Annotated in this window: 53 protein-coding genes, 5 tRNA genes and 2 pseudogenes (2 of these 60 cut by a window edge); 35 read left to right on the top strand and 25 right to left on the bottom strand. The window is 56.4% G+C overall.

The genetic code is table 11. From position 1 onward, the window contains the following. A protein-coding gene (gene ffh, locus M3A44_02035; protein ID MEQ6340442.1) for a signal recognition particle protein crosses the window boundary here: on the bottom strand, positions 1–776 show its 5' portion. Its footprint begins 571 nt before the window's first position; 776 of the gene's 1,347 nt are visible here — the first part of the coding sequence; its start codon is at positions 774–776; its stop codon lies beyond the left edge, outside the window. 486 nt (positions 777–1,262) lie between these two features. On the opposite strand from ffh, the pseudogene M3A44_02030 reads away from it, so the two are divergent. Next, positions 1,263–1,400 (top strand): annotated as a pseudogene (locus M3A44_02030) (IS5/IS1182 family transposase). Between the two features lie 236 nt (positions 1,401–1,636). Here M3A44_02030 and M3A44_02025 read toward each other — a convergent pair. The 3 genes from M3A44_02025 to M3A44_02015 all read right to left on the bottom strand — a co-directional run bounded on the left by M3A44_02025 (position 1,637) and on the right by M3A44_02015 (position 6,365). Continuing rightward, positions 1,637–2,581, bottom strand: a complete 945-nt coding sequence (locus M3A44_02025) for an SGNH/GDSL hydrolase family protein (protein MEQ6340441.1) — start codon at positions 2,579–2,581, stop codon at positions 1,637–1,639. A 227-nt stretch (positions 2,582–2,808) separates the two neighbouring features. Continuing rightward, on the bottom strand, positions 2,809–5,406 hold the full coding sequence (gene hrpB, locus M3A44_02020; GenBank protein MEQ6340440.1) for an ATP-dependent helicase HrpB: 2,598 nt from the start codon (positions 5,404–5,406) through the stop codon (positions 2,809–2,811). A 161-nt stretch (positions 5,407–5,567) separates the two neighbouring features. Further along, positions 5,568–6,365 carry a DUF4197 domain-containing protein gene (locus M3A44_02015; GenBank protein MEQ6340439.1) on the bottom strand — a complete coding sequence of 266 codons (798 nt, stop codon included), beginning with the start codon at positions 6,363–6,365 and terminating at the stop codon, positions 5,568–5,570. 191 nt (positions 6,366–6,556) lie between these two features. Between M3A44_02015 and M3A44_02010 the strand changes: the two genes are divergently transcribed. Beyond that, positions 6,557–7,087: a Slp family lipoprotein gene (locus tag M3A44_02010; GenBank protein MEQ6340438.1), complete on the top strand. Its 531-nt coding sequence runs from the start codon at positions 6,557–6,559 to the stop codon at positions 7,085–7,087. Between the two features lie 137 nt (positions 7,088–7,224). Here M3A44_02010 and murI read toward each other — a convergent pair whose 3' ends face one another. Further along, positions 7,225–8,031: a glutamate racemase gene (gene murI, locus M3A44_02005; protein ID MEQ6340437.1), complete on the bottom strand. Its 807-nt coding sequence runs from the start codon at positions 8,029–8,031 to the stop codon at positions 7,225–7,227. Positions 8,032–8,251: 220 nt separating this feature from the next. On the opposite strand from murI, the gene M3A44_02000 reads away from it, so the two are divergent. The 11 genes and pseudogenes from M3A44_02000 (at position 8,252) to M3A44_01950 (ending at position 20,168) form a co-directional block, all read left to right on the top strand. Continuing rightward, entirely contained in the window at positions 8,252–9,181 is a 930-nt protein-coding gene (locus tag M3A44_02000; protein ID MEQ6340436.1) for a hypothetical protein, read from the top strand. After that, positions 9,178–11,529 (top strand): acyl-CoA dehydrogenase, encoded by a 2,352-nt coding sequence (locus M3A44_01995; GenBank protein ID MEQ6340435.1) that lies wholly within the window; start codon positions 9,178–9,180, stop codon positions 11,527–11,529. Before M3A44_02000 ends, M3A44_01995 begins: the two co-directional genes overlap by 4 nt. Further along, entirely contained in the window at positions 11,487–12,794 is a 1,308-nt protein-coding gene (locus tag M3A44_01990; GenBank protein ID MEQ6340434.1) for an acetyl-CoA C-acetyltransferase, read from the top strand. Before M3A44_01995 ends, M3A44_01990 begins: the two co-directional genes overlap by 43 nt. A 2-nt stretch (positions 12,795–12,796) precedes the next feature. Then, complete coding sequence (locus M3A44_01985) at positions 12,797–14,827, top strand: 3-hydroxyacyl-CoA dehydrogenase NAD-binding domain-containing protein (GenBank protein ID MEQ6340433.1); 2,031 nt, start codon at positions 12,797–12,799, stop codon at positions 14,825–14,827. Positions 14,828–14,921: 94 nt separating this feature from the next. Next, entirely contained in the window at positions 14,922–16,721 is a 1,800-nt protein-coding gene (locus M3A44_01980; GenBank protein MEQ6340432.1) for a long-chain fatty acid--CoA ligase, read from the top strand. A 114-nt stretch (positions 16,722–16,835) separates the two neighbouring features. Beyond that, a complete protein-coding gene (locus M3A44_01975) occupies positions 16,836–17,237 on the top strand; it encodes an acyl-CoA thioesterase (GenBank protein MEQ6340431.1) in 402 nt (133 codons plus the stop codon). Between the two features lie 35 nt (positions 17,238–17,272). Beyond that, positions 17,273–17,824: pseudogene (locus M3A44_01970) on the top strand (transposase). Between the two features lie 113 nt (positions 17,825–17,937). Then, on the top strand, positions 17,938–18,987 hold the full coding sequence (locus M3A44_01965; protein ID MEQ6340430.1) for an IS110 family transposase: 1,050 nt from the start codon (positions 17,938–17,940) through the stop codon (positions 18,985–18,987). Positions 18,988–19,275: 288 nt separating this feature from the next. Continuing rightward, positions 19,276–19,470: a hypothetical protein gene (locus M3A44_01960; GenBank protein MEQ6340429.1), complete on the top strand. Its 195-nt coding sequence runs from the start codon at positions 19,276–19,278 to the stop codon at positions 19,468–19,470. A gap of 48 nt (positions 19,471–19,518) precedes the next feature. Further along, a complete protein-coding gene (locus tag M3A44_01955; GenBank protein MEQ6340428.1) occupies positions 19,519–19,842 on the top strand; it encodes a type II toxin-antitoxin system RelE/ParE family toxin in 324 nt (107 codons plus the stop codon). Further along, complete coding sequence (locus M3A44_01950; GenBank protein MEQ6340427.1) at positions 19,839–20,168, top strand: putative addiction module antidote protein; 330 nt, start codon at positions 19,839–19,841, stop codon at positions 20,166–20,168. Before M3A44_01955 ends, M3A44_01950 begins: the two co-directional genes overlap by 4 nt. A gap of 566 nt (positions 20,169–20,734) precedes the next feature. Here M3A44_01950 and M3A44_01945 read toward each other — a convergent pair. Together M3A44_01945 and M3A44_01940 are read right to left on the bottom strand one after the other, a co-directional pair. Further along, entirely contained in the window at positions 20,735–21,613 is an 879-nt protein-coding gene (locus M3A44_01945) for an HDOD domain-containing protein (GenBank protein ID MEQ6340426.1), read from the bottom strand. A gap of 79 nt (positions 21,614–21,692) precedes the next feature. Continuing rightward, positions 21,693–22,745 carry a folate-binding protein YgfZ gene (locus tag M3A44_01940; GenBank protein MEQ6340425.1) on the bottom strand — a complete coding sequence of 351 codons (1,053 nt, stop codon included), beginning with the start codon at positions 22,743–22,745 and terminating at the stop codon, positions 21,693–21,695. A gap of 162 nt (positions 22,746–22,907) precedes the next feature. Between M3A44_01940 and sdhC the strand changes: the two genes are divergently transcribed. The 8 genes from sdhC (at position 22,908) to M3A44_01900 (ending at position 27,676) form a co-directional block, all read left to right on the top strand. Further along, on the top strand, positions 22,908–23,288 hold the full coding sequence (gene sdhC, locus M3A44_01935; protein MEQ6340424.1) for a succinate dehydrogenase, cytochrome b556 subunit: 381 nt from the start codon (positions 22,908–22,910) through the stop codon (positions 23,286–23,288). Then, positions 23,279–23,626 carry a succinate dehydrogenase, hydrophobic membrane anchor protein gene (gene sdhD / locus M3A44_01930; GenBank protein ID MEQ6340423.1) on the top strand — a complete coding sequence of 116 codons (348 nt, stop codon included), beginning with the start codon at positions 23,279–23,281 and terminating at the stop codon, positions 23,624–23,626. The genes sdhC and sdhD overlap by 10 nt, the downstream gene beginning before the upstream one ends. Then, on the top strand, positions 23,623–25,401 hold the full coding sequence (sdhA, locus tag M3A44_01925; protein ID MEQ6340422.1) for a succinate dehydrogenase flavoprotein subunit: 1,779 nt from the start codon (positions 23,623–23,625) through the stop codon (positions 25,399–25,401). Before sdhD ends, sdhA begins: the two co-directional genes overlap by 4 nt. A 146-nt stretch (positions 25,402–25,547) precedes the next feature. Next, positions 25,548–26,249, top strand: a complete 702-nt coding sequence (locus M3A44_01920; GenBank protein MEQ6340421.1) for a succinate dehydrogenase iron-sulfur subunit — start codon at positions 25,548–25,550, stop codon at positions 26,247–26,249. Continuing rightward, positions 26,250–26,498 (top strand): succinate dehydrogenase assembly factor 2, encoded by a 249-nt coding sequence (locus tag M3A44_01915; GenBank protein ID MEQ6340420.1) that lies wholly within the window; start codon positions 26,250–26,252, stop codon positions 26,496–26,498. Next, positions 26,461–26,943: a hypothetical protein gene (locus M3A44_01910; protein MEQ6340419.1), complete on the top strand. Its 483-nt coding sequence runs from the start codon at positions 26,461–26,463 to the stop codon at positions 26,941–26,943. The genes M3A44_01915 and M3A44_01910 overlap by 38 nt, the downstream gene beginning before the upstream one ends. A gap of 48 nt (positions 26,944–26,991) precedes the next feature. Beyond that, on the top strand, positions 26,992–27,234 hold the full coding sequence (locus tag M3A44_01905) for a hypothetical protein (protein MEQ6340418.1): 243 nt from the start codon (positions 26,992–26,994) through the stop codon (positions 27,232–27,234). A 211-nt stretch (positions 27,235–27,445) separates the two neighbouring features. Next, a complete protein-coding gene (locus M3A44_01900; GenBank protein MEQ6340417.1) occupies positions 27,446–27,676 on the top strand; it encodes a hypothetical protein in 231 nt (76 codons plus the stop codon). A gap of 77 nt (positions 27,677–27,753) precedes the next feature. Here M3A44_01900 and M3A44_01895 read toward each other — a convergent pair whose 3' ends face one another. Both M3A44_01895 and M3A44_01890 read right to left on the bottom strand, forming a co-directional pair. Next, the gene (locus M3A44_01895; protein ID MEQ6340416.1) at positions 27,754–28,506 is read right to left on the bottom strand and encodes an MBL fold metallo-hydrolase; all 753 of its coding nucleotides are present in this window, start codon (positions 28,504–28,506) and stop codon (positions 27,754–27,756) included. 12 nt (positions 28,507–28,518) lie between these two features. After that, positions 28,519–29,745, bottom strand: a complete 1,227-nt coding sequence (locus M3A44_01890) for an insulinase family protein (protein MEQ6340415.1) — start codon at positions 29,743–29,745, stop codon at positions 28,519–28,521. 164 nt (positions 29,746–29,909) lie between these two features. Here M3A44_01890 and M3A44_01885 point away from each other — a divergent pair, with 164 nt between their 5' ends. Next, positions 29,910–30,377 carry a hypothetical protein gene (locus M3A44_01885; GenBank protein MEQ6340414.1) on the top strand — a complete coding sequence of 156 codons (468 nt, stop codon included), beginning with the start codon at positions 29,910–29,912 and terminating at the stop codon, positions 30,375–30,377. A gap of 40 nt (positions 30,378–30,417) precedes the next feature. Here the strand turns inward: M3A44_01885 and M3A44_01880 are convergent, their stop codons facing one another. Together M3A44_01880 and M3A44_01875 are read right to left on the bottom strand one after the other, a co-directional pair. After that, positions 30,418–31,941 carry a YifB family Mg chelatase-like AAA ATPase gene (locus M3A44_01880; GenBank protein MEQ6340413.1) on the bottom strand — a complete coding sequence of 508 codons (1,524 nt, stop codon included), beginning with the start codon at positions 31,939–31,941 and terminating at the stop codon, positions 30,418–30,420. Positions 31,942–31,979: 38 nt separating this feature from the next. Continuing rightward, on the bottom strand, positions 31,980–32,237 hold the full coding sequence (locus M3A44_01875; GenBank protein ID MEQ6340412.1) for an accessory factor UbiK family protein: 258 nt from the start codon (positions 32,235–32,237) through the stop codon (positions 31,980–31,982). A 127-nt stretch (positions 32,238–32,364) separates the two neighbouring features. Between M3A44_01875 and M3A44_01870 the strand changes: the two genes are divergently transcribed. After that, positions 32,365–32,439: transfer RNA gene (locus tag M3A44_01870), tRNA-Val, on the top strand. A gap of 109 nt (positions 32,440–32,548) precedes the next feature. Here the strand turns inward: M3A44_01870 and M3A44_01865 are convergent. From M3A44_01865 to M3A44_01800, 14 genes are all read right to left on the bottom strand, one after another. Next, the gene (locus tag M3A44_01865; GenBank protein MEQ6340411.1) at positions 32,549–35,815 is read right to left on the bottom strand and encodes a type I restriction endonuclease subunit R; all 3,267 of its coding nucleotides are present in this window, start codon (positions 35,813–35,815) and stop codon (positions 32,549–32,551) included. Next, entirely contained in the window at positions 35,812–37,059 is a 1,248-nt protein-coding gene (locus M3A44_01860) for an ATP-binding protein (protein ID MEQ6340410.1), read from the bottom strand. Before M3A44_01860 ends, M3A44_01865 begins: the two co-directional genes overlap by 4 nt. Positions 37,060–37,281: 222 nt before the next feature. Continuing rightward, positions 37,282–37,479: a type II toxin-antitoxin system VapB family antitoxin gene (locus M3A44_01855; GenBank protein ID MEQ6340409.1), complete on the bottom strand. Its 198-nt coding sequence runs from the start codon at positions 37,477–37,479 to the stop codon at positions 37,282–37,284. Between the two features lie 50 nt (positions 37,480–37,529). Beyond that, complete coding sequence (locus M3A44_01850; protein ID MEQ6340408.1) at positions 37,530–38,537, bottom strand: virulence RhuM family protein; 1,008 nt, start codon at positions 38,535–38,537, stop codon at positions 37,530–37,532. A 71-nt stretch (positions 38,538–38,608) separates the two neighbouring features. Beyond that, entirely contained in the window at positions 38,609–38,812 is a 204-nt protein-coding gene (locus tag M3A44_01845; protein ID MEQ6340407.1) for a hypothetical protein, read from the bottom strand. Further along, positions 38,809–40,572, bottom strand: coding sequence for a DUF2326 domain-containing protein (locus tag M3A44_01840; GenBank protein ID MEQ6340406.1), 1,764 nt, complete (start codon positions 40,570–40,572; stop codon positions 38,809–38,811). The genes M3A44_01845 and M3A44_01840 overlap by 4 nt, the downstream gene beginning before the upstream one ends. After that, a complete protein-coding gene (locus tag M3A44_01835; GenBank protein ID MEQ6340405.1) occupies positions 40,569–40,796 on the bottom strand; it encodes a hypothetical protein in 228 nt (75 codons plus the stop codon). Before M3A44_01835 ends, M3A44_01840 begins: the two co-directional genes overlap by 4 nt. Continuing rightward, on the bottom strand, positions 40,793–41,548 hold the full coding sequence (locus M3A44_01830; protein ID MEQ6340404.1) for an HNH endonuclease: 756 nt from the start codon (positions 41,546–41,548) through the stop codon (positions 40,793–40,795). The genes M3A44_01835 and M3A44_01830 overlap by 4 nt, the downstream gene beginning before the upstream one ends. A 2-nt stretch (positions 41,549–41,550) precedes the next feature. Further along, on the bottom strand, positions 41,551–42,684 hold the full coding sequence (locus M3A44_01825) for a restriction endonuclease subunit S (protein MEQ6340403.1): 1,134 nt from the start codon (positions 42,682–42,684) through the stop codon (positions 41,551–41,553). After that, positions 42,681–44,816 carry a type I restriction-modification system subunit M gene (locus tag M3A44_01820; protein ID MEQ6340402.1) on the bottom strand — a complete coding sequence of 712 codons (2,136 nt, stop codon included), beginning with the start codon at positions 44,814–44,816 and terminating at the stop codon, positions 42,681–42,683. Before M3A44_01820 ends, M3A44_01825 begins: the two co-directional genes overlap by 4 nt. Before the next feature lie 147 nt (positions 44,817–44,963). Beyond that, complete coding sequence (locus tag M3A44_01815) at positions 44,964–46,226, bottom strand: mechanosensitive ion channel (protein MEQ6340401.1); 1,263 nt, start codon at positions 46,224–46,226, stop codon at positions 44,964–44,966. A gap of 47 nt (positions 46,227–46,273) precedes the next feature. Further along, on the bottom strand, positions 46,274–47,458 hold the full coding sequence (locus M3A44_01810) for a TIGR03862 family flavoprotein (protein MEQ6340400.1): 1,185 nt from the start codon (positions 47,456–47,458) through the stop codon (positions 46,274–46,276). A 681-nt stretch (positions 47,459–48,139) separates the two neighbouring features. Next, the gene (ttcA, locus tag M3A44_01805; GenBank protein MEQ6340399.1) at positions 48,140–48,997 is read right to left on the bottom strand and encodes a tRNA 2-thiocytidine(32) synthetase TtcA; all 858 of its coding nucleotides are present in this window, start codon (positions 48,995–48,997) and stop codon (positions 48,140–48,142) included. Positions 48,998–49,007: 10 nt separating this feature from the next. Next, positions 49,008–50,510, bottom strand: coding sequence for a phenylacetate--CoA ligase family protein (locus M3A44_01800; GenBank protein MEQ6340398.1), 1,503 nt, complete (start codon positions 50,508–50,510; stop codon positions 49,008–49,010). 118 nt (positions 50,511–50,628) lie between these two features. Between M3A44_01800 and M3A44_01795 the strand changes: the two genes are divergently transcribed. The 12 genes from M3A44_01795 to rpoB form a co-directional block, all read left to right on the top strand. Then, positions 50,629–50,713, top strand: a tRNA-Tyr gene (locus M3A44_01795). A gap of 17 nt (positions 50,714–50,730) precedes the next feature. Then, positions 50,731–50,804, top strand: a tRNA-Gly gene (locus M3A44_01790). A 56-nt stretch (positions 50,805–50,860) separates the two neighbouring features. Continuing rightward, a tRNA-Thr gene (locus tag M3A44_01785) sits at positions 50,861–50,936 on the top strand. 120 nt (positions 50,937–51,056) lie between these two features. Continuing rightward, on the top strand, positions 51,057–52,247 hold the full coding sequence (tuf, locus tag M3A44_01780; protein ID MEQ6340397.1) for an elongation factor Tu: 1,191 nt from the start codon (positions 51,057–51,059) through the stop codon (positions 52,245–52,247). A gap of 83 nt (positions 52,248–52,330) precedes the next feature. Next, positions 52,331–52,406 (top strand) — tRNA-Trp (locus tag M3A44_01775). Positions 52,407–52,441: 35 nt separating this feature from the next. Next, entirely contained in the window at positions 52,442–52,789 is a 348-nt protein-coding gene (gene secE, locus M3A44_01770) for a preprotein translocase subunit SecE (GenBank protein MEQ6340396.1), read from the top strand. 4 nt (positions 52,790–52,793) lie between these two features. Further along, positions 52,794–53,327 carry a transcription termination/antitermination protein NusG gene (gene nusG / locus M3A44_01765; protein MEQ6340395.1) on the top strand — a complete coding sequence of 178 codons (534 nt, stop codon included), beginning with the start codon at positions 52,794–52,796 and terminating at the stop codon, positions 53,325–53,327. 110 nt (positions 53,328–53,437) lie between these two features. After that, positions 53,438–53,869 carry a 50S ribosomal protein L11 gene (rplK, locus tag M3A44_01760; GenBank protein ID MEQ6340394.1) on the top strand — a complete coding sequence of 144 codons (432 nt, stop codon included), beginning with the start codon at positions 53,438–53,440 and terminating at the stop codon, positions 53,867–53,869. A 1-nt stretch (position 53,870) separates the two neighbouring features. Then, positions 53,871–54,572: a 50S ribosomal protein L1 gene (rplA, locus tag M3A44_01755; protein ID MEQ6340393.1), complete on the top strand. Its 702-nt coding sequence runs from the start codon at positions 53,871–53,873 to the stop codon at positions 54,570–54,572. A 332-nt stretch (positions 54,573–54,904) separates the two neighbouring features. Next, positions 54,905–55,390 (top strand): 50S ribosomal protein L10, encoded by a 486-nt coding sequence (gene rplJ / locus M3A44_01750; GenBank protein ID MEQ6340392.1) that lies wholly within the window; start codon positions 54,905–54,907, stop codon positions 55,388–55,390. Between the two features lie 63 nt (positions 55,391–55,453). Further along, positions 55,454–55,828, top strand: a complete 375-nt coding sequence (gene rplL, locus M3A44_01745) for a 50S ribosomal protein L7/L12 (protein MEQ6340391.1) — start codon at positions 55,454–55,456, stop codon at positions 55,826–55,828. 683 nt (positions 55,829–56,511) lie between these two features. After that, positions 56,512–57,164 carry the 5' end (the start) of a DNA-directed RNA polymerase subunit beta gene (rpoB, locus tag M3A44_01740; protein MEQ6340390.1) on the top strand. 3,427 nt of this gene lie beyond the right edge of the window, so 653 of the gene's 4,080 nt are visible here — the first part of the coding sequence; it begins with the start codon at positions 56,512–56,514; the stop codon falls past the right edge of the window.

The following is a 57,164-nucleotide window of genomic DNA, read 5'->3' as shown; positions in this document are numbered from 1 at the left end:
AGCGCCGCGCCGCCGCGCGCATCACCGTCGGTTTTGGTGAGCACCACGCCGGTCAGCGGCAGGGCCTCATTGAAGGCCTTAGCGGTATTGATCGCGTCCTGGCCGGTCATGCTGTCAACCACGAACAGCGTCTCAATGGGCTGTAACGCGCCGTGCAGACGCTTGATCTCGTCCATCATCTCCGTGTCGATGTGCAAACGGCCTGCGGTGTCGATGATCACAACATCGATGAAACGCTTGCGGGCCTCCTCCACCGCCCCTTGAGCGATTTTGACCGGATCCTGGGAGGGGTCGCTCGGATAAAACACCGCGCCGACCTCTTTGGCCAGTGTTTCGAGCTGGTCGATAGCGGCAGGGCGGTAGATGTCGCAGCTTGCCACCAGCACGGTCTTCTTGCGGCGCTCCTTAAGGAAGCGTGAGAGTTTGGCGACCGTGGTGGTCTTACCGGAACCCTGCAAACCGGCCATCAGGATAATCGCGGGTGGCTGCACACTCAGGTTGATATCCGATGCCTCGCCGATGACGGCGACCAGCTCATCGTGCACCACCTTGACCAGCGCCTGGCCGGGAGTCAGGCTTTGCATAACCTCATGGCCGACGGCACGCTCCCGTACATGCTCGATAAAGTCACGCACGACCGGCAGCGCAACATCCGCCTCCAGCAACGCCATGCGTACCTCGCGCAGCGTCTCCTTGATATTGTCCTCGGTCAGCCGTCCCTGCCCACGCAGGCGCTGCAATACGCCATTTAGCCGTTCTGTCAGATTGTTAAACATGATTTACCTGCTGAGGTTTTTCTGAATATACCGAAGATATGGTATCAGAGGTGGTGAAATCATTGGCGATTTGCTTGCTGCCACATGGCCTATCAATTTAGGCCTGCCCTTTGATTACCCGAAAAGCGCGGCTGGCAGCGATCACGCCAGCCAAGGCCACCACACCGGCCACGATACCCGCCAAGGCATCAAGCAGCAAAGCGAATAGCCTGAGCACTGTTTGCGAACACCGTGGCTGCTGGGCCTCGGATGCTGCGCATCCCGGGTTTCATTCCGTTCAACCCAAGCTACCCGCTGGCGCAGTGTTTCACCTTTGTGACGCATAGTCTAGATAGAGTCGTCACGAGATAGGGTATGAGATAATTTGCAAATCACTTTTGATTTTTGGGAGGTTTGCAATGGATTTGGCGTATTGTCGGCACGACATACCGGATCACGTCTGGGCGTTGCTGGCGCCGCATTTGCCAGGCCGCCCCGTGGCGGGATTTGCCACATCTTGTTGAGAACGCATTTCTACACCTCAAACGCTGGCGGGGCATTGCTACGCGCTATGCCAAAAATGCGGCCTCATTCCTCGCGGCGATTCACATGCGATGCCTTGCGCTTTGGCTTGCTATCTCGTGACGACACTATCTAGTGTAGTGTTGCACGCTAATGAAACTATATGAAACCCAGCATTTGCGCGGTTTTCATGCCGATTTTAAGCTCCATCAAGAGTGCATCACTACACTAGGACTTATCCATCAGGGCAACAGCGTCCCTAACTTTGTTGCCAAGACCCACCAACTCCTCGCCTTGGACGCGTGTCTTTTCCAGCCATTTCCTTTCATGCGTCCTAACCGTGCGTACGCTATGTAAATCTATACCAGAACCTTCACCTCTCGGCGACGTAGCATGAAGATCACGGTCAAGCCCGCTAGAAGCAACACTACAATTGACGGCTCTGGTACCGCAGTAGCAAATCTTTCACCAAGAATGGCATGACCGCTTGTGGTCGGATGCACGCCATCCCAAAACAGAAAGGTATTGGGGTCTGTACATGCAGGATTGCCCAAGCATTGTTCGCTGATATTCGTAAGACCGTATGCGGAAGGGTTAAGTCGGACCTCGCTCAGCAGAGCAAAGGTATCGAAGGCTATGATATCGACAGGCAGTGACTGACCAAGCGACCCAAGCATCTGTGCCAGCCCCTGATTGAAACCGTGGCTCAATGCAGTTAAGCCGGTCGAACCGGCCGCGCCCAGGGAAAGGCCAAACGGTGTCAGTCCCAGATCCGGCATGTTAGGCACCAGGATATGTTGAGCCCCTATCCCCGCCAGTGCCGTTATGGCATTTTCCAAATTTGTCATTGCAGGAGCAATTGCCGCGGTGGTCGGGTTGAGAAAGAAATCATTTGGCCCGCCCCACACAACAAATAGGCTTTGAGCTGGATCAAACGACGGCGGCGTGGATGTGAAATCCGAAATCTGGGAGCTGATGCCTGTACCGTTTAAAGGGGGAATAAAGCTCGCGGCACCTGTAGTGGCGCCGCCAACCGCATAGTTCGTGCCGCCCAGAACAGAAGGGGAAAGCCCGACCCCGAGTGCTGCAGCAAGATTTTCAACCGCCACCGGCCCGTTGGAAAACTGTTGGGCATACGGCGGACTCGGCGGAATCACGCCTCCTGTCAACAAGTATGCATTTCCATTATCGGAAAGACTGTCGCCGAAGACATAAAGACTGTTGTAAGGCAGCGCGGAAGCGAAGGGTGGCGAGAATAACAGCAACAAGCCAAAGACACGGACAAGCAGGCTGGTTTTGATCATGGTGGCAAAATCCTTTTATGAGGGTGGTATGGAAAATTGATTCCGACTATAACGCTCATTAGAAATCAGTTCAATTCGTTTTCATCTGTCGCCGTTGTGTTTTCAGTGCGCCATTTCTAATAATATGCTTGCCACGCACCCCCCCTGTATTGCCTGTAGCAAGTCTGGGCAAAAAAAGCCGAGGTGAAGCACCACAGTATCGGCTATTTTTCTGTGGCTAATTTTTTTCAGCGGGGCCTAGGTTTTCTGCGTGCCGTAGGTTCGGCGTTCCACGGGTCATCCGGCCAGGGGTGTTTGGGGTAGCGGCCTTTGAGTTCTTTTTTTACTTCGGTGTAGGTGCGTTCCCAGAAGCCGCGCAGGTCTTGTGTTACCTGGATGGGGTTTTGTGCCGGGGAGAGCAGGTGCAGGGTTACCGGCACACGTCCCCAGGCCACGCGCGGTGTGTCGGCGAGGCCGAACATTTCTTGCAGTTTCACCGCCAGCACCGGCGATTCGCCGGGGGTATATTGCAGGCGCAGGCGCGATCCGCTGGGCACGGTGAGGTGGGTGGGCGCGCCTTCGTCGAGGCGGGTGCGCTGCGTCCAGTCCAGCGTGTTTTGCAATATTGCCGGCAGGTCGAGGCGGGTCAGATGGTCGCGGCGGGTGATGCCGTCGAGGTATGGCTCCAGCCAGTCTTCCAGTGTTGCATCAAGCTGTGCGTCGCTCACGTCCGGCCAGCCTTCCTCTGGGCACCAGTGGCGCAACGATAGTACCCGCGTTTGCCATTCTCTGGTTTCGCGTGTCCAGGGCAATGCTTCCAGTCCGAGACGGCGCACACCTTCAAGCATGGCTTTGCGTAACGCCTCTGGGCTGGCTTTTGTCAGCGTTTGGCTGGCGAGCACGAGTTCTCCAGTTCGTTCTTCGCGCCGCGCGATGATGGCTTGCTGCTGGCTGTCCCAGCGCACTACGTCTTGTGTTTGTATTCGTCCCGCGAGATGTTTGCGCAACGCCTGCACAGTGACTGGCGCGGCGAGGTGGATTATGCTTTCGATTTTTCCTGCATCCATCTGCGCGGCTACCAGGTAGGTGTATTTGATCAGATGATCCTCGCATGCCAGGCGCGCACCACGGCCATTGGCGAGCAGGTAGCGCCCAGTGTTGGCTTCACGCTGCGCGGCGATGCGGTCTGGATAGGCGAGAGCCAAGAGTAGGCCTACCTCTTCGTCGCTGGCGTTTGGTCGCTCCCGGCTTCCTGCCTCCCGCGACACTGGTCCGTCCCTGGACGGCGCAGGTTGTTTGATATTCAGCTGTCGCCGCCACTGGCTGGCCGCCTGTTCGATGCGTTCACAGGCATAAGGGTCTGCCCCATAGGATTGCGCACCGGCCCTGCCGCGTTTGCGGAATGCCATTATCGCTTCGACGCGCTCCAGTAGGTCGCAGGTGCGTTTACGACTCTGGTTCTTGTCCCCTTGAGGGTAGTCGTTGGTGAGAATGTCGCGCTCGGCTAGTAGAGCTGATATATCGCAGGCCAGCGCGCCCAATCCCAGCTTGTTGCCCTCCAGCAGCAGGTGAGCGAGACGTGGGTGCGCGGGCAACGCGGCCATTGCCTGGCCGGAGGGGGTGATCAAGCCCTTGTCATCCAGCGCGCCCAGCTCGATGAGCAACTGCCGCGCCTGAGCCAGCGCGCCGGGCGGGGGTGGGTCCAGCCACGCCAGGTCTGCCGCATTACGCACCCCCCATTGTGCAAGATCCAGTGCCAGCGGGGCGAGGTCTGCGGTGAGTATTTCCGGTATGGTCTGGGCCTGCAGTCCGCGCTGGGTGGATTCGCTCCACAGCCGGTAGCAGTGACCTGGCCCGAGGCGTCCGCCGCGTCCGGCGCGTTGCTCGGCTGACGCACGTGATACGCGCACAGTGTCGAGTCTTGTTAGGCCGCTGTTCGGGTCGAAGCGCGGTACGCGCGCGAAACCGCTATCCACTACGCTGACGATGCCCTCGATAGTCAGGCTGGTTTCGGCGATGGAGGTAGCTAACACCACCTTGCGCTGGCCGCTGGAATCCGGCCGGATTGCCCGGTCCTGTGCCTCTTTCGGCAGGTCGCCATAGAGGGGATGGATACGGACCTCTGCGCAGGCGGGATCGGCTTCCAATAATCGCTGTGTGCGCCGGATCTCGCCGCCACCTGGAAGAAAGGCCAGCACGTCGCCTTGTTGCTCGTATAAGGCACGGCGCACTGCGGTGGCTACGGTCTCGGGCGTTCTGCTTTCCGGGTCGCGGGGCAGGTAGTTGACTGTCACTGGAAAGCTACGCCCCATGCTGGTGATAATGGGTGCGTTATTTAATAGCTTGGCGACGCCTTCGGTATCGAGCGTGGCTGACATCACCAGCACCTTCAAATCGTCGCGCAGGCCGCGCTGGCTGTCGATGCACAGCGCCAGCGCGAGATCAGCGTTGAGATTGCGCTCGTGAAACTCATCGAAGATCACCAGTCCTACCCCCTCCAGCGCCGGATCGCTTTGCAGGCGGCGGGTGAGTATGCCCTCGGTGAGCACCTCAATGCGCGTCTGGCGTGAGATCTGGCTGTCGAAGCGAATGCGGTAACCCACGGTGTGCCCCACCTTTTCGCCCAGCAAATCTGCCATGCGCGCCGCTGCCGCCCGTGCCGCAAGACGACGTGGTTCGAGCATCACGATCGAGCGGCCTTGCAGCCAGGGTTCATCAAGGAGTGCGAGTGGCACCAGCGTGGTTTTGCCCGCGCCGGGCGGGGCTTGCAGCACGGCTGCGGGATGCGTGGCGAGCGCGGTGCGCAACTCGGGGAGGGTTACTTCGATAGGTAAGGAGGCGGGCATACGTGGCTTTTTTTGGTAACGAAAAGCAAAGGTGCTATTTTTTAAATGGTCGGAGCGTCCTTGCTCTTCATTCCATTTCTAGGTCAATAGTAGGGTGCGTATGACGCACCCTACAAAAAATGTGCTTTCGAAATAGAATGCGTTTCAGGGTAGGCCACGCCTCAATTGCCGAGCGCACCGAAGACTTTCTTTACCCAGTGCCCGGTGCGCGCGACGGGGTCGGTGCGGATGGCGCGCTCCTCGTCGGCAACCATGAGGAACAGGCCGTCCAGAGCCTTTTGCGTTACATAATCCTGTACTGTCGCTTGATCCTTCCCTACCAGGCCAAGTTTGGATGCCGAACCGGCGACGCGGTTATATTTCCCGGCTACGCCAAGTCGCCCCACCGCCTTGTCCACTATAGGAAGAAAGCGGGTGCGCAGCTCCGGTTCGGTGGATTTGCGGAAATATTGAGTTGCTGCATCCTGTGGGCCAGTCAGGATCTGCTTCGCATCTTGCACGGACATCTGTTTGATCGCGGCTACCAGCAGGGTCTTTGCTTCCGGCACTGCAGCTTCCGCGGCACGGTTCATCGAGGTGACCAGATCGTCGATCGCCTTGCCTTGGCCCAGCGTGCGCAGCATGGGTTCTGCTTTCCGGACTGCATCAGGGAGGGGAATGCGGACCTTGTCGTTGCCGAGAAATCCGTCCTGCCGTCCGAGGCTGGTCACTGCGTTGCCAGCGCCCTGAGTAAGCGCCTCTTTTAGGCCATTCACTACATCGCCGTCGGAAAGCGCGGCGATTCCGGCATTGTCCGCGGGTTGGGACGGCTGCGGCGTGGTGAGCCGTTTGAGGTCGCCGAGGTCAAATGCGTTCGCTGGGACGTATATGAAAATCAAGGCAAAAAAACAGAAAATGTTGCGTATCCTGGGCATCCTGAAAATACCCTGACGCTGCACTGATATTGTGTTGTTATTCATCCTGGGTTACTCCTGTTTCAGGATGGGATGGGCGGAGCCGATATGTTATGGTATTTCCAATGCCTGCCCTATTCCAGTATCTACTTTTTGCTATGCCCCGGCAATCCCTGTTGGCGATTTGGCCGCGGCGAAACTATTGCCACGCTGATTGGTCGAAATCAATAGGATTGAAACATATGCGGAGTAATCAAATGTTGCGCTGGACCGTATTAATCGTTGTGCTGCTGTCTGGCTGCGCTTCCATCCCCAAGCCGATCATGGGGAACGTCGCCGCCATTTCGCCGCAACAGACGTTACGCGAGGATGCAAGTGGCAATCGTGTGCGCTGGGGCGGTGAGATCATCAAGGTTACGGTGAACAAGGAAGAGACCTGCTTCGAATTGCTCGCCAGGCCACTTGATAGCTCGGCGCGTCCACTGCGCAGTGATAACTCAGATAGCCGCTTTATTGCCTGTGCCCCCCAGTTCTACGATCCAGCCGTGTATGCCAAGGGTAGGGAGATGACCGTGGTGGGCACAGTGATAGAGCCGGTGAGCGGCAAAATTGGTGAGTATGACTATCGCTATCCGCGTGTAACAATCGAACGGCTTTATCTGTGGCCGGTACGCCCCGATTTTTCTACGATGCCGCCGCCTTATTATTATCCCGCTCGCCCGTTTTATCCCTACGGCTATTATGATCCTTTCTGGCCATCGCCTTTCATGCACCGCCATTTTCGGTGACGAGTCCGTGGCGGCTCTTTGGCATCCTGCGACGTGCATGGATGCACGTCGGATGGGAGCAGTTGCCGATGTGGAGTGCCTGAGTTTCAAACGTAGGGCGCGCCGTGCGCACCCTACGCAGGCTGCCAAGCTTCATCTCACCACTTCACTACATGCACATTGTAAAGTGTTCGCCCCAAAAACCGCTCGCCGATGGTCTGAAAACGCAGCGGTACATCGGTGACATAAAAATGATAATCGGGCGCTGAACGTTGCGGATTCGCCAAGCCCATTTTGTCGAGCAAGTCAGCAGTCTGTTCTGCCATGCTTTCGGCGGAATCAACGAGTTGAATTTTCGATCCGGCGGCTTCTTGCAGCAGCGGTTTGAGCAGGGGGTAGTGTGTGCATCCCAGCACCAGGGTGTCGATGTTTTGCGCCAGTACGGGCTTGAGATATTCCTGTGCGGTAAGGCGGGTGACCTGGTGATCGAGCCAGCCTTCTTCCACGAGCGGCACGAATAACGGGCAGGCCTGTGAAAACACCCGGATGTCTGGGGCGTGCTGATGTATTGCGCGGGTATAGGCGTTACTATTGATGGTGGTTGGAGTGCCAATCACCCCCACATATTTTTTGTGTGTTGCGGCAATGGCGCCCAGCGCGCCGGCATCAATCACATCCAGCACCGGCACGGGGGAGAGGTCGCGCACCACCTGCGAGGCTACGGCGGCCATGGTGTTGCACGCAATGATGAGCAGCTTGACGTTCTGCTGGAGCAGGAACTCCGTGATCTGTGTTGTGAAATGGGAGATGGTTTCGACCGACTTCACCCCATAGGGCACACGTGCCGTGTCGCCGAAGTAAACGATGTTCTCAAAGGGCAGACGCTCCATGAGCGCGCGCACGACGGTAAGGCCGCCGACGCCGGAGTCGAATACGCCGATGGCGTTATTGGAATTGGTAGTCATGGGATTCAGTAATTAGCAAAATACTGTAGATATACAATCCCGCAAGTATACAGGTTTTAATGCCTCAGGTTACTCACTGCACCAGCTCTTATCCCCTTTAAAAACCCCCGCATCCTGCCGCTATAGAACATGTAGCAACTGGCATTGTCTACCATTATAGATGCCCCGTTTCATGCCGGCTCTCACGGCGCAGAAGTAACGTCAGACAGAGAGGTGAGTTATGTTAGGCTGGCTGAGAAAAAGATTCGACCGATGGCTTGCCCAGGAGATGGACGCCAAGGCCACCCCGCTGTGTGATTTCGAGCGTTTGCGCCGGGTGGTTCGCCCCGGTGATGTGGTGCTGGTGGAGGGGAGTACCCGTCTTAGCGGTTTTATCAAAAATATCACGCAAAGCCAGTGGACCCACTCTGCGCTCTATGTGGGTTATCTTCATGAAATCGAGGATGAGGGAGTGCGCTGGCATATCCGCAGGTTTTATGAAGGTGATCTCAGTGAGCCGTTATTGATCGAGGGGCTGATTGGCCAAGGTATTATTGTTGCGCCACTGAGCCGTTACCGTGGTGCGCATCTGCGTGTTTGCCAGCCGCGCGGCTTGTCATCCGATGATGCGTATAAGGTGATTGAATTTGCCGTGCGGCACCTGGGTGTCGAGTATGATATTCGCCAACTGTTCGATCTGGCGCGGCTGATGTCTCCTTACAGCGTGCTGCCACGGCGTTGGCGGTCTAGCCTGTTTGATATTCGCGCGGATATTTCCAAGCGCACCATCTGCTCCACGCTGATTGCGGCAGCGTTTGAATCCGTGAATTACCCGGTATTGCCGGTGGCGCGCCGCAGTGATGATGGCGGGCTGCGGCTCTACCCGCGCAATGCGCGCTTGTGCATACCCCGTGACTTTGATTATTCTCCCTACTTTGATGTTGTGAAGTGTCCTTTGCCGGCCCTGGACGATGTCGGTGTTTATCGCCATCTCCCTTGGGACAGCAGCAGGGCGATTTGCAATGACGAAAATGACTGCGTCATGCCCGTGGCTCCGGCATCATTCCTGGCGGCCAATGCCAGCGATGAAGCCGCCGCGCGCAATGGTATGCAATGGCGCAGCCGCCGTGCCCGAAGGCATAGAGTTATAGTGGGAGCGACCAAGACATGATGTCCTTTTTGTTGGTAGTAGGTGTTTTGCTGGCCGCGTTGGTGGCGCTGCTCGGTATTCCGGCATTACGGCGGCCATTAATCAGTAACCGGATACTGCCATGGTTCCGCGCTGCGTTGCCGCCCATGTCGCAAACCGAGCGCGATGCGATTGAGGCGGGTACGGTATGGTGGGAGGGCGACCTCTTCAGTGGTCGTCCCGACTGGAACAAACTACTCGCCATCCCCGCGCCGAAACTCAGTGTCGAGGAGCAGGCGTTTCTCGACGGCCCGGTGGAAGAGCTGTGCCGCATGCTCAACGACTGGCACATCACCGAAGAATTACACGACCTGCCGCCGCACGTCTGGCAATTCATCAAGGACAACCGTTTCTTCGGCATGATCATCCCGAAAAAATACGGTGGTCTGGAATTCTCCGCCCTGGTGCATTCCGCAGTGGTGATGAAGATCTCTGGCCGCAGCGTGACGGCGGGCGTGACGGTGATGGTGCCCAATTCCTTAGGTCCGGCGGAGCTACTGCTGAACTACGGCACGGAGGAGCAGAAGAACCATTACCTGCCGCGTCTGGCGCGTGGTGAAGAGGTGCCGTGCTTTGCGCTCACTGGCCCGGAGGCGGGTTCGGATGCCAGCTCTATCCCGGATACAGGTGTGGTGTGCCGTGGCACGTTTCAAGGGAACGATATCGTTGGCATTCGTCTCAATTGGGATAAGCGCTATATCACCCTCGGCCCGGTGGCGACGGTGCTGGGTCTGGCCTTCAAGCTCTATGACCCCGACGGGTTGCTGGGCAGCAAAAAGGAATTGGGCATCACCTGCGCGCTGATCCCGACCAATACGCCGGGCATCACTATCGGCAATCGCCATTTCCCTCTCAACATTCCCTTCCAGAACGGGCCGAACAGCGGCAAGGATGTGTTTATTCCGCTGGATTGGATTATCGGTGGTGCGGCAGGTGCGGGCCAGGGCTGGCGCATGCTCATGGAGTCCCTGGCGGCAGGGCGTTCCATCTCGTTGCCTGCGCAGAGTGTGGGGGCGAGCAAGCTGGCATGCCGCGCCACAGGCGCCTATGCGCGCATCCGCAAGCAATTCAAGATGCCCATTGGCCGCTTCGAAGGCGTGGAAGAGGCCTTGGCGCGTATCGCCGGTTATACATACATGATGGACGCCGCGCGCATCATGACGGCAGGCGCCGTGGATCTGGGCGAGAAGCCCTCGGTGGTGTCGGCCATCGTCAAATATCATCTCACTGAACGTATGCGCAAGGTGGTCAACGACGCGATGGATGTGCAGGGCGGCAGTGGCATCTGCATGGGGCCGCGCAACCTGCTGGGGCGTGTTTATCAGTCCATTCCCATCGGTATTACAGTGGAGGGCGCGAACATTCTCACGCGTAGCCTGATCATCTTCGGCCAAGGCGCAGTGCGCGCCCATCCCTATGTGTTGAAGGAAATGCGGGCGGCGACGGATACCGATCCGCAACGCGCATCCGAGCAGTTTGACAAGGCATTTTTCGGGCACATCGGATTCACCGTGGGCAATGCCATTCGCGCGCTGCTGCATGGTTTGACGGGAGCAAATTTTGCGGGCGCGCCAGCGCAGGCTGGGTCGGAGCGTCATTATTATCGGCAATTAACGCGCATGAGCGCAGCGTTCGCATTGGTGGCCGATGCGTCCATGTTGATGCTGGGCGGGGCGCTCAAACGCAAGGAAAAACTTTCTGGGCGGCTGGCCGATGTGTTGAGTCAATTATATCTGGCATCCACCGTGCTCAAGCGCTTTGCCGATCAGGGGCGTCCCGCCGCCGACCTGCCTCTGCTGCAATGGGCGTGCGATGATGCGCTGCATCAAATGCAGGAGGCGCTGGACGGCCTGCTGCGCAACCTCCCCAACCGGGGCGCCGCCGCGCTGTTGCGCCTGCTGGTCTTTCCTCTCGGCAAGCCGTATGCTGCACCGCATGACGCGCTGGGCCACAAGGCAGCAAGCCTGCTGCTTGAGCCTTCCGAGGCCCGCGACCGGCTGACGCTGGGAATGTATGCTCCCACTGATTTTGCCGAGCCGCTGGGGCGTCTGGAAGACGCATTGCGCAAGACTATCGCCGCCGAGGCGGTGGAGAAAAAGCTGCGTGCAGCGTTGAACGCGGGCGCAGCGAACGGCAATGACGAGGTGGCGCGGATACGCGAAGCCGTCAAACAAAGTGTGATCAGCGAAGATGAAGCAGGGGTATTGCTTGACGCCATCGCCGCGCGCAAAGAGGTGATTAAAGTCGACGACTTTGCGCCTGAGTATTGGAAAACGGAGGAAATCGAGTGGCCAACGGAACAGAAAATGCCGGCAAAACGGTTTATATAATCGACGGCAGCCGCACGCCGCAGATCAAGGCTAAAAACAAGCCGGGGCCGTTTACCGCCGGTGATCTGGCGGTGGCGGCGGGTCGTCCGCTGCTGGCGCGCCAGCCCTTTGAACCCGGTGATTTTGACGAAGTGATTCTGGGCTGTGTGATGCCGGGGCCGGATGAGGCCAATATCGCGCGCGTTACAGCGCTGCGTCTGGGATGCGGCAAGCACGTTCCGGCATGGACGGTGCAACGTAATTGCGCCTCTGGCATGCAGGCGCTCGACTGTGCCGCACACGACATCGCTGCGGGCCGCGCCAACCTGGTGCTGGCGGGCGGTGTGGAGTCGATGAGCCATGCGCCTGTGCTGCTCAACACCGATATGGTGGGCTGGCTGGGCGAATGGAGCGCGGCGCGCAACTTTGGCGCTAAACTGGTTGCGCTGAGCAAATTGCGCCCTGCCTACTTTACACCGATTATCGGCTTGCTGCGTGGACTCACCGATCCCGTTGTTGGCCTGTCCATGGGGCAGACCGCCGAAAATATCGCGCACCGCTTTAACATCAGCCGCGAGCAGATGGACGCTTTTGCCCTGGAAAGTCACCGCCGTCTGGCCAAGGCGCAGGATGATGGTCTGCTGAGTGAGATCGAGACCCTCTACGACACGCGGGGTAATGCTTACGAACACGATGATGGCCTGCGCCGCGATGGCGACCTGGCTAAACTCGCCAAGCTCAAGCCGGTCTTCGACCGCCATTTTGGTAATGTCACCGCAGCCAACAGCGCGCAGATCACTGATGGCGCGGCACTGCTGATTTTGGCAAGTGAAGAGGCCGTTGATAAATATCAACTGCCAGTGCTGGGCCGCATTATCGACAGCCAATGGGCAGGATTGGAACCAGCGCAAATGGGACTTGGCCCTGCCCACGCCATGGCGCCGATTATGCGGCGGCGCGGCTTGACGATTGGAGATATCGATTACTGGGAGATCAATGAGGCATTCGCCGCGCAGGTGTTGGCATGCTTGGCGGCATGGAAAGATGCTGATTATTGCCGCACTGAGCTGGGACTGGATGGAGCGCTGGGGGAGATCGACCACGCGCGGCTCAATATTGATGGCGGTGGCGTGAGCCTTGGGCATCCCGTGGGGGCGAGCGGCGCGCGCATTGTGTTGCATCTGTTGAATGTATTAAAACGCACCAACACACGGCGCGGCATGGCCAGCCTGTGCATTGGCGGTGGCCAGGGTGGCGCGATGCTGGTTGAAAGCGGAAGGGAGTGACGATGACAGAACCTACTTACAAGAATTGGCGCATTGAGCGTGATAGCGACGCTATCGTCTGGCTGCATCTGGATAAGGCCGGAAGCGCCACCAACGTGCTCTCCAGTGATGTGCTGGAAGAGCTCAATGCCATCCTCGATCCATTCGTCTCGGAACAACCTCGTGGCCTGATCATTCTGTCCGACAAGCCCAACGGCTTTATCGCCGGGGCGGATATCAATGAATTTGTGCCACTGAAAGAACCCGCCGAGGCATTGGCGCTGATCCGGCGGGGGCAAAAGGCGTGCGACAAGATTGCCGCTCTGAAATGCCCCACCGTGGCGTTGATCCATGGCTTTTGTCTTGGCGGCGGCATGGAGCTGGCGTTGGCGTGCCGTTATCGTATCGCGGATGATGACGCGCGCACTCGCCTTGGGTTACCCGAAATTAAGCTTGGCATTCACCCCGGCTTCGGCGGCACGGTACGCCTGCCGCCGCTGGTGGGTGCGCCCGCCGCGATGGACCTGATGCTCACCGGCAGAGCGATTGACACGCGTGCCGCGAAAAAGATGGGGCTGATCGATTATGCCGTACCCACCCGTCATTTAAAGCGCGCCGCGCGCGGCGTGGTGATGAATCCCCCCGCGCCGCATCGCCCCAAGGGCTGGCTGGCGCTCACCAACAACAGTCTGGTGCGTCCATTGCTGGCGCGGACGATGCGCGCGAAAGTGGCGGAGAAGGCCCCCGCCGCGCATTATCCTGCGCCGTATGCGCTGATCGATTTGTGGCAGAAATACGCCGATGTCCCGGCGCGGATGATGGAGGAAGAGGCTGTCTCCGTTGCCCGCTTTGTGCTCGGCGACACGGCGCATAATCTGGTGCGCGTGTTCTTTCTGCAAGAGCGGCTTAAATCATTGGGCAAAAAAGAGCTGATTGCGCCACGCCATGTACATGTTATCGGTGGCGGTGTGATGGGTGGCGATATTGCCATCTGGTGCGCGCTGCAAGGCATGCGCGTTACGGTGCAGGACCGCAAGCACGAAACCTTGGCGAAGGTCATCAAGCGTGCCTATGCGCTATACAAAAAGCGCCTCAAACAACCGCGCCTGATCCAGGCAGCGCTGGATCGCCTGATCCCGGACGACAAGGGCGTGGGCGTGAGCCATGCCGATGTGGTGATCGAGGCGATCTTTGAGGACATTACCGCGAAACAGAATCTCTACCGCGAAATTGAGCCCAAGCTCAAACCGGGTGCATTGCTTGCCACCAATACCTCTAGTATCCCACTCGAAGTACTGAGCGAGGCGCTCGCCAATCCGTCGCGTCTGGTCGGGCTGCACTTCTTCAATCCCGTGGCGCAAATGCAATTGGTGGAGATTGTTAGCAGCCCGATTACAGACCCCGAAGTGGCGCGGCAGGCCGCCGCCTTTACGCGCCATATCGACCGTTTGCCTTTGTCAGTGAAAAGCTCGCCGGGTTTTCTGGTTAACCGTGTGCTCATGCCCTATTTGCTTGAGGCCGTGACGATGGAGTGGGAAGGTGTGCCAGCCACAGTTATTGACAAGGCAGCGCTCGATTTTGGCATGCCGATGGGGCCGATCCGTCTGGCGGATACTGTGGGCCTGGACATTTGCCTGTCTGTTGCGGAGATTCTGTCGCAACGCTTGAATGTCGATGTGCCGCCGCGCCTGCGTGAACTGGTGAGTGCCGGTCGGCTGGGTGTCAAGAGCGGGCAGGGATTTTACACCTATCACGGTGACAAGCCGCAGATGCCACGCCTCAAGCCGGGGTATGTTCCGCCTTCCGATGTGGCGGAGCGTCTGATCCTGCGCTTTCTGAATGAAGCGGCGGCGTGCCTGCGCGAAGGTGTGGTCGCCGATGCCGACCTGCTCGATGCGGGGGTGATATTCGGCACAGGGTTTGCCCCGTTCCGCGGCGGACCGATTAATTACGTTCATGAGTCTGGTGTCGAGACCCAGCGCAAAAAACTGCAAGCGCTGGAGGAGCATTATGGCAAGCGCTTCGTAGCAGATGCGGAGTGGGCGGAGTTGTGATTGGTTAGTATTGTAGGGTGCGCTGTGCGCATCATTCGTTCGTTGTTCATGTGATGCGTGAGATGCACTCTACGTTGGAATTCAGAAAACCATGATGACAAAAACATCCGACATCATTTCCATTGAAACAGCCCGTACCTTGCACGGCTTGTTTCGCGAGCGCGTCAGGCGCACGCCCGAGGCGGTCGCCTATCGCCATTTCGATGAGCAGGCCAAGCAATGGAAAGACACCACCTGGGCAGAGATGGCCGGCCACGTGGCATGCTGGCAGGCGGCGTTGGCGCGTGAAGGATTGCAGCCGGGTGAGCGCGTGGCGCTGTTGATGCGCAATTGCCGCGAATGGGTGATATTCGAACAAGCCGCACTCGGCCTGGGGCTGGTGGTGGTACCGCTTTATCCCAACGACCGCGCCGATAATATCGCCTACATCGTGCAAGGCGCCGGTGTGCGATTATTATTGACCGAAAATGGAGAGCAGTGGCGCAGCTTGTCGGAAGTGCGTGCGCAGCTTGAAGGATTATTGCGCATCGTTACCCTACGGCCCGTGATTGACGCCACAGAGCCGCGACTGCAATCTGTCACAGAATGGCTGCCTGAGCACTGCGGCGAACTACATACCCATGATTGCGAACCCACGGCGCTTGCCACCATCGTTTATACCTCCGGTACCACAGGGCGCCCCAAAGGTGTCATGCTCAGCCACCTTAATATATTGTGGAATGCGCACAGTTGTCTGGACAGTGTTCCCGTTTACCGTGAAGACCTGTTCCTGTCGTTCTTACCGCTGTGCCACACCTACGAACGTCTGGTGGGCTATTATTTGCCAATGATGTCGGGCGCTACGATTGCCTATGCTCGCGCCATTCCTTTATTGGCCGAGGACATGCTTTCCGTGCGGCCTACCATCATGGTGTCCGTGCCGCGCATTTATGAAAGAATCCATGCCAAGATCAAGACGCAATTAGAGGAAGGGCCAGCGCTCAAGCGCAATCTTTTCAATGCCGCCGTTGAAATAGGGTGGTCACGTTTTGAGCATAAGCAAGGGCGTGGTCCATGGCGCTTTTCCCATCTGCTCTGGCCGCTGTTCGATAAGCTGGTGGCAAGCAAGGTGATGGCAAAGATGGGTGGCAGGCTGCGCGTCGCCATGTGTGGTGGCGCACCGATTTCCCTGCCGGTGGCAAAGCTTTTTATCGGGCTTGGTCTGCCTCTCCTGCAAGGCTATGGCCTTACCGAGGCCAGCCCCGTCATCAGTACCAACAAAGAACATGATAACGACCCGTCCGGCATCGGCCCGCCGATCCGCGATGCGCTGGTCCGCATTGGCGAGGAAGGGGAGCTATTAGCCAAAACACCGGGCGTCATGCTGGGCTATTGGCACAACCCCGATGCCACTGCCAAGGCCATTGATGCCGATGGCTGGCTACACACCGGCGACAAGGCACGCATTGAAAATGGACACATCTACATCACCGGACGCCTCAAGGAAATCATCGTCATGGCCAATGGCGAGAAGATGCCCCCCGCCGACATGGAGATGGCCATTGCTCTCGACCCCTTGTTTGAACAGGTGATGGTTATCGGTGAAGGAAAGCCGTATTTAAGTGCGCTGGTGGTGTTGAACAAAGATCACTGGGTGGGTCTGGCGGGTGAATTAGGCCTTGATCCTGCCGTCCCTGCTTCATTAAAAGATAAACGTGTATCCAGTGCCGTGTTGCAAAGAATCGCCGAGCAATTGCGCGGCTTCCACGCCTACGCACAGGTCCGACGCGTCGCGCTTGATCTTGAGCCGTGGACCGTGGAAAACGGGCTGATTACCCCTACCCTCAAGCTGCGGCGCAGCCGCGTTCTGGAGCGGTATCATGAGTCTGTGGAAAAGCTTTATGAAGGGCATTGATTAGCTCACCTCTAAATCAATAGGGTGAAATCGTAGGGTGCGTCCCACGCACCAATGATTGTGGTGCGTGGGACGCACCCTACATAATTATCCGCGTTTCGGATGGAAGTTCCAATGCAAACAACTCACGCCACCCTGCCCGAAAATCGTCAACCCACCCTGCGCCTGGTGGCTATGCCCACTGACGTCAATGCTGCGGGTGATATCTTCGGCGGCTGGATCATCTCCCAGATCGACATCGCCGGCAGCATCGAAGCCCACCGCCGCGCCAAAGGCAGAGTCGTCACCGTTGCAGTGAACTCCGTGCAATTCCATGAGCCGGTGTTCGTCGGTGACCTCGTGAGCTGCTATGCGGAAGTCATAAAAGTAGGGCGCACCTCCATCACAACCAGTGTCGAAGTTTTCGCGGAGCGCGTCTGGCACGACGGCTCGAAGACCATCAAAGTGACGGAGGCGACGCTGACGTATGTTGCCCTGGATGAGCATCGCAGGCCGAAGGTAGTGCCGGAAGCGTAGCGTGCGCCATGCGCACGACAGCAAGGGCTGAATGAATGGCTACATTTCGTAGAGCGCTGACGCCGGGTGGCACATATTTCTTCACGGTCAACGCATACCGCCGCCAACCCGTTTTGACCGAGCCACGAATATACACCGCGCTCAAAACGGCGATCCGGCGAGTCAAGGAATCGCATCCTTTCGATATTGAAGCCTTTGTGCTTTTACCGGATCATTTGCATTGCATTTGGCGCCTGCCTTCGGGGGATGCGAACTACTCGCCGAGATGGAATTTGATCAAGCGGCAGGTGAGCCAATCTGTGCGTGCTCATTTAGTGGAGAGCGTTACGGACTCACGTATGAAACGCCGGGAGCTGGGTTTGTGGCAGCGGCGATTCTGGGAGCATCAAATTCGGGATGAAGGTGATTTCATGCGGCATGTTGATTAGATTCATTTCAATCCCGTGAAGCATGGGTATGTGCAACGTGTGGTGGATTGGCCGTATTCGAGTTTTCATGCGCATGTGAGGAAAGGCTTGCGCCCAATCGATTGGGCCGGATGTGGCGATGATGGCGAGGTATACGGTGAGCAGTCTGATAGTGGTTGATCGTGCGCACAGCGCACGCTAATGAAATGGACTCCACCCTTCTTCAAACGGCATCATAGTGTGCCAAGCGGGTGAGTTAGGTCACCGGCCAAACGAAAAAGGAGGAGTCCGACATGAAGCATAACGCAACAGTAATTGGTTTGGATATTGCCAAGAACGTGTTTTACGCCGTGGGCCGGGATGAGCGTGGCAATGAGGTATTGAAACGAAAGATGTCGCGGGACCAGGTGCTGACATTTTTTGCCAATCTGCCTGCCGCGAAGGTCGGGATTGAGGCCTGTGCCAGTGCGCATTACTGGGCGCGAGAAATCAGTAAACTGGGGCATGAAGTACGGCTTATTGCCGGCCAGCGCGTGAGCCGACGGGTGGTCGGCAACAAGAATGATTATCGCGATGCGAAGGCGATTTGCGAGCTGAGGGCCGAACCCGAGACCCTGTATGTGCCGACCAACACCGAGGCGCAGCAGGATGTGCAGATGCTGCACCGGGTTCGTCAGCGCCTGGTGGAAAACCGCACAGCACTGATGTTGCAGGCACGCAGTCTGCTGGGCGAATACGGTATGAGTTTCTCCCAAGGGGCTACGGCGTTGCGCAAGGCGTTACCCCGCGTGCTCGGCGGAGAACATAACGGACTCTCCCCCAGCGCCCTGGAGACATTTGCCGACCTGCAGGAACAGTTGACGGCGCTGGATAAACGGATCGAGCACTACGACGAGCGCATCCAGCGGCTGGCACGCCAAGACGCTCAGGCCGCGCGATTGATGGGGCTGCCGGGTGTTGGCCCGCTCACCGCCACCGCCTTTGTCGCGGCTGTGGGTGACCCGCATCATTTCCCGGCAGGGCGTAACTTTGCGGCAAATCTGGGTCTCACGCCACACGAGCATTCCAGCGGCGGCAAACAACAGCTATTCGGCATCTCCAAGCGTGGAGACCGCTACCTGCGCACCTTGCTGATCCACGGGGCGCGCAGTGCGCTACGCTGTGCCGAGGGCAAGCAGGACCGTTTGCTGCTCTGGGCCTTGAAGCTCAAGGCAACCAAGGGTTTTAATGTCGCCGCCGTAGCCTTGGCGAATAAACTGGCGCGAGTAGCCTGGGCCATGCTTGCGCATGGCCGCCGTTATGAGGCGCAGTGGAACCCGCAACCCACTGTGGCGATCAGCTGATATTGCCAAGCCGTTAAGTTTTTTTAGTAAACGAAGCAGCAAGACCTGCCACGATTGCGAAGGTGAAGAAACGAACGATGCCCAACAGGTAAGACCGACGACGGGACACTCCGCAACGGCGTATGGCCAGCAAGGCCGAGACGCTATTTGGAACCCGACGTGCGTATTGCATTATGGCCCGAGCCGATTAATGGCTCACACTGAGGCCGGATAGATACACGCAATCCTTATCCTGAGAGCAAAATTTCAATCTTCCCCTTGCAAAACGGGTGGAGTCCATAGATACGCTTGCTCATCCAATGGGCGGCCCAGACCACCAACGGCAGCGCGGATGACGACAGCACCTTGGCCAGGAACAAGAAGAAGCCGCTACATACCTATGGCTGGCTCGACGACTTCATCGGGGGCAAGGACGCCAAGCACACTGGCCTGGCCAAGGAGACTGGGCTGGTGGTGAGGATTAAGACGGGGGGAGGTGCATAACGGAATGAGGGGGTAGTATGTCTGTAGCTTTTAAGCTACAATTTACCCATGATAGAACTATTCCGATATCAACATGAAGGCGGTCGTGAGCCATTCACGGAATGGTTGGATGCTGTGCGCGACAAGGTGGCCCAGGCACGTATCCGTGTCCGTTTACGGCAGGTGCAAGCAGGTAACTTCGGCGATTGCGAACCGGTCGGCGAAGGGGTAATTGAGCTGCGCGTACATGTCGGCGCAGGATACCGCGTCTACTGTGGTCGGCACGGGAAAACGGTCGTTATTCTGTTGTGTGGGGGCGATAAACGCGCTCAGGCAACGGACATCAAGCGGGCCAAAAAACTATGGTCGGAATGGAAACGGAGGCAATCATGAGTATATTGAAAGGTGCTGTTTCACATCATGAGGCGGAAGTGGCCGAGCTGCAGGCAGATCGGGAACTGGCGGTCGAATATCTGAAAGCAGCAATGGAGTCGCTCGACAACCCGGATGATCGCGCTGCTGGATTGTTGGCGCTACGCACAGTGGCGGAGGCCTATGGCGGTCTCGGGGCGGTGGCTGCTGAGGCCGGTATAAGCCGCGAATCTCTATATCGTGCCTTGTCACCAAAGGGCAACCCAACGCTAAAGACCTTATTGGCGGTGCTTAAGACAGTCGGGTTGCGTTTATCCGTCGAGCCAGAAAATCACGCGCACGCTTGACAATGGTTCGTCTGCAAAGTGGTCGGTTCCGCGAAGCGGCATGGATGCCGGAGGTAGATCAACGCAGAGAGCAGTTGCCGGAAGCGCAGGAGCGGTCACGTCGGCCGAACTGGACGTGGCGGGCAGCAAGCGTAGCGTGCGCCATGCGCACGACAAGAAGGCTTGAATGAATGGCTACATTTCGTAGAGCCTTGACGCCGGGTGGCACATATTTCTTCACGGTCAACGCATACCGCCGCCAACCCATTTTGACCGAGCCACGAATATACACCGCGCTCAAAACGGCGATCTGGCGAGTCAAGGAGTCGCACCCTTTCGATATTGAAGCCTTTGTGCTTTTACCGGATCATTTGCATTGCATTTGGCGCCTGCCTTCGGGGGATGCGAACTACTCAGGGTTGAATGAATGGCTACATTTCGTGGTGAGCCGCACCACCTTCGAAGACACAGCACCCGTCCTTGTCCCGTTGGCTCAAGCCTCTGATATAGAAATCCCCTCTCTCCCGCAGGGCGGGAGAGAGGGGATGAGGGGATGCGTTGATTTTCCCATTGAAATGGAATTGAAGTTAGGCAGTCAGCAGTTTCTGTATTTCCATTACTTCCGCCTGCGCGTCATTGAGGGTAATAAGACATTGTTCAGCCGTGAGGCCCAATTTGCCGCAGGCTGGAATCGAGGGCCATTCGGCTATGCCAAAATGGTGGCTGGTGCCGATGTGGCTGTATAGATTTGCCATGAGGACGACATCGACATAATCGGCTTGCGGTCCGGGATTGCGCGCCAGATTTTCGTGCTCGGCGGCCACCGCAACCATTTCCGGGGGGAAGTTCCAGGCTTCGAGTATGACTTTGCCGATCTGGGGGTGCAGAAGGGTAACCAGACGGTCAACGGTTTGTTCATTCTCAAGCAGGCCGGGGAACATCTCCAGTTGCATCAGAATCGGTAACTTTCCGATGTCATGTATCAGTCCGGCCAGCATGGCCTGCTCCGGCATGAGCCGGGTGAATTTATGGGCCAGCACGTGGCTGATGGCCGCCACTTGAATAGTATGTGCCCACGTCGTTTTTAAGCGGTGTTTGATGGCGGAGGGCACCTGGGCCTGAAATAGCTGGCTGACGACGACGCTGGTGATCAGGTTGCGTACCAGTGTGTTTCCGAGCCGGGCGATGGCGGTTTGTATGTTAAGGATTGATTTGTTGCCGCGATAGAGCGGGCTGTTTGCCACCTGTAACAGGCGTGCCGACAAAACAGGGTCAGTGCCGACAAGCTGCGCAAGCTGTGCGGCTGTGACATTCGGTGCAGAGGCTGCTTTGCGCACCCTGATGGCGACTTCCGGGAGGGTGGGTAATCCTATTCGCTTGTGCCGGATGTCATCGAGCAGCCTGGAGATGAACCTGTCTTCGAGATCTGCTGTGGCGTCTTTTTTAGCGTGCTGGGTGGCTGTCATGCCGCAATCCTTTGTTTTGCTGAACTTAGAGCCTGTCTGGTTTTCGGCAGCCTCCCTGGATAACTTTAGTGGCGGCTCATCAGGTTTCTGAAGGGGATAGCGGATAAGGCAGATCCCGGAATGCAAGCGCTGCCCCACCAGTGCTATGTAAATGCACGCTGCTATGTTCGGCAGCCTTGATTTCCACCACGGCGAGCGCGTCAAAGCCGCCTTCGGGCGCCGGTTGCGCGGTGACGATAGTTCCGATGCTTTGAGTATTTTCAGTGCCGGAGCCATACAGTGTGTCACCCGGTTGAGGGGCCGTGTCCGACAGGATATGGGCAAGATACATGCGCCGCTTGAGCGTGCCGAGGTAGTGCATGCGCGCTACAATTTCCTGGCCGGGATAGCAGCCTTTTTTAAAGCTGACGCCGTTAATGAGGTGCAGGTTGACCATCTGCGGCACAAAGGCTTCGCTGGTGACGACATGGATGGTGGGAATGCCGGCGCGAATGTCGAGCAGATCCCATACGCTTGCACCCACCGGGGTGGCATGGACACCGAGCTTGTTCCAGATATCCCTGGCGGCTGCAAATTCTCCAGTAATCTCAAAGCGTGGCTGCGCGCCGGGGAGGCGTATCACGGTAAGTCCGTTGCAGTGCACAGTATCGTCAACGTCTTCCGGCAAGCCGCCCAGTATGTCTTTTAATTCAGTTATGCCATGCGGGCTGGCAATGCCGATGCGCACCAGCGCGTCGCCGGCATCTTCCAGCGTGACCTTGGCGCGCAATACAAACATGCGCAAGCGCTTGAGGGTGGCGTCAACGAGCTCCTGCGGCATGCGCAAGTAATAAGTGTCATCGCGCATAAAAATGCGGAAACACGCCAGAATTCGCCCCTTTGGGTTGCAATAGGCGCTCATCTGGCTGTGCTGCTGCGACACCCCGCGCACATCGTTGCTGAACTGATTCTGAAGAAAGGTTGCGGCATCCGGCCCGCGGACGGCGATCAGCCCAGTGTGCGACAGGTCGGCAATAACGGTGCCGGTTGCCAACGTCTGTAGCTCCTGCGATGGATTGCCGAAATGGCGCACACCACCAGACTCGATAACAGCGCCAGCGGCTTCGATAAGGGTTTTCCATTCTGCGTGCATACTATAAACCTAGAAACGGCAGTTGACCGCTCATTTTAGTCGTTAATTGCATAGTTTAAACGGCCTTTTTGTGCATATTACAAAGGTAGCTAATAACCAGTTTCCGCATAATACTGGACGGATGCCTCAAGTGATATAAACTAATGTCCGATGATAAAGAAAATGGCTAAAAATATAAAACGTCCCATCTTCATGGATCTGCTGCGCATTCGCATGCCAGTGGTCGCCGTTCTTTCCTTCGCTCACCGTGTTACGGGCGTGATGCTGTGTCTGCTCATTCCGTTTGTTATCTATCTGCTGGATCTGTCGCTACGCGATGAGCAGGGTTATGCCGAGGCGCTGGCAATACTGGCTTCATCGCCCGTCAAATTTATAGCGGTGATACTGTTGTGGGGATTTTCTCATCACCTGCTGGCGGGTATTCGCTTTTTATTGATTGATGCCGATATCGGTGTCGAGCGCGATAGCGCGCGCCGTAGCGCCTGGGTCGTCAATGTTGGTGGCTTGATCGTGCCGATCATCGCACTATTGGTATGGCTATGATCTGGCGCGCCTCCGGTTTTCGCGCCTGGCTGTTGCAGCGTTTGAGCGCGGTTTATATGGCGCTCTTCATCGGCATGTTTGTATTGCATCTGGTGTTGGATGCGCCAAACTCCTATCAGGAGTGGCGAACCTGGATGACGCTCCCTTTTATCGCTGTGACAGCCAGTATATTTTTTGCCGCGCTGTTGATCCACGCCTGGGTGGGTCTGCGTGACGTGATTATGGATTATGTGCATCCACTGGGGGTGCGTTTTGTGTTGTTGGCATTGGTGGCGGCAGGTCTGTTGGCAATGGGGTTGTGGGTGCTGCGTATTCTGATGATGGGGGGGGCGGCATGAGCCAGATCAAGGCCAATATACCAAGCCGCAAGTTTGATGTACTGGTGATCGGCGCGGGCGGTGGCGGGCTGCGCGCGGCCTTGCAGCTAGCGCAGGACGAGGCCAACGTGGCGGTGGTGTCCAAGGTGTTTCCGACGCGCTCGCACACCGTCGCCGCGCAGGGCGGGATGAACGCCGCACTGGCCAATGTGTCGCCGGACAACTGGCACTGGCATATGTACGATACCGTCAAAGGTGGCGACTTCCTCGGCGATCAAGACGCCATCGAATACATGTGCCGCGCCGCGCCGCGCTTGGTGATCGAGCTTGAGCATATCGGCGTACCGTTTTCGAGGCTGGATAATGGCAAGATCTATCAGCGCGCATTCGGCGGCCAGAGCCAGAATTTCGGCGGCGACCAGGCGGCGCGCACCTGCGCTGCGGCGGATCGCACCGGGCACGCCATTCTGCACGCGTTGTATCAGCAAAACATCCGCGCCAAGACCCATTTTTTCGACGAATATTTCGCCATTGATCTGCTCAAGGATGACGAGGGTTATATTCTTGGCGCGCTGGTGCTGGAAATCGAGACTGGCGAGCCGCTGGTGATCCAGGCCAAGACCACGCTGCTTGCGACTGGTGGGGCAGGGCAGCTATTCCGCACCAACACCAATGCCCGAATCAACACCGGCGACGGCATGGCGATGGCGCTGCGCGCCGGTGTTCCGCTGCAAGACATGGAGTTCTTCCAGTTTCATCCCACCGGCATTGCCGGTAAGGGTATGTTGATTACGGAAGCCGCGCGTGGTGAGGGTGGTTACCTTGTGAATGGCGAAGGCGAACGCTTTATGGAGCGCTACGCCCCCCACGCCAAAGACCTGGCGAGCCGCGATGTCGTGAGTCGCGCCATCGCCACCGAGGTGCGCGAAGGCCGGGGCTGCGGACCCAGCAAGGATTTTATACTGCTGAAGGTCGATCATCTCGGCGAGGAGGTGATACGCAAACGCCTGCCAGGGATACGCGACATGGTGCAGACCTTTTTGCATATCGACCCAATTAACACCGCCATACCCGTATTTCCCACGGCGCACTATACCATGGGCGGCATTCCTACCAACCGCTTTGGACAAGTAGTTGCACCGCAACAACAGGGCGCGGAAGAGCCGGTGCCCGGACTCTATGCCGTCGGCGAATGTGCCTGTGTTTCGGTGCATGGCGCCAACCGCCTGGGTGGCAATTCGCTGCTGGATATCGTCGTGTTTGGTCGTGCGGCGGGCAATCACATCAGTGAATATCTGCGCGAAAACCGCTACAGCCGCCCCCCGGCAGCGAACAGCGTGGATCAGGCGCTTGAGCGTCTCGCGCGCTGGGATCGGCGCGGCGATGGCGAAACGGTGGATGCGCTGCGCAATGATCTCAAGCGCGCCATGGAGCATTACTGCGGCGTGTTCCGCACCGAGGATGTGTTGCGTGAGGGGCTGGAGAAGGTGCGGGAGATCGAGGCGCGCCTGCAGAATGTCTATCTCAAGGATCACAGCAAGGTTTTCAATACTGCACGCATCGAGGCCTTGGAGCTGGAGAATCTGGTCGACATCGCGCTCGCCACGGTGAGCTGCGCCCTGGCGCGCCAGGAGAGTCGCGGCGCCCACTCCCGCATCGACTATCCCGAGCGTGACGATGTTAAATGGCTGAAGCACAGTCTGTACTCCAAACAGAACCGTCAGATTGATTACAAGCCGGTGCGGATGAAACCACTGACCGTGGAGAGTTTCCCGCCCAAGCCGAGGGTGTATTGATATGGGTACCTCTAAAAATGCAATCAAGGCGATGATGGCAAGGCGCAAAGACGCGAAAAAGCGCAGTGTACACATAGTACATGAGCATTTTGAGCGGCTTTGCAACGCCGCCAGCGCGCCTTCAGTGAATTTTTAGGGGTACCCATATGCGCTTCTCCATTTACCGCTACAACCCTGAAACGGATGCCGCGCCCCGCATGCAGGACATTGATCTGCCGGACGCGGATGTCGCCCCTGGCATGATGCTGCTCGACGCGCTGCGCCTGATCAAAGCCAACGACGAAAGCCTGTCCTTCCGCCACTCCTGCGGCGAAGGCGTGTGCGGTTCGGATGCCATGAACATCAATGGACGCAACGGGCTGGCTTGCATCACACCGCTTGCCAACCTCAAACAACCGATCGAGATTAGACCCGTGCCCGGCATGCCGGTGATCCGCGATCTGGTGGTTGATATGAGCCAGTTTTACCACCAGTACCGTGCCATCCAGCCCTATCTCATCGTTCATGATCCCGAGCCTGAAGTTGAGTATCTTCAGACGCCCGAACAGCGCGACGAACTCGACGGTTTGTATGAATGTATCCTGTGTGGCTGCTGCTCCACCGCCTGCCCCTCGTTCTGGTGGAACCCTGACAAATTCCGTGGTCCGGCAGCGCTATTGCAAGCCTATCGCTTTCTCGCCGATAGCCGCGACCAGGCTACGGCAGAGCGTCTGGAAGCGCTGGAAGGTCCGTACCGGCTGTTCCGTTGCCACACCGTCATGAACTGTGTCGATGTCTGCCCCAAGGGATTGAATCCCACCAAGGCAATCGGGAAAATCAAGAAACTAATGTTGAAGCATTTGATCTAAATGGAGAATGCAGAACGTGCGCGATTGTACTGGCAATGCCGCCGTGGCATGCTGGAGCTGGATCTCCTGCTGCAGGCGTTTCTTGATGGGCAGTTTGACGCCCTGACCACGCCGGAACAGCAGGCATTTGCTGATCTGCTCGGCTATCCTGACACCGTTTTACTTGAATATATGCTGGGACGCATGATCCCAACTGATAAGGCCATTGCTGATGTCGTCGCTAAAATCCGCCGCCCCGTTACAAATTGATCTGCGTTATTCTCCCCAGCTTGCAGGGCTGATGCTGCTTGCCCACGGCGGCGCGTTGGCCTTGATCCCGCCGCTTGCCCTGCCTGTATGGGAAATGCTGCTGCTGGCAGGCGTGATTCTTGCCAGTTTGACGTACACTCTCAACACCCACGCCTTGTTGCGCGACAAGCGCGCCATTCTCCGTTTGGTATGGGACTGCGATGATGGCTGGAAGCTCCATACCGCTGGCGGCAAAGAGATTGTTGCGCGTCTGCTGCCCGGCAGTTATGTACACCCATTGCTGGTAGTGCTCAACTTTGAGCTGGATCGTGCCGATATACAAGAACGCCTGCCGCTACGGGCTCGCCGCCGTTCCGTGGTGCTCGCGCCGGACAGCAGCGACGCAATGACGCTCAGGCGTTTGCGGGCGCGCCTGCACATCTTTTCACCAAAAAATAAAAAGTGAAAAGATCTGGTTCGTTGTCAAATTCAACTTTTTAAGGAGATCTGCTTGATGAATAAGATTCTGATTGGCGCTGCCGCGATGGCGATGGTTGCTTCGTTTGGTGTTTTCGCCGTGGCGAATGCCGGCGATAAGGAGGCTGAAGCGGCAGGAATAGTGGCCGTTGAGCGCGACGGACACGACACCAAAGGTCACAATAAACATGCGGACATGAGCAAAATGGATAAACATGCCGCCAAAGCAGAAGGCAATAAAGAACGGAAAAAAGAGGACGACAGAAATATTCCTAAATAACCAGGGCGAGCGAGTTTGTTGAAGTGCTGCTTATGGGGGGTAATGAGTCAGTGTGTCAGTTTTTTGTCGTGGCTCGCGGTCAGATATCAATAACAGCGCATTGCTAAACCCTATAATTATTTGTGGTATCATCAAAACCGATGGTGAACAGGATGTTTATTGCCTAAGCCACCAGATGTCAGGTACGTCATTATCTAGCGAGGATTGCGAAATGAATAAAGCTTTAATTGGTGCTGCTGCGATTGCTATTACCACCTTGTTCGGTTTCTCGACCGTGGCTAACGCCGATGAGAAGGCAGCTGGGGCAGCGGCACCGGCACCGGCCGCTGAGCACAAGGAAATGAAGAAGCACACGGAAATGAAGAAGCATCATAAGGCAGAAACAAAGGCCGAAGAGAAGAAAGAAACCAAGGCTGAAGAGAAGAAAGAAGAGAAGAAGTAATTCTGAAAAAACGCCGAAATAATTAATACGTTTCTTCATATTCTGAAAGCGCCCCGTATTGTGTGCAGGGCGTTTTTTTAACCCTGATAATCAACCTCGCACGGCCCCCTGAATTCCTCAGGTACATCGGGCGGGCATTCGCCGCACAACAGATTCCCAGGCACTGCGAAGTCCATTTTTCTTGGGTAGGGTAGTTTCAGCGCGTTCATGATCTCTATGAATTCATCCAGGGTCTTGCCGCCGCCAAGCCGTGGGTTCCGTGTCTTTTCCTGGCCTATGGTGGAGATCTGATGGCCGACGTAGTCGTGCCCCGGATACACCAGGGTTTCATCGGGCAGGGTAAATAATTTTCTTTGTATGGATTCATAAAGCGTAACGGGGTTGCCACCCTGAAAATCCGTGCGCCCACAGCCATCAATCAATAAGGCATCGCCGCTGAACAGCATTTGATGCACGCTATTGTCGAGCAGATAGGCGTGATGTGTGGCGGTATGTCCGGGAGTGAGCAACGGGTGTATCTCCATCGTGCCCACGCGGAATGTTTCGCCTTCCTGCAATCCAATATCGCGGCAGGGAATGTCATCCATTGCGGGCCCGGCAATTTTGCTGCCCAGCTGGTATTTCAGTTTGCGTGCGCCGGTAAGATGGTCGGCATGGATATGTGTTTCTATGGAATAGGCGAGCTTCAACCCAAGTTCCTGCAAGACCTGCTGATCGCGCTCCACGGTCTCTAAAACCGGGTCGATAAGCACCGCCAGCCCTGAGTCACGGCAGCCCAGCAGATAGGTGTAGCTTGATGAGTTAGGCTCGAAAAGTTGCTTGAAGATCATGATGCCCCCTATTCATGGTGACCATTCCAAATTTAATGTGCTAGACCAAGCCCGATGTAAATTATCCATCACCGCTTCCGGCGTGATCTCCGCCAATTGTGCCAGACGTTCTTCCATTGTCGGGTGCCGTTTCAGATAGATCGCCTCGCGCGCCAGACGTTCCATATTTTCTTCGGGGTCATCCTCTGCGATGAGCATGGAGGCGCGCAGGTGGTTGCGCGAATTTTCCACCTCGTCCGTATCCGGCCCGTTACGCATAAGCCGCAAGAGAGTGTCTTCCACTGCCTGGTGGCATTCCTGGGCGCGATCGGGTTCGCAGGCGGTCTGGATCAGCCATAGGCCACAATCGGAATATAGCTCAAGGCGCGATTGAATAGCGTAGGCCAGGCCGCGTTGTTCACGGATCTCCTGGAAGAGCCGTGAAGACACCCCTCCGCCCAGCAAATGATTGGCAAGCACCAATGTTGGGTAACGCTCATCACTCACCGACGGCGCCACCATGCCCCACAATAAATGGCTCTGCGTCAGATCTTGCTGCGCACTATGGTGTCCACCGGTAAAAACCGGTGGTGGTTGGGCTGGCGGTGCGCCCCGCGGCAACGCCGCCAACCGTGCGCATGCCTCCACCAGCGCCACGTGATCCACCGCGCCAGCCGCTATTATCCATAAGCGGTTACCCGTTAGCAGGCTACGCAAGTAGTCATGCATCCCTTCGGCTGTGGCGTTCTCGACGACCGCCTGGCGGCCCAGAATCGGCCAGCCGAGTGGATGGTGGGGCCACGCCAGTTCGATGGCGGACTCTTCCACAGCCTCTTCCGGCGTATCCTCGATCATCGCCATTTCCTGTAGCACCACTTCACGCTCTACGGCCAGATCGCGCTCATTAAAGCGGGGGGTGAGCAGCATGGTGATAAACATGTCGAGCAATTCCAGCAGATTCTGCTCCGGCACAAGCCCATGCAGGGCCGTCAGCTCACGCCCGGTATGCGCGTTGATCTGTCCACCCATCGCCTCGAAGCGGCGCGCCATGGTCAGCGCATCCATTCCCTCGCAGCCTTTGAACAGCAGGTGTTCCAGCAGATGGGCGTAACCAGCCTGTTCCTCTGTCTGATGACGTCCGCCATTGAGTATCCATGCTCCAAGCGCTGCGCTATGTGTGTTGGGCATGGCGCGGCTGACAATGGTCACGTTGTTGGCGAGATGCGTGGTTGTGATGGTGTTACAGGTGTTGTTATGCAATGATGGATGTCTCTCTGAACAGTGTATGGGTTCTATCATATCCGAGCAGGTGGGTGCGCGCACGCAGGTATTCTTGTGCCACAAATTTTAATACAATATGTAATGTCGTCGGCTCGCAAGAGAGCACGCATCTTTTATAACGGTTTGGATTAGGGTACATCATCATGAATAATTCCAGGACATCCAAGACCATTTTTCTGTCTGGCATGTTTTTCCTTTTGTCGTTCATGTTGGCCGGCTGCAGTGATCCGCCGCGCAGCCCAGAGATGCGTGATATTGACAAGCAATTTTACGAGCTGATCAAACAGAAGAATTTTGAGCAGGCGACGGCGATGTTTGCGCCGGAGGAATCCCCTGATGAATGGATGGCCTATCTGACACACAACAATGAAGAGTTGGGTGACTTGCAAAGCTATGAGCTGAAAGATACGGTGACCAACACTATTTTGACGGGCACGGTGTATATTTCCCGCTATAAAACCAAATACTCCAAAGGCGAGGCCAACGAGGTTTTGACGGTGCGGGATGACACGATGAAGGGTGTCAGCATTGCGATGTACAAGATTAACCCCCGCCAGAAGAAGCCTCAGGCAAATGCCCCAGCAGCACCGGCGGCTAATCCGGCGCCCTGAATCCCCCCGCCCCCTTTTCCAAAGGGGGATTGAGGGGGATTTATTGCCCGCGGCGGTCTAGCCGCCGGTAGGATATGGCCTCGCTAAGGTGGGCAGTGTTGATCGTCTCGCTGCCCGCCAGATCGGAGATGGTGCGCGCCACCTTCAGAATACGGTGATAGGCACGTGCCGACAGCCCCAAGCGTTCGATGGCCTGTTCCAGCAATTTTGCATCACTGTCATTCAGGCGGCAGACGCGTTCGATCTGACGGTTGCTCAGTGCGCAGTTCGGCTTGTTGGTGCGCTGCATCTGATGCGCGCGTGCGGTCGCGACGCGTGCGCGTACCTGGGCGCTGGTTTCGCCGCTGTTCTCAGCCCCGGCGCGCAGAAGTTCGCGTGGCAAACGGGGCACTTCGATGTGCATGTCGATGCGGTCCAGCAGCGGGCCGGACACGCGTGCCCGGTAGCGCTGCACCTGTTCCACAGTGCAGCGGCAGCGGCCGTTGGCATCACCATGATAGCCGCACGGACAGGGATTCATCGCCGCGACAAACTGGAAGCGCGCCGGGAAGGTCGCCTGCCGTGCGGCGCGTGAAATTGTGATATGGCCGGATTCCAGCGGTTCACGCAACACCTCCAGCACTTTTCGATCAAATTCCGGCAATTCATCGAGAAACAGCACGCCGTTGTGTGCCAGCGAGATCTCGCCTGGGCGGGGGTGAGAGCCACCCCCCACCAGAGCCACTCCGGACGCCGTATGATGGGGCGCACGAAATGGGCGCTTATTGAAGCGGGTCGGTGCGAAGCCAGCATCGCTGATGGACGTGATGGCGGCGGTTTCCAGTGCCTCATCCTCCGTCATCAATGGCAGGATGCCTGGCAGACGGCTGGCCAGCATGGTTTTGCCGGTGCCGGGCGGGCCGATCAGCAGCAGGCTGTGACCGCCTGCTGCAGCGATTTCAAGGGCACGCTTGGCGTGATGCTGGCCGCGTACCTCAGCCAGATCGTTCGGCTCATGCTCCTCAGGATGTCCGGCTGGACTGCTCGGCGTTGCAACATGGGGCGGCAACAACCGGCTCCCATGGAGATGGGCGCATACCTCCAGCAAGTGGCGGGCGCCCAGCACCGTCGCGTCGCCGACCAGCGCGGCCTCGGCGGCGTTTTCCAGGGGGATTACCAAAGTATGCTCGGCATTGCGTGCCTGGACGGCGACAGGGAGCACGCCACGCAGCGGGCGTAGCTCGCCGCTCAGCGCCAGCTCTCCGGCAAACTCGTATTCAGCCAGCCCTTGAGCGGGTATTTGCCCGGACGCGGCCAGAATCCCCAAGGCGATCGGCAGGTCAAAGCGTCCACCCTCTTTGGGCAGATCAGCGGGGGCAAGATTGACGGTAATTCGCCGCGCGGGGAAATCAAAGTTCGCATTCAGCAAAGCACCGCGCACACGGTCTTTACTCTCCTTGACCGCCATCTCAGGCAGCCCAACGATGGACAGGCTGGGCAGACCATTGGAAAGATGCACCTCCACCGTTACCAGTGGGGCGTCGATGCCGGCCTGCGCCCGGCTGAAGACTATGGCGAGCGACATGGTTGATCAGATCCCGCACACGCAGCCGTTTACCGCGCTCACTCTGCCTGATTCTTGATCAACTTTTCCATGTCGGCGACCTGTTGCTCCAGCGCATCAAGCTTGGTGCGCGTGCGGTTAAGCACCGCTGTTTGCACATCGAACTCCTCACGCGTCACCAGATCCAACTTGGCAAACGCCCCCTGGAGTACCGCTCGGAAGTTTTTTTCCAGATCACGCTGCAGGTCGCGGATACCGGAAGGGACGGCATCGGCGAGGCGTTTTGCCAGATCATCAAGAATTTTGGGGTCGATCATGTGAATACCTCCGGGTAATAGCGCCATATTAGCAAAAGTTGCGCCGTCTTTGCGCATACCTATCCCTAAAGCGCAGGAAATATTTGACGGTTCCTGTCTATAGCCGTAAAATTCGCCCCTCACATTGGGGCGATTAGCTCAGCGGTAGAGCACTGCCTTCACACGGCAGGGGCCACTGGTTCGATCCCAGTATCGCCCACCAATTAAATCATTCAGCTATTTTCCTCCGAAATAGCGAAAAACCGTCTTTGCACCCCCCGCTTTTTCCCCCAAGGGCAGGTATTACGCCCTTCATGGGCGCTTCGCGCTTGCTACGACCCCCTAAGTCCGACATGTTGCTGGCTCGGCAGATTCGCATAGTAGGGCGATGGCACTCTCGGATAGACGCGATAAACATGCTTGAAAACCTCCTCGGCCCTGGTGCCCACATCGGCATCGGTGTAACTATCTACAGGCAAACCCGTGTCATCGCTCCACAAGAAGTCCCGAATGGCAATGCGGACGGCGTCGCGCGTGGATTCCTTCTCGCGCCAGTGGTCCACCTGGAGTTTTTCGGCCTTCAACCTTTCAAGCAATTGCACCGCGACCGTCTTGATGCGTTTGATCTCGGCTGCGTCGAGATCCGGTTTTCTCATCAGGTCGAAAATCGCCAGCGATTCTTCATCCAGTCCCTCGCGCACTGCGCGGTGCTCTTCATCATCGAGTTCCTGAACCAGCTTGAATAAGGACTCGAAGGTCTTCTCAATGGTCACTCTGTCCTTCTCGCGGTTGTACTCGGAAACGATCTGTTCGTAGTGTTGCTGGAAGTCGGTGCGTAGCGGATTTTGCAGCAAGAGGCGTTGCAATCGTTGCTCCACGGCCTGCCGCAGGTTCTGGACGGTGGTGTTTTTTCGCGGGCTGCGCTCAAACTCTTTGCGTAGGCGGTCAAAATCGATCTTGCTGATGTCATATGTCGAAGATGGATAATCTTGGCTACCGCTGCGCACGTCAATTGCCTCGTTCACCACCAAGTGCAGTTGCCGGATGATGTCGGTGATATCGGCCTGCTCGCGGTCCTGCTGCAAGCTCTTGTAGATGATATTGATCGCATCCCGATCAGAGCGGTAGGCGTTGATGCCCTCAACGTTGATGCACGCCTTAAACTTCTTGAACACCTCGCGGCACATCACCTCGAAACGCTTGCGGCTCTCGTCGTTTTCGTTGGCTGCTTCCTTACATGCGGCAATGGCCGCATTGCGTTCGAAGCCAGACTTCTGAATGACGTCGTCAAGTGTAGCATCCCGTTCGTCGAGGAATGCGCGCACGAAGGCAATCGCTTCCGCCAGGTCTGCCAACAATTCCTCGTCCGGCCGCGCGGGATCGATCTCACCACCTTCGCCTTCCGGCTGCGTACCGGCAAAGGTTGCTAGCGCCTTGCGCAGGTGTTTGAGGATGCCACAATAATCCACGATCAGGCCGTTGTTCTTACCTTCATTCACGCGGTTAGCGCGGGCGATGGCCTGCATCAGGGTATGGGCCTTGAGTGGTTTGTCGAGGTAGAGTGTGGAGAGGCTCGGCACATCGAAACCGGTCAGCCACATCGCGCATACGATGGCGACGCGCAACGGATGCTCCTCTGCCTTGAAGGCATCATCCAGCGCCATCGCCTGCAGGTTGCGGTACTCGGGCTTGCCTTGCATCGACTCGGGCAGGTCGATGCCTTCTTTCATCAACCTGCGGTGCGGGGTGATGTCCAGCTCCCACTTGCGGAACTTGTCCACCTCGCCCTGCTCTTCGCTTACCACCACCGCCATGCGTGTCTCGCGCATCCAGTCGATCTGGCGTTGGCGGAACAGCTCCTCCTGTTCGTCGGTGATCGATGCCAGTTCCTTCTCCAGCTTGCGGGTGCATTCATCCCAATAAAACCCGATCAACTTATGCATGCGTACACAGGTCACCTTGTCGATGCACACCAGCATTGCCTTGCCGGTCTCCCATGCGGTGGAGTAGTGACGCACGAAGTCGCGCGCCACCTGATCGAGCCGCTTGTCGGCGGTAATGATGTGGTAGTCGCGCTTGAGTTCCCGCTCCAACCGCTGTTCGACATCGATATTGTCGGTCTCCAGCTCTTCCAGTTTTTCGGCAATGCGTTCGTTGAGGTCGCCAATGGCCACTCCCAGTTTCTCGCCACGGGCGTCGTAATAGAGCGGCACCGTGGCCTTGTCTTCCACCGCCCGCTGAAAATCGTAGGTGGAGACATACTCACCGAACACCCGTCGCGTGATTTCATCGTCTTTGAACAGCGGCGTGCCGGTAAAGCCGATGTAGCTGGCATTGGGCAGGGCGTTGCGCAGGTTGAGCGCCAGCGTGCCGTACTGGGTGCGGTGCGCCTCGTCGGTGATGACGATGATATCGTCACGCTCGCTATAGGGCTGTTCCGGCTCCACCTTTTGATTGAATTTCTGGATCAGCGAGAACACATAGGCCTTGTGCTGGGTCAGCAGCTCATTCAGGTGATGGCCGCTGGCGGCCCGGCTCGGCTCCTGGTCACTCACCACGCCGCAATTGGCAAAGGTCTTGTAGATCTGAGTGTCGAGGTCCTCGCGGTCGGTCAGCACCAGGAAGGTAAAGTTGCCACCGAGCTTGCGGTGTACCTTGCGGGTGAACATCACCATCGAGTAGCTCTTGCCCGAGCCCTGGGTGTGCCAGAATACCCCCAATTTGCCTTGTCGCGCCTTGCGGTCTCGCACTGATGCGATGGCGCGGTTGACGCCAAGAAACTGGTGGTTACGGGCGATGATCTTCCTCGGCTCGCCGGCAGACTCATCAAACAGAATGAAGTTCTCCACCAGGTCGAGAAAATTACGCTTCTCACACACGCCCTTGAGCAGCGTCTCCATGTCCACAACTCCCGGCGCCTCTTCGGCCAGACGTTTCCACTCGTTAAAATGTCCCCAGCGGCTGGTAATAGAACCGATCTTCGCCTGCTCACCGTTGCCGAACATCACGATGGCGTTGTGGTGAAACAGATGTGGAATGGTGTCGCGATAGTCGGAGAAGTTCTGCTCGAAGGCAGTCTTGAGATTCTTGTGCAGGTTCTTGCATTCGATGAACAGCAGCGGCAGGCCGTTGACGAAACCAATGATATCCGCCCGCCGCCGGTAGAGGTCACCGCGCACCCACAGTTCGCGCACGCAGAGAAAATCGTTATTGTCCGGCTCATCGAAATCAAACATCCGCAGCCGTTGCCGTACCCGCTCGCCGTTGTCGTTGCGAAAGGTAACCTGCACCCCATCGCGCATCTGGGCGTATTTTTCGCGGTTGGTGGCGGCCAGGGTCTGCGAGGCGACAATGGCGGTGATCTGCCGCACGGCATCATCATAGGCCGCATCCGGCAGGCCCGGATTCAGCGCCACCAGTTTCTCGCGTAGTGTACGAGTCAGCACCACCTCACGATCAGAAGCGCGGCCCAACAGGCTACCCGGACCGAAGTCCTCGTTGTTGTAAGCGTACACCGACTTCCAGCCAAGCTGCTGCTCAAAATAGTCGGCGGTGGTCTGCTGGACGAGGGTGTCTTCGGTGTAGTGGCTTGGGCTCATGGCATTTCCCACAACATCGAAATTGGCACCGCAAACAGGCCGTCGCCGAAGGAGGCGACCGCACTGCCATCGTAAAGCACCACGCCCGCCGCAAAGCGATCACCGACCGCATCCTTGAGCTTGCGCAAACCCTTGAAGTCGGCAGTGGTGACCGTAGCGGCGGCCTTGACCTCGACACCGGACAGTTGTCCGCCGGACTCCAGCACCACATCCACTTCGGCAGCTTCCTTGTCGCGGTAATGATGGAACGTCACCGGCTCTTCCTGCCAGCTTGCCTGGCGGCGCAGCTCCTGATAAACGAAGGTTTCCAGCAGTTGCCCATACAGGGCGCGATCCGCCCACAGGGTAGCCGCGTCCACGCCGAGCAGGGCGCAGGCCAGCCCGGTGTCGCCCAAGTGCAGCTTGGGTGTCTTGATCAGGCGGCTCAGGCGGTTGCTGTGCCAGGGCGGCAGTTCTTCCAGCAGGAACAACCGCGCCAGCAGGGTCATATAGTCTCGAATGGTTGGTCGGCTCAACTGGAACGGCGCGGTCAGATCGGCCACATTCAATAAGCGTGAGGACTGCCCGGCGGCCAGTGCCAGCAAACGGGGCAAGGCGTCCAGGGCACGGATGCGGGCGAGGTCACGTACATCGCGCTGCACCAGGGTGTCGGTGTAGTCGCGATACCAGGCAGCGCGGCGGCGGGCGGTGGAGCGCGCCAACGCGGCCGGATAACCACCGGCGGCCACGCGCTCGGCCAGTGCCTTTCCCAGCCGATGGCCGGAAGCACCCGCCTTGAAACCCTTGCCGAATAACGCGGGCAGAAAACCGGGTTCTGCCCCGGCCAGTTCGGCCTGGGCTAGCGGATGCAGGCGCAGGATTTCCATCCGCCCCGCCAGCGAATCCGCCAGCTTGGGAACCAGCAGCACATTGGCCGAGCCAGTCAGAATGAAGCGCCCCGGCCGCCGATTAGCATCCACAGTCGCCTTCAGCGAAGTGAACAGGCCCGGCACCCGCTGCACTTCGTCCAGCACCACCTTATCGGGCAGATCGGCGACAAAGCCGACCGGGTCAGCCTGCGCCGAGGCGCGCTGCACATCATCATCAAAACTGAGATAGGCATAACCCTCGGCATCGCCCACCTGCCGGGCCAAGGTGGTTTTGCCGCATTGGCGCGGCCCATGAATCAGCACCACTGGCGTATCGGCCAGCGCCTCGGTCAGGCGAGGCAACAGAAATCGGGCATGGAGAGGAGCGTCTGTCATAGAGGCCAAGTGTAACCCTGGGGCCGACTAAATGAAAGTTTGGCGGCCGTCCAAATGAAATGTTTTGTGCTGGCCAGATGAAAGGCAGGCCTGGCCGGTCAAGGTCTTGCCCGGCAGGTTCACCGTCTGGTCATGGCCGGCCAATCCTTGCACTGCTGCTCCAGGTAGTCGGCGGTGATCCGCCGGACAAGGGTATCTTCGGTGTAGTTCAATGTCAGACGATCAATCTTTCACAGACTGCCGACGGGACACAGACTCCAACTGCGGCTCACTGCCCCTCAGTCGCGCCAGGCGGCGGGCACTCTCGCGTTCGATCAAGGCGCGCAGCCCCTCCCGCACCAGGGCCGCCTTCTCGGTCATGCCGGTAATGCGCCGGGCTTCATCCAGTAATTGGTCATCAATATTCAGGGTCGTGCGCATAGCAACACCTTATTTAGTGATACATATCATTTGATGTTAATTATTGTGCCTCATGGTGCGGCCTGGGGTGCGTTCTCGTTTTTATTTATCCCAGCCCCCACGGCCAGCAGGTTCATCGCCAGCCGCACCATCAGATCCTTGGCCTTCGGGTCACTCTCGGCAATCAACAGCGTCAGTGCCGTCAGGCCGTTTTCATCCAGCGTCAGCCGCATCCCCTCCTGGCGCAGATAGAGCAAAAATAGAAAGGCCCCGGAACGCTTGTTGCCGTCCGAGAACGGGTGATTTTTGATCACAAAGTAAAGCAGATGCGCGGCGCGTTCCTCACGGGTCTTATAAAGCGGGTCACCAAACATGGTCTGCTCGATATTGCCCAGGATGGCCGCCAGCCCATCACCCCGGTCGCGGGCAAACAACTCGCTGGCCTCGCCGCGCTGGCGTAACTCTCCTGTTAAGGCATCGAGCGCCCGGCGCGCCTCTTCAAGCCCCAACACCCCGCGAGCGGGTTGGGCATCGGCAGGCACACTAAGCTTGTTCTCATCGTAGTCCAGCAGCAATCGCCAGGTCTTGGCATAGCCGAGAATCAGGCCGACCACCTCCCGTCCGATATCAGTCACCAGCGCCTGCCGGGTCAGCGTCTTGCCCAGCAGGTCCACCGTCTGCTCCAGTTCCGCCAGACCTTGCTGGGCTAGGCGGTGTTCGTTGAGGCTGTAGCCCTGGGTCAGATGCTCGCGCAGCACGCGGGTGGCCCACTGGCGGAAACGGGTGGCTTGGCTGGAATTGACCCGGTAGCCGACTGATATAATAGCGTCGAGGTTATAGTGCTTGAGCTGGCGCTTGACCTGTCTGGCACCTTCCTGACGAACTACCGAGAAATCCTCGGTAGTTGCCTGCTCGCCTAACTCATTGTCTTGATATATGTTCTTCAGATGTAGGCTGATGTTGTCAGTAGAAGTGCCAAACAACTCCCCCATCTGGCTCTGGGTAACCCACAGGGTTTCCCCCTCCAGCCGCACCTCGACCTGCTGCGCATCCGCCTCGAAGATGACGATGTCACTCATATAGCCTCCTTGTTGTGTCGCGTCCCAGCAGATTTCCCGGCGCGAAACCCTCGTTTAACCCAGATTGTCCATTAGGTGAAATAGAGCGCACAACGCCGTTCGTGGTGAGCTTGTCGAACCATGAACGACCCTTCGACAGGCTTAGGGCGAACGGTTTTGGGGCTAATGGACAATCTGGGTTTAATATAGGCAGCCAGCAACTTCCAGCAGAGCTGCTGTTCCAGGTAGTCGGAGCTGGTCTGCTGGACGAGGGTGTCTTCTGTGTATGCGTTCATTTCCCTCGCCTTTCGAACCTGACACCAAGAAGACTCCCCGATTGAGCTTTATCCGTGAGCGTCAAACGGACATGCTGGTCAAAATCGAAGCCCTCAGAGAAGTCATCGCGGGGAACCATGTCCGAATTCAGGGTACATATGTATTGAATACCGGCCTCATCGGTCACGTTAGCTGCCCGTTCAAGTGCAAGTGCCCTTTGACGGGAATCAACACCATCGTAAAGAATGCTGTCGTGCACCAGGAAATCGACACGGCCAGGGGTTTTTTGGGCGAGCTGGAGCAGCATAAGGTCGAAACAAAAGACCTTCATCTTCCCAATACCTCCGCTACCGCTGCGTTCGATCTCGACCTGGTATTTGTATCCTGTATCCCCGATGTCAATCACGAGCTTGCCAGGGGTTTTGTAGAGAGATTGCGAGTGATCGTTAAATAACCGGACAGCCTCGCTCCATGACTCGCGTCTTTGGTCGTAATCCTGCTCGGCAACTTTGGTGAGTTCCGCCTTAACTACTTTTATCTCACGTTTGCGGGCGTTGAGTTCCTTAACCTCTCGGATTCTGGATTGCACCCTGTCAAGACGGCCCTTTATCTCAACATTCCGCTCTTGTAGCTTGGTCATCTCCTGAAGCGCCCCGTGAGTGCGCAAGACTTCCAACGAGGCAGCGCGAGACTCGGTAAGCTGTTTGATTTTCGCGTTGCGCTCCTGGATTGCCCTTTCGATTCTGGCGATTTCAGTTTCCAGAAAAGCACGACGGTTAACGACAATGCGTTCATGAAACTCTTTAGCCTCTGTGAGGGTGCGGCGAACGGCCGCAGGGAACACGAGGCCAGATTCTTCATAAAGTTTCTCAAGGGCCAACGGATTTGGCGGCTTCTCGTCCGATATTGACTCTTTGTACCGCGCCAGCCGCCTTCTATCTGCGACGTTCTGGTTGGTCAGTTCATGCAGTTCGCCGGTGATTCGATCTGCTTCCGTCTGGATCGACTCGTACTGTGGGTGAACCTTAAATGAGGTCAGAGCGCTTTCGGCCCCTTTCACCTCTTGTTCCAACTGAATCCGCTGCGCCTCCAGTTCGCCAACGGTACCCATCATCCCGTCCATGGCTCTGGTCTTGATGGCTTGATCAATCGCCTTGATGCCATTCTCCTGATCCTTCAGGCTCTGCCATTGAGCTACATACTCCCAATTTAAACCCAGCAGATAGGCGGTGTTCAGTTGGATGTCCCATGTCTGCTGCTGTCTGAAGTGCCGAAAGGGATCGTTATAGGCATCGGGGCCACGCCGGACATAGTAGGAGATCAGGCTGCGATAGGTGGGCGTGTATTTGAAGGCATCATTGGAGCGTGGCAGCCCGAATAGCGCCCACCCGAGAAGAGTTTTCCACCGTTCCCAGTTGAAAATGCGTTCGCCAGTTTCTTCATCCCTATCGGGCTGTTCGATCCAGCTGGCCGTCGGCCCCTCAATGCTAATGCGATTCGGGGTCGCGATGGCGCGAGTGGCCTTGATACGGTGACCGGCAAGCGTTATATCAATGGTGAAGGCCCAATCCGCGAGCGATTCTTGAATCAGCCCCTTGCCTTTTGTTGCTCTGGACCCCAAGCAAAAATCGATGATCTCAATCAGCGTCGATTTCCCGAGTCCATTTCGTGTGTCCTTTTTGGACGAAGCATCAGTGCGTTCTGCCAGGACAACATTAAGCCCCGTTGTAAATTCAACCGGGTGGAAGCTAGGCTGGTTGGCATAAATGCCATGAATCATCTGCTTTCCCTCTCGATCAGTCCATTCGACATTGATACGACGCCGGTTATGTGTAGCATATCCAGAGCCAAGACGAAGCGCTCAAAGGTACCGACGGAACGATGTGTCCGCACCTTTTCCCAAAGGCTGGTCACCGTTTGCGGGTTCCGCAACTCGTCGAGAAGAACCGCACCAACGCCGAGCAGTGCCTGCTCCTCCGAGATGTGCTTTGACGGCAGGATCATTTCTCGAAGACCTCGCATGTCTCGAACAAATGCGCAAGGAGAGCGAGCCCAGCAGCTCGCGTGCGGAAGTCAGTCGCACTCCCGCAGGAAAAATCAAGCAACTCTTCAAATATCGCGTCGCTATTCAGTTGAGAATCACCGACCAATTGGATGTATCTTTCTTTGAATCCCGCTATCAAACGATCGATAAATCCAGAGTCCAACTGTTCCACGCTCTCAAGGTATGACTTTACTTGACTTCCCTGCATCAATCCCATGGCGATCATGGCGCGGCTGGCATCTGACAATTGATTCTTGGCGATCTTTTCGTCTGGCGTAATGACCGTGAATCCAACGGTCCTATCTGTTTTCTGCTGAGCAATGCCACAAATGGCTACCTCTAGCTCTGCAAACGTAACTTCTGACATGGAGTCATTGAGGGTTTCTTGAACCCATCGTTCATGCTCGGTCTTCAGGTCTCGCAGAAACTGCGCATCGTATTTGCCCTCGTGGGCATCAACGGTGTCGTGGCAAGTCGGACAGAGGAGCAGCCAGTTTTCGTATGCGTCCAGTTTGTGCTTAGGGTATGCCGGGTCTGAGCGAGGCCCTCCCTGAGAATGTGCAACAATATGGGCGATCTTACCGATCTGTTTGGTTTTATCGGTGGAGGTGCCCTCAAGCACCAACTCATGGCGACACTTCCGAAACGCACATCGAGCGGCAGCTAGTCCGTATAGTATCTTGATATCGGACTGAGGATATTTCCTGCTCATACTCATACCGCCAACACCCCGCTCATCAATCGCGGCAGGAGTAGGTCGCGAGCTTTGGCGAGCATAGCGTTTTGTTGTGTCAGGTTCCTAACTTGATCCGCGGTATCCTTGGCAAAGGACTCGAATTGCTCCGCCAGCAGATGAGGTGGTTTCAATAAAGGTAACCCAGCCACGACATCCTTGGATAATTCTGTTTGGTTCGTTGCGCCTCGACCCATGCTTGCTAAGTAATCTTCCATCGAAGCAATATGATGGCCGTAGAGGAAAACCGGCACGTCCTCATCGGGTCGCGCAATTGTGATGTGAGAATCAACGGTGCAGTTTTCTATAGCATCAAGAAACTGAGCAACACGCCCAAGCGTTCCTTGCCCGGTAGAATTCACTAGAACATCGCCATATCTAACGAGCTTGTTGGGCGTTACTTCTTTGGACTGCCGTCGAGCGAAATTCGTCGACACTCGCTGATCGCGAATGCATTTCTGATTGATAACAGTGCCAAGAGCTTCGTCGTCATAAGTGGGTGTTATGCCACGCGAAATAAAAGAGGATGCATCGCCCACTGTTGTCTTCTCCCACCCCTCCGGCACACCGTCTTTGATTTTGACGTGTTCGTGGCCGGGGAAGCGGAGGTGGACGAACCATTCCTTGTAGAGCAGACGTGCGGCCTGTTCCAGCAACTGTATCCGCCGCCGGTTGTTTTCGATCAGGTCGTCGTAGGCGGAGAGAATGGAGGCGATACATTTCTGTTCCTGGAAAGAAGGCACTCCGATGCTAACGCTATAGAAATCCTCACGCTTCGTGGACGGGATTGCAGAACCGCTATCCATGCGATTGATATCAACGAGTAGAAGGCGGTAATACAGCCATTTCAGATCAATATCGTCATCTAGCAAAGTAAGATAGTACGCAGTGTCGATCGTCCATGAAGGACCAGATGAATAATGAACGCCTCGATAAGCCCCCTTTCTCCCAATGATGATTGTGGGCTGCTCATAGAGCGGCCTCGTAGCCCAGCCAATGGGGCCGTTTGTTCCAAATACTTCGACGGGCAGCGTCTCTTGAGGTTCCTGTTCATAGCCGCAGTGAGCCCTCCCGTAGTTCAAGGTACACAGTTCACCGAGCCTTGCGGGTTTCATACCCCCAACTCCTCAAAATTCCTTTTGATGGTCGCAGCCAGGGTGACGGCCTCGGCGTTGAGGTCTTCCAGCTCGACGTGGATCTCGCGCAGGGTCTCTTCGAAGTCGAAGTTTTCGTCAACTTCCTCAGGGGCAACACCGACGTAGCGGCCGGGGGTGAGGCTCCAGTCGTTGGCTTCGATCTCTTTGATGTCCACCAATTTAACCAGCCCTGCCACGTCGCGCAGTTTGGCCTCAGGGAAACGTTCGGTGAGCCAGTGGGCCTGCTTCCAGAAGTAGCGCACCTGCTTGAGTTGTTCGATGGCGAAGTGGCGGGCTTCGTCGGTGGCCTTGCGGGCGCGGGTGGTGGTCCTCACCCCCGGCCCCTCTCCCGGAGGGAGAGGGGAGGATTCCAGGGCGTCGATGAGGCGAGTGGCGAGCTTGTAGATGAGGTCGGTCTGTTTGATCAGGTCGCGGCTGGCCTCGGCCATGGGCGCGAACTCTTGGGTGAGTTTGAGCAGTGCGGCGTTGTTGTCCGGTGCGGCCTGCCATTGTTTGGCGGCCTTCTGCGCACGCTTGCGAAACTGTTCGGTGTCTTGATCGAACAGTTCTATCTCTTTTTCCAGCTCTTTCAGCACTTCCGCCTGCGGTCCGGTTTGGGGCTGGCTTTTGAGGAATGGAGCCACTGTTTTTCGTAATACCTGAAGTGTCTCAGCATATTCAGGTAATGGCTGTGCAGTCTGACCAGTTTCATCTTCCCATTCAAAACAGGCTTGCGCCTCGTCGACGACATTGCCGAGGTATTGCGATACCAGTTGCAGGTAGCGTTCAGTTTCCCCCCTGTAGAGCCAGACGATGGCTTGCAGGTTCTGCTGCTGCTCGGGGGAGAAGTCGTAGATCTTGCGCGTGACCTTGCGATAGACGTTGCGCGCGTCGATCATGAGGACGGTGTTGTGGCCTCTCACCCTTGAATGCGAGAGAGGGGAGTTTCCTTTGGCTTTATCAAAAAACCACAGTTCGCAGGGCACGGTGCGGGTGTAGAAGAAGTTGGAGCGGATGGCGATCATGGCGTCGACGTCGCCGGTCTCGATCAGCTTCTGCCGCACCTTGGCCTCGCCGCCACCGGCGCTGGAGGCCTGGGAGGACATGACGAAACCGGCTTTGCCCTTGTCGCTCAGGTAGCTGTAGAAGTAGCTGATCCAGATGTAGTTGCCGTTGCTGACCTTTTCCTTTTTGTTGACGCCGGGCAGGCCGAAGGGCAGGCGTGGGTCGCTCTTGACCTTGTCGGCGTCGATCTCGTCGACGTTGAAGGGCGGATTGGCCATCACGTAGTCGGCCTTGCCGAGCAGTTCGTGCGGGTCTTCGTAGTAGGTGATGGCCTTCTGGATGTCGCCCTCCAGGCCGTGGACGGCGAGGTTCATCTTGGCCAGACGGATGGTGGTGGCGTTCTTCTCCAGGCCACGGAAGGTGAGTTTTTCCGTGGGGCTGTCGCCATGCTCCTCGACGATGCGCGCGCTCTGCACGAACATGCCGCCGGAGCCGCAGGCCGGGTCCAGCACGGTGCCGCGCTCGGGGTCGAGCACGTGGGCGATGAGCGAGACCAGGGATACCGGGGTGAAGAACTCGCCGCCGTCGTGGGCGCCCTGACCGGCGAACTGGGTGAGGAAGTATTCGTAGATGCGGCCGAAGACATCGCCCTTGACCCTCTTTAGCTCTTCGGGGTTGAGGGTGCGCAGGAGATGTCCAAGGACCTGATTTTCCAGCAGCTGATATTCACCCTTGGGCAGGGTGCCGCGCAGGTTCTCGTAGTTCGCCTCGATGGAGTCCATCGCCTCGATGATGGCGCGGGCGCGGTCCTCGCTGTCGGGGAGTGAAACGAGATAATCGAACTGGGCCTTGGGTTGCAGGAAGATGGCCCCCTGCTGGGAGAAATCCTCCTTGGTCAGCGCGCGCGTCTTGCCGCCGCGACTGGGCAGGTTGGACTCGATGCGCGCCTTCACCGCCAGATAGCGACTGTAAGCGTGGCGCAGAAACACCAGACCCATGACAGGCAGGAAGTATTCGTTGCTGGCATAGTTGGAGTTGGCGCGCAGGTTGTCGGCGGCACTCCACAGGCGTTTTTCGATGGCTTCGATGTGTTCGAGTTGGGACATTAAAAGTTCTCGTTATTTTTATTTGGCGACTTGCGCACTATACGACCTTTTAGGGGTGGAGGCACCGGGTCCAAAATGAAAAATGAGCACGGCGGCGCAGCGTAGGTAGTTTGATGGGAAGTCTCCTGCCATTAGTCCCCATGTCTTTTATGGTTGCAAAGGCTGGCCGATGATGTGTATAGCGCGCTGTGGGTAAGGGATTTCAATTCCCTGTTTTTGGAATTCGCGCCAGATTTCCAGGTTGATGTCGGAACGCAGCGAGAGTTGGCCTTCCTCCGGGTCGCTAATCCATATTGAAAGCTCCAGGCCGATGCCGTTTTCGGCAAATTCCTTGAGGTAGACTTTAGGTTCAGGGTCATTGATGACGCGCGGATGGTGTTGAGCTGTGTGCAACACTATATTCATGGCGGTTTCAAGGGGACTGCCGTAGCTGATTTGCACCGGGATTCCGATTCTGATTTTGCGGTCTGAGTAGGAGTGGTTGACCACGGTCGAGGTGATCAGCGTGTCATTGGGAATGATCGCTTCGGTGCCGTCGAGCGCTTTCAATACGATATATCGTGCGGTGAGGCGTGATACGCTGCCATAACGATTGTCGGCGGTGATGATGTCGTCCAGGTGGATGGATTTGTCGAGCAGAATGATGAAGCCACTGACATAATTGCTGGCGATTTTCTGTAACCCCAGCCCCAGACCCACGCCGAGCGCGCCACCAAACACGGACAGCACGGTAATGTCTATGCCTAATATCGGCAGCGCAATCAGGATGCCGATCACGAGCAATGCCGCCCGGACCAGCTTGGTTGCCACCACGCGCAGATTCATGTCCATCTGGCCGGCACCTAAAATGCGCCGCTCCAGAACGCTGCCCAGCCACAGCGCCAACAACAGGGTAATGCCGACGGTAAACACCGTTTGCACAACGAGCAGCAACGAAAGCCGGTGCTTGCCAACGGTAAAGCTGAGCTCGTCAAAAACCCGCTCGATTTCCGGCAGGAAACCCGTGATATGCAATGCAACGCCAAGCCAGATCAGTCCGGCGATGAAGCGTTCGGACGTGTGCAGCCAGCCACTTGGCGTAAAGATGTTACGCAGCACGTATACGGTCAAACGCACCAGCGCCAGCGAAACCAGCAGCGCCGCCGCGATGTTGAGCAGGTTGACGTGATAGCTATGCCGGAGCAACGCCTTGCCGATCAGCACCAGGCATAACGCTGTGAGAGGGAAGATCACGCGGTTAAAGCCGCCAAACATCCGGCGTGCGCTAACCCCGGCGAACGCATCTTGTTCAGCGAACGGATGCTCGGCAAAATGCCGCTTTGCCAATCGCCCAACCCACCACCCCACGCCAAGGCTCAGCGCGAGTACGGCAAACTGCCATAGCAGCGCAGTTTGCTGCATGTCAGACATAAAGTCCGCTAACAGGTTGTAAATTTCAGGGGTGTTTTGCATGTGCTTTACGTTGTCTCTCTATTGAGCCAGGCGATGACTCCAAGCCCCGCCGCGTGGCCGCTGGCGAAGCTGGCAGTGAATAAATAGCCGCCTGTCGGTGCTTCCCAGTCCAGCATTTCACCTGCGCAGAACACGCCCGGCAAGGATCGGATCATCAGGTGTTCGTCGAGCGCGTCGAAGGCGACGCCTCCTGCGCTGCTGATGGCTTCATCAATGGGGCGGGGTGCGATGAGTGTTAGCGGTAGTGCCTTGATTGCTGTGGCGAGGCGGCTTGGGTCTTCGAAAATTTGCGGAGGCGCACGCTCCCGCAGCAACCCTGCTTTCACACCTTCAATGCCCGCCCGGCGGAGGTGCTTGGCCATCGAGTGCGAGCCGCGTGGCCGTGAGAGGTCGCTGATCAGGCGAGGGAGTTCCCGTCCGGGCGCCAGATCAAGGTGGATGGTTGCGGAACCCGAGGCAGTTATTTCATCACGTAAACGCCCGGATAGTGCATAGATCACACCGCCTTCAACACCGCTGTCCGTAATCATAAGTTCGCCCTGTTGGTTAACGGCAACAGGGGTGGAACCTGTAAAGTTAATGCTTATCGCTTTCAGGGCCTGCCCGGCGTACCGTTCGCGAAAGTGATCGCTCCAGCCGATATCGAAACCGCAGTTGGCAGCCTGTAGCGCTTCGACATGAACGCCACGCTCCACAAGCAGAGGCACCCACGCGCCATCGGAACCCAGCCGTGCCCAACTGCCGCCGCCCAGCGCAAGCACCACGGCGTCGGCGTGTAGGGATTGTACGCCCTGAGGCGCGGCAAATCGAAGGGTGCCGTCTGCGTTCCACCCGCACCAGCGGTGGCGCATGTGGAAACAAACGCCGGCTTCGCGCAAGCGATGCAACCAAGCACGCAGCAGCGGCGCTGCTTTCATGTCAACGGGAAACACGCGGCGGGAGGTGCCGATAAACGTTTCAACACCCAGCCCGTGCGCCCATGCGCGCAGATCCTCAGGCCCGAAGGCCTTGAGCAACGGTTCGAGTTGTGTCCGGCGTGTGCCGTAGCGCGAAAGAAATTGCTCAAGCGGCTCCGAATGAGTGAGATTCATGCCGCCCTTGCCCGCCATCAGAAATTTGCGGCCGACGGAAGGCATAGCATCATAGAGATCGACGGATACGCCACCGTTAATCAACGCTTCCGCCGCCATGAGTCCGGCAGGGCCACCGCCAATGACGACCACCGAGCGGCGGTGCGGGCTATTCGTTGACACTGGCAGTCACCTGGGGATGATTTGAGTAATTAGAGTGGGCCAGGAGTGCGTCGTATAGAGAGGTTAGCATGTGAAATTATTTCGTCCCGCATTCCAGTCCTGCAACAACGCTTGTTCCCGGACAGGCTGCCGGTGGCTAATCTCGAATATTATTAACATTGAGGGGTGATAATTAACATGTTGATAATAAATTAATTATATGAATTTACCGGCCAGGTTTTTTTAGTCAAGCCTCGAAAAATATTGACATATTACCCCTCATTTGCTTGATGTAAGAATATGTTGACAATGATTCTGATGTTATGTATAAGTAGCCTAACGTTAACCTTATATTTATTGTGGTTAATGTCTTACAGTTCCAGTCAACTATTTACGAAGGAGACGACCATGTCCAACAAATCCCATACCAACGACGACACGATTATCCCAATTTCGGTTATTGCGTTCGTCCTGATTCTTACTTGGCTGGGGACCAACGTCCTGGCGCATTACCCGGTGGGCCACTAAAACAAGTATTGAATAACAGGGGTAGGCGGCTGATATAAGCCGTTACTCCAGATGCGGACAGGTGTTGTGCAAGCCACGGATGGGTTTGCTGCCCTTGTTGGTAATGATTTTTCAGACTACCTCTCTCAGGTCATGAAAGGGATCAGGGAATACAATTTCCTGATCCCCTTTTTCTGCAATATCAAACGTCATTTCTTCGCTTTCGCGCTGCGCTTCCAAGCCCTTGAAATTCCAAAGCTGTTTGTCCATAAGCTGGCTGGGTTTTATGTGACCTAGCGCATGGAGAATGTTGCTGGGTATTTTGGGGTTTTCCTGGGCAAGGTCATTGACCAGTCTTTTGATGCGTTGACGCGCCAAATTTTCCTGTGAACCGCACAGGTTGCAGGGAATAATAGGGAATTCACGTTCCTTTGCGTATTCGATGATGTCCTGTTCCTGGCAGTAGGCCAGAGGACGGATCACGATGTGGCGCTTATTGTCGGTGAGCAATTTGGGCGGCATGGAGCGTATTTCGCCATTGTAGAGTATCGACATCAGCAGGCTGTGGATCATATCGTCGCGGTGATGCCCCAGCGCGATTTTGGTGTAGCCGTGATCTTCCGCGTATCTGTAAATATTGCCTCGGCGCAGACGTGAACATAGCGAACAATAGGTGCTTCCCTCCGGCACTTTTTCTATAACTACAGAATAAGTATCCTTTTTGAGTATCTCATAAGGGATCTTATAGTGTTCCAGCCATGCCCTCATGCCGCTGTCGTCCCAGCCGGGCTGTGATTGATCCAGTGTGAACGCAAGGATCTCGAATTTGTTGTTCGAGTGCATTCTCAGCAGGCGCAAAATGGAGAGCAGCGTGTAGGAATCCTTGCCGCCGGAAAGGCAGACCATGACGCGATCCCCGGTCTGGATCAAATTGTAATCGGCAATCGCCTTGCCGACATAATGCAGCAACTTTTTTTCTATTTTGGACAATGATGCTTCCTCAGGATTTTTTTACATATCTATGTTTGATCCCGGCGGGGAAATAGTTCGAGTCGCCCGCCGGCAGCAGTGTGATCTCGGGAGTCTGGTGTTCCGGCGGCGTGTAATGCGCAAATTCGCTGTTGAGGCGCAACAAATGTTGCCGGATCGAAGCGCCTATGGCATCCCGCATCTCAACGGTCGCGGCAACATTGGGCAACAATTCGACTGTCACGCTGAGAACCTTGTTCTGGTCTGTATTCTCCTTAACCTCCAATACAAACTTGCCCGTCACCCAATCTTTAATAATCGGCTGCTCAAGGCCCACAGTTACATTTTCAGGGTAAATGTTAGCTCCATAGTAAGAAACCGTGAAATCCGCCCGGCCAAACAGGTATGCAAAGGGCAGGGGGCGGGTGCCTCTCAGATTATGGGGCTGCAGCTCGGCTAGCGAGTTGCCGCCCCATTCATTGGCAAAGTTTAGCATCTCATCGTATCCGACGATGCCGCCCTTGTCGGCGATATGATAGCGCAGCAGGGGGACGCCATTGTCACCCGTCACAACCAGCGTGCCTTCGTGAACCTCAAAAAAACGGCTTAACGGATCATATTGTACCAGCGTAGGCAGGCGCGATTCCCCGAACAGCGCGCGCCCGGCCTCGGGGTGGTTGGCGAAGAAGCGGCGCAATGTGATGCTCAGCGGGGTTTCGTTGCCCAGCACCCCGGCATCCGCCGTACCGTAAAGCGAAGCCGTATCATAGCAGGGGTTGCCTGAGCCGATCCTTGCGCATACCAGGCTGCGCCATTCCTCGCTGAACACCTCGCCTGCAAATACCAGTTTCACGGAGTATCGCGGCCAGTCGATACCTTGCACACTGCCGCTGTCGATCACATCCTTGACGAAAGGTGGATAGCCCGCCAGAACAGTCTGGTCGAAGTGGGGGCTGAGTTCTTCGATGATGCGGTAGATCTCGGCCTTGTTATTGCCCGGAGTCACCACTGTTATAGGGTAGCCCTTTTGTGAAAGATAACGGCAGCACAGCGTGGTATACATGCCTCCCACCCACGTGCCTAGCGCAAAACACACTACCACCAGAGTGCTGCGGGTGTCGGCATGAAAGCTATCGCTAAAGACCTGCTCAAAGCGCGTTGCAATATCCAGCTCATGGCGCGTTGAGCGCGGCCAGAACAGGGGTGTGCCGGTGGAGCCCGATGAAACGGCAATCATCTCGCAGTCTTCCAGCTTGCCGTTGCGACACCGTGCGGGCAATGGATATGCCAGCATATAGTTTTGTTTGGTGACCAGCGGGAGCTTCTGAAAATCGGTGTGATCACGCACGCTTGCCTGGTCAATGCCGTGCTGTACCAAAAAGTCACGGTAGGCCGGAACCTCTGTGGCAACGGCATGAAATAGGTCCAGCGCGGCGGCTTGGGGTGATGTTTCCTGATGGCGCGTTAGTGTGTCCGTCAGAGGGGTTGACAGAAAGGATTGCAGCGCGGTGGTGAATGGGCTGTGGTTTTTCATGTGTCCATCCTCGATGATCCGTGATAGCGGATTAATAACAGATAATCCTAGTTTGTTGGCAAGCAAGTGGTTGACAGGTCATGGCGTCACTATCATAATAGTCGACTTAGATATTTTCGGAGGGGTTCCCGAGCGGCCAAAGGGATCAGACTGTAAATCTGACGGCTCTGCCTTCGGAGGTTCGAATCCTCCCCCCTCCACCAAAAGCTTTGAAGAAAAGGCGGGTGTAGTTCAATGGTAGAACTTCAGCCTTCCAAGCTGATAGCGTGGGTTCGATTCCCATCACCCGCTCCATAAGTTTGCCAAGGTCTTGAGTTAGTATAACCGAGCGAGCTGCTGGAAATAAAAATGCCCATATAGCTCAGTCGGTAGAGCACTTCCTTGGTAAGGAAGAGGTCACCGGTTCAAATCCGGTTATGGGCTCCAAAATTTGATGGATTATCGGCCCAGGCTGGTTGAATTCTTTAAGTGCGACGGGCGGTTGTTGGCATCGTCGCAGGTTTCTTGTTGAAAAGTTTACTTAATATCTAGTGAGGGGGTCGCGGAATGTCCAAGGGAAAGTTTGAGCGTACCAAGCCGCATGTTAACGTAGGCACGATTGGTCACGTAGACCATGGCAAGACCACGTTGACGGCAGCGTTGACGAAAGTGATGGCAGAGCGTCATGGCGGCGAATTCAAGGCCTATGACCAGATTGACTCGGCGCCCGAAGAGCGCGCGCGCGGCATCACCATTGCCACCGCGCACGTCGAGTACGAATCCGACGCCCGTCACTATGCGCATGTGGACTGCCCCGGCCATGCCGACTATGTAAAAAACATGATCACCGGCGCAGCGCAGATGGACGGCGCGATCCTGGTCGTCTCCGCTGCCGACGGCCCCATGCCGCAGACCCGCGAGCACATCCTGCTGGCCCGCCAGGTCGGCGTGCCCTACATCGTCGTATTCCTGAACAAGGCCGACATGGTGGACGATCCCGAGCTCCTGGAGCTGGTGGAAATGGAAGTGCGCGAGCTGCTGGATAAATACAAATTCCCCGGCGACGACACCCCGATCATCACCGGTTCCGCCCTCAAGGCGCTCGAAGGCGACCAGAGCGATATCGGCGTGCCTGCCGTGATCAAGCTGCTCGAAGCGATGGATTCGTACATTCCCTTGCCTGAGCGTCCGATTGACAAGCCCTTCCTGCTGCCGATCGAAGACGTGTTCTCGATCTCTGGCCGTGGCACCGTCGTGACGGGCCGTGTTGAAAAGGGCATTGTCAAAGTTGGCGAAGAAGTGGAAATCGTCGGCTTGAAGCCCACCGTCAAGACCACCTGCACCGGCGTGGAAATGTTCCGCAAGCTGCTGGACGAAGGCCGTGCCGGTGACAACGTCGGCGTCCTGTTGCGCGGCACCAAGCGCGAAGACGTCGAGCGCGGACAGGTACTGTGCAAGCCGGGTTCAATCAAGCCGCACACCAAGTTCGAAGCCGAAGTGTACGTCTTGTCCAAGGACGAAGGTGGACGTCACACCCCGTTCTTCAATGGCTACCGTCCGCAGTTTTACTTCCGCACCACCGACGTTACCGGTTCGGTGGATCTGCCGGAGGGGATCGAGATGGTGATGCCGGGTGACAACGTGCGTGTCACGGTGAGCCTGATTGCCCCGATTGCTATGGACGAAGGATTGCGTTTTGCGATTCGTGAGGGTGGCCGTACTGTCGGCGCCGGTGTTGTAACTAAGGTGATTGAGTAAAGACAGTTTCGGATCTTGTGTTGCAGACCCCAGTTGTTGGGGCTGGCAAACCCGGAGCCGCAACTAAAAAAACGTAAGGTTCTAGGCCAGTAGCTCAATTGGCAGAGCGGCGGTCTCCAAAACCGCAGGTTGGGGGTTCGATTCCCTCCTGGCCTGCCACAATCCGGTGGTTACCGGAATTATTAGAAGCAGGCATGGCAGATAAAATAAAATTAACATTGGCGGTTCTGGTAGTGAGTGGCGCTATAGGCGCCTTTTATTACTACGCCGATCACTCCATGTTGTTGCGTGTCATTGGCATCTTGGTGGCGATGGGCATTTCCACCGCCATTGCGATGCAGACCGCAGTTGGCCAAAAGACGTTGGGCTTCATCCGTGAGTCTAAGGTTGAAGTGCGTAAGGTGGTTTGGCCGACACGTAAAGAAACATTGCAAACGACGCTGGTTGTCATGGTCATGGTTGTCGTGGTAGCCATTTTTCTATGGCTGGTTGATATGTTTTTGTTGTGGGCGGTTCGATTGTTGACCGGTCAGGGAGGCTGAACGCATGGCGATGCGCTGGTACGTGGTTCACGCCTATTCCAATTTTGAGAATCAAGTGGTGCGCTCCCTCAAGGAGCGCATTGTCCGTAGTGGTTTGCAGGATCAGTTCGGCGATGTCCTGGTGCCGACTGAAGAAGTGATAGAGATGCGCGCCGGCCAGAAGCGCAAAAGTGATCGCAAGTTCTTCCCCGGTTATGTCCTTGTGCAGATGGAGATGAACGACGCGACTTGGCATCTGGTAAAAGAAGTGCCCAAGGTGTTGGGTTTCGTCGGCGGCACGACCGAGCGTCCTGCGCCTATTACTGATCGGGAAGCTGAAAGAATTCTGCTGCGCGTTCAGGAGGGGGTCGAGAAACCCAGGCCGAAAGTGCTGTTTGAGCCGGGTGAAGTTGTGCGTGTTACTGAAGGGCCATTTGCCGATTTCAATGGCGTGGTTGAAGAGGTTAATTACGAGAAGAGCCGCTTGCGCGTCGCAGTTTTGATTTTTGGACGTTCGACTCCAGTGGAGCTGGAGTTCGGGCAAGTCGAGAAAGGATAGTCTCGGGAAGTTTCGGGTTGTACAGACGACTCGAAGCGCATTGAAATAGCAGGCATAATCTTTTTATTTTAATGGGGAGCCGCAAGGCGTTTGAACCCGCGGAGTAGAAAATGGCAAAGAAAATTACGGCCTACATTAAGTTGCAGGTCAAGGCCACTCAGGCCAACCCAAGTCCTCCCGTCGGCCCGGCGCTGGGTCAGCGCGGCGTCAATATCATGGAATTCTGTAAGGCTTTCAATGCCCAAACGCAGGGCATAGAGCCGGGCACCCCGATCCCCGTGATCATTACGGTATACAGTGATCGTAGTTTTACCTTTATTACCAAGACCCCGCCGGCATCAATTCTGTTGAAGAGAGCAGCTGGTATTACAAGTGGCAGCAAAACCCCTCACACCAACAAAGTTGGTAAGGTCACCCGTGAGCAACTGGAAGATATCGCCAAGGTCAAAATGTCTGACCTGACAGCATCTGACATGGACGCAGCAGTGCGTACGATTGCAGGTAGCGCACGCAGCATGGGCATTGAGACGGAAGGGGTATAACATGGCTAAACTTGCAAAACGTTTTAAACCCATCAGAGAAAAATTGCAGCCGGGCAAGCAATATTCAATCGATGAGGCACTGGGTTTGCTCAAGCAATTCTCATCGGTGAAATTCAACGAATCAATTGATGTCGCTGTCAATCTTGGCGTTGATCCACGTAAATCAGATCAAGTAGTTCGCGGTTCCACAGTATTGCCCAATGGCACCGGAAAAGTTGTGCGCGTTGCTGTTTTTGCCCAAGGTTCGAATGCCGACGCAGCCAGGGCCGCAGGTGCTGACATCGTAGGTTTTGATGATCTGGCGGAATCCGTAAAGGCAGGCAGCATGGATTTTGATGTGGTAATTGCCACACCCGATGCCATGCGTGTTGTTGGACAGTTGGGCCAGATTCTCGGTCCGCGTGGATTGATGCCCAACCCGAAAGTTGGCACCGTGACAGCCGATGTCGCTACGGCGGTGAAAAATGCCAAAGGTGGCCAGGTGCGTTACCGCACTGACAAAGCTGGTATTATCCAGTGCACAATCGGCAAGGTAAGCTTTGATGTTGACGCATTGCGCGGCAACCTTCACGCGCTGCTCGCTGATTTGAATAAGGCAAAGCCGAGCACTGCAAAAGGTGTTTATTTGAAGAAGATCTCCGTATCCAGTACCATGGGTCCAGGTATTATTGTAGATCAGGCATCACTGGCTGCTACAGCCTAAGTAGGAATGTCAGACTTTGGGTTGGCGGCGGCAACGCCGCTGGCCGTCAAAGACCGTAGGTGCTTCGCTTAATGGGGCCGGATTAAAGTCGGCACCACCTACGCAGATGGCGTACCCGAGGCAGGATTTTCCCTGGTGACGGTTGCCGTAGGGTGGGGCACTATCTTGGTTGAACGCTTTAGCGATCTACCGATGGGTGTCCTGTGGTTTACGTGGTAAGCGTGAAAAGGTTGCTGCTTGGCTTACTGAAAAGCTGGTAGTGGTCTCTCGCGTTTATATACAGGGGAGCTCTCTTGTTAACACTAGAAGATAAAAAGGCCATTGTTGCTGAAATGGCCGGAGTTGCGAGTACCGCTCAAGCTGCGATTGCGGCCGAGTACCGTGGCTTGTCAGCAGAGCAGATGACCAAGTTGCGTGCTGAGGCGCGCAAAACGGGTGTTTATCTGCGCGTTGTCAAGAATACACTTGCCCGGCGTGCATTCGAGGGGACGGGTTTTGCTTGCATGCAGTCCTCCATGGTTGGTCCACTGGTTCTGGCCTTCTCGGTAGAAGAGCCTGCTGCTGCTGCCCGTCTGATGCGTGACTTCATGAAGGGCAATGACAAGCTGGTCGTCAAGGTTGTTGCACTGGGCGGCAAGTTGTTGGCCCCCGGTGATGTCGAGGCCTTGGCCAACATGCCGACACGCGATCAGGCGATCAGTCTGTTGATGGCGGTGATGAAGGCTCCTGTGGAGAAATTTGTCCGCACCTTGGCCGAGCCTACCAGCAAGATGGTCCGTACCGTGGCGGCTATCCGCGATCAAAAGCAGGCGGCTTGATTCCCATTTATTTTTATCCGCGTCATAAAACCGCGGTCATACATTTTCATTTAGGAGCGTAACATGGCTGTAAGCAAAGAAGATATTCTGGATACCATTTCAAACATGACCGTGCTGGAAATCGTAGATCTGATTTCTGCAATGGAAGAGAAATTCGGCGTTTCTGCTGCTGCTGTAGCGGTTGCCGCACCAGCTGCTGCGGGTGCTGCCCCGGCTGCCGAGGAGCAGACCGAGTTCAATGTTGTGATGAGCAGCTTTGGTGACAACAAGGTCAACGTGATCAAAGTAGTGCGCGCCATCACTGGTCTTGGTCTGAAAGAAGCCAAGGATATGGTTGAGGCCGTTCCCGCTGTAGTCAAGGAAGGCGTGAGCAAGGCTGATGCTGAAGCGATGAAGAAGCAGTTGGAAGAAGCTGGCGCCAAGGTTGAACTCAAGTAAGCGTATTGACTCATAAGTCTGTAAATTGAGTGGTTTGTTGTTGATATATAAAGGTTGTGGACGGATCTCAATTAGCCTATCAATACTTTCCCTTGCTGCAGAAGTTAATGAATAGAAGTGAAGTGGTATAAGATGGCAACCCGAAGGGGTTGTCGTCTTGCCATTGATGGCAAACCCTGAGTCTTCATGGGTAGTGGAGCGGCGTGTTTTTTGAGTTTTCCGCTTGTCTCCTTTGTTCTTGATAAACATGGGATCTTTTTTGACTGGCCGATCTGAATTGCTTAGGGATGAAGTTTTTCGGGTATGCTTGACGGAAAGATTTGTGAAATATTCAGGCGAATCGCATCTGACACTGAACGAGTTATCAACAGCTGGGCGCCCGGCAGGCCCACCAATCAATGTGATGCCGGGATAAGTTATTTTTTGGCTGGTGGCCGGCGCCACCGGCCTTTTTCTGTTTCAGCTGCGTTCGGACAAGCTGTTTTTTTTGGTTGTTCGTTGTATGGCCTAGTGTTGTGTCACCATGTTTGAACGTGTTGCATGTTTAAGCATGGATTAATGCAAAGCATGCCTTTTGTTTTTCGATCCGAAAAGGCCTGTGAATGGACTTTTCAGCGAATTATTTAGTTTGCCGTATGTTTATGGCTTCTGCCCGATTTAGTGATTGAATCTGAGGAACTCTGATGTCCTACTCCTTTACTGAGAAAAAAAGAATTCGCAAGGATTTTGGTAAGCGGCCCAGCATCTTGGAGACGCCTTATCTGCTGGCGATTCAGGTGGAATCTTATCGTGACTTTCTGCAAGAAGGCGTTAGCCTGGAAAGTCGCTTGGATAAGGGTTTGCATCTCGCGTTCAAATCAGTATTTCCGATTGTTAGCTACACCGGCTATGCTGCGCTTGAGTATGTGAGCTATCGCTTGGGCAACCCGGTTTTCGATGTCAAAGAGTGCCAGTCTCGTGGCATGACCTATGCGGCTCCGCTGCGTGTCAAAGTGCGCTTGGTGATTTACGACAAGGAAGCACCTGCTGGCGCCAAGGCTATCAAGGATGTCAAGGAGCAGGAAGTCTATATGGGCGAGCTGCCGTTGATGACGGGTAACGGCACCTTTGTGATCAATGGCACCGAGCGTGTTGTGGTGTCTCAGTTGCACCGCTCGCCCGGCGTGTTTTTTGAGCACGACAAGGGCAAGACCCATTCGTCCGGGAAATTGCTGTTCTCTGCGAGGATTATCCCTTACCGTGGTTCCTGGCTGGATTTCGAATTCGATCCCAATGACTGTGTGTTCGTGCGTATCGATCGCCGCCGCAAGTTGCCGGCGACGATGATTCTCCGCGC

The organism is Gammaproteobacteria bacterium (assembly GCA_040183005.1).
In the GTDB taxonomy this organism is placed as follows: Bacteria; Pseudomonadota; Gammaproteobacteria.
Note: the sequence above shows the minus strand (reverse complement) of the source record. Positions and strands in the feature narration are given on the sequence as shown.

Excerpts from the sequence above, each read along its gene's own strand:
- M3A44_02025 (MEQ6340441.1), bottom strand. The coding sequence starts at position 2,581 with ATGATCAAAACCAGCCTGCTTGTCCGTGTCTTTGGCTTGTTGCTGTTA.
- hrpB (MEQ6340440.1), bottom strand. The coding sequence starts at position 5,406 with ATGCCCGCCTCCTTACCTATCGAAGTAACCCTCCCCGAGTTGCGCACC.
- M3A44_02015 (MEQ6340439.1), bottom strand. The coding sequence starts at position 6,365 with ATGAATAACAACACAATATCAGTGCAGCGTCAGGGTATTTTCAGGATG.
- M3A44_02010 (MEQ6340438.1), top strand. The coding sequence starts at position 6,557 with ATGTTGCGCTGGACCGTATTAATCGTTGTGCTGCTGTCTGGCTGCGCT.
- murI (MEQ6340437.1), bottom strand. The coding sequence starts at position 8,031 with ATGACTACCAATTCCAATAACGCCATCGGCGTATTCGACTCCGGCGTC.
- M3A44_02000 (MEQ6340436.1), top strand. The coding sequence starts at position 8,252 with ATGTTAGGCTGGCTGAGAAAAAGATTCGACCGATGGCTTGCCCAGGAG.
- M3A44_01995 (MEQ6340435.1), top strand. The coding sequence starts at position 9,178 with ATGATGTCCTTTTTGTTGGTAGTAGGTGTTTTGCTGGCCGCGTTGGTG.
- M3A44_01985 (MEQ6340433.1), top strand. The coding sequence starts at position 12,797 with ATGACAGAACCTACTTACAAGAATTGGCGCATTGAGCGTGATAGCGAC.
- M3A44_01980 (MEQ6340432.1), top strand. The coding sequence starts at position 14,922 with ATGACAAAAACATCCGACATCATTTCCATTGAAACAGCCCGTACCTTG.
- M3A44_01975 (MEQ6340431.1), top strand. The coding sequence starts at position 16,836 with ATGCAAACAACTCACGCCACCCTGCCCGAAAATCGTCAACCCACCCTG.
- M3A44_01965 (MEQ6340430.1), top strand. The coding sequence starts at position 17,938 with ATGAAGCATAACGCAACAGTAATTGGTTTGGATATTGCCAAGAACGTG.
- M3A44_01955 (MEQ6340428.1), top strand. The coding sequence starts at position 19,519 with ATGATAGAACTATTCCGATATCAACATGAAGGCGGTCGTGAGCCATTC.
- M3A44_01950 (MEQ6340427.1), top strand. The coding sequence starts at position 19,839 with ATGAGTATATTGAAAGGTGCTGTTTCACATCATGAGGCGGAAGTGGCC.
- M3A44_01945 (MEQ6340426.1), bottom strand. The coding sequence starts at position 21,613 with ATGACAGCCACCCAGCACGCTAAAAAAGACGCCACAGCAGATCTCGAA.
- M3A44_01940 (MEQ6340425.1), bottom strand. The coding sequence starts at position 22,745 with ATGCACGCAGAATGGAAAACCCTTATCGAAGCCGCTGGCGCTGTTATC.
- sdhC (MEQ6340424.1), top strand. The coding sequence starts at position 22,908 with ATGGCTAAAAATATAAAACGTCCCATCTTCATGGATCTGCTGCGCATT.
- sdhD (MEQ6340423.1), top strand. The coding sequence starts at position 23,279 with ATGGCTATGATCTGGCGCGCCTCCGGTTTTCGCGCCTGGCTGTTGCAG.
- sdhA (MEQ6340422.1), top strand. The coding sequence starts at position 23,623 with ATGAGCCAGATCAAGGCCAATATACCAAGCCGCAAGTTTGATGTACTG.
- M3A44_01920 (MEQ6340421.1), top strand. The coding sequence starts at position 25,548 with ATGCGCTTCTCCATTTACCGCTACAACCCTGAAACGGATGCCGCGCCC.
- M3A44_01915 (MEQ6340420.1), top strand. The coding sequence starts at position 26,250 with ATGGAGAATGCAGAACGTGCGCGATTGTACTGGCAATGCCGCCGTGGC.
- M3A44_01910 (MEQ6340419.1), top strand. The coding sequence starts at position 26,461 with ATGTCGTCGCTAAAATCCGCCGCCCCGTTACAAATTGATCTGCGTTAT.
- M3A44_01905 (MEQ6340418.1), top strand. The coding sequence starts at position 26,992 with ATGAATAAGATTCTGATTGGCGCTGCCGCGATGGCGATGGTTGCTTCG.
- M3A44_01900 (MEQ6340417.1), top strand. The coding sequence starts at position 27,446 with ATGAATAAAGCTTTAATTGGTGCTGCTGCGATTGCTATTACCACCTTG.
- M3A44_01895 (MEQ6340416.1), bottom strand. The coding sequence starts at position 28,506 with ATGATCTTCAAGCAACTTTTCGAGCCTAACTCATCAAGCTACACCTAT.
- M3A44_01885 (MEQ6340414.1), top strand. The coding sequence starts at position 29,910 with ATGAATAATTCCAGGACATCCAAGACCATTTTTCTGTCTGGCATGTTT.
- M3A44_01880 (MEQ6340413.1), bottom strand. The coding sequence starts at position 31,941 with ATGTCGCTCGCCATAGTCTTCAGCCGGGCGCAGGCCGGCATCGACGCC.
- M3A44_01875 (MEQ6340412.1), bottom strand. The coding sequence starts at position 32,237 with ATGATCGACCCCAAAATTCTTGATGATCTGGCAAAACGCCTCGCCGAT.
- M3A44_01865 (MEQ6340411.1), bottom strand. The coding sequence starts at position 35,815 with ATGAGCCCAAGCCACTACACCGAAGACACCCTCGTCCAGCAGACCACC.
- M3A44_01860 (MEQ6340410.1), bottom strand. The coding sequence starts at position 37,059 with ATGACAGACGCTCCTCTCCATGCCCGATTTCTGTTGCCTCGCCTGACC.
- M3A44_01855 (MEQ6340409.1), bottom strand. The coding sequence starts at position 37,479 with ATGCGCACGACCCTGAATATTGATGACCAATTACTGGATGAAGCCCGG.
- M3A44_01850 (MEQ6340408.1), bottom strand. The coding sequence starts at position 38,537 with ATGAGTGACATCGTCATCTTCGAGGCGGATGCGCAGCAGGTCGAGGTG.
- M3A44_01845 (MEQ6340407.1), bottom strand. The coding sequence starts at position 38,812 with ATGAACGCATACACAGAAGACACCCTCGTCCAGCAGACCAGCTCCGAC.
- M3A44_01840 (MEQ6340406.1), bottom strand. The coding sequence starts at position 40,572 with ATGATTCATGGCATTTATGCCAACCAGCCTAGCTTCCACCCGGTTGAA.
- M3A44_01835 (MEQ6340405.1), bottom strand. The coding sequence starts at position 40,796 with ATGATCCTGCCGTCAAAGCACATCTCGGAGGAGCAGGCACTGCTCGGC.
- M3A44_01830 (MEQ6340404.1), bottom strand. The coding sequence starts at position 41,548 with ATGAGCAGGAAATATCCTCAGTCCGATATCAAGATACTATACGGACTA.
- M3A44_01825 (MEQ6340403.1), bottom strand. The coding sequence starts at position 42,684 with ATGAAACCCGCAAGGCTCGGTGAACTGTGTACCTTGAACTACGGGAGG.
- M3A44_01820 (MEQ6340402.1), bottom strand. The coding sequence starts at position 44,816 with ATGTCCCAACTCGAACACATCGAAGCCATCGAAAAACGCCTGTGGAGT.
- M3A44_01815 (MEQ6340401.1), bottom strand. The coding sequence starts at position 46,226 with ATGTCTGACATGCAGCAAACTGCGCTGCTATGGCAGTTTGCCGTACTC.
- M3A44_01810 (MEQ6340400.1), bottom strand. The coding sequence starts at position 47,458 with ATGGCGGCGGAAGCGTTGATTAACGGTGGCGTATCCGTCGATCTCTAT.
- M3A44_01800 (MEQ6340398.1), bottom strand. The coding sequence starts at position 50,510 with ATGAAAAACCACAGCCCATTCACCACCGCGCTGCAATCCTTTCTGTCA.
- tuf (MEQ6340397.1), top strand. The coding sequence starts at position 51,057 with ATGTCCAAGGGAAAGTTTGAGCGTACCAAGCCGCATGTTAACGTAGGC.
- secE (MEQ6340396.1), top strand. The coding sequence starts at position 52,442 with ATGGCAGATAAAATAAAATTAACATTGGCGGTTCTGGTAGTGAGTGGC.
- nusG (MEQ6340395.1), top strand. The coding sequence starts at position 52,794 with ATGGCGATGCGCTGGTACGTGGTTCACGCCTATTCCAATTTTGAGAAT.
- rplK (MEQ6340394.1), top strand. The coding sequence starts at position 53,438 with ATGGCAAAGAAAATTACGGCCTACATTAAGTTGCAGGTCAAGGCCACT.
- rplA (MEQ6340393.1), top strand. The coding sequence starts at position 53,871 with ATGGCTAAACTTGCAAAACGTTTTAAACCCATCAGAGAAAAATTGCAG.
- rplJ (MEQ6340392.1), top strand. The coding sequence starts at position 54,905 with ATGGCCGGAGTTGCGAGTACCGCTCAAGCTGCGATTGCGGCCGAGTAC.
- rplL (MEQ6340391.1), top strand. The coding sequence starts at position 55,454 with ATGGCTGTAAGCAAAGAAGATATTCTGGATACCATTTCAAACATGACC.